Here is a 57,671-nt window from a genome sequence, read left to right as displayed (position 1 = left end):
CAAAGTCTGGGATTTCTTTGTAGATCAGGTCTACCCGTTCTTTCCAGAATTTTTTGACTTCTGTATCAAGCGGATCGGCTGTTTCCAAATTCCCCATTTCCATAGGGGCTGAAAATCTTGCCGTAAGAAAAACTTGAATGCCATAGGGACGAAACAAATCAGCCAATACCTTGACTTTTTCTATAAAATCTTCTCTCAATACCCAAGCATTCGCATTGACATTGGTCAAGGAAACTGCATTTATCCCCAGACTTGCATTTGCTCTTGCATAGTCAATATAGCGAGGATCAATATAGCCTGGTAAGCGATGCCAGTCCCAAATTGAAAATCCGGCATAGCCTCTCTCTACTGTTCTGTCCAAATTATCCCAATGATTCAACATCCGAAGTTTGATTTTTGGGCTGTCAGACTTTTCTGAATTAGAGTCAAAGGTTCCTGTTTGAATACTTCTCAGGAAATCAAATACCCCATACAAAACACCTTTTGGAGTATTTCCAATGATTGCATAAAGTGATTCTCCTTCTTGATTAAGAGGACCTCTCCAATAACCTTCTTCTCCCAAGGCTTTGATCTTCGCCTGATGATCAAGACCTAAATATTGAGAAAGTTCGGAGCGGGTTCCAATCCATAATCGAGCGTTTTGATTTAGCTTTTTGAATTCAGGGTTTTGATTTAAAAAACCTTTAGAGGCTAACTCCAGCTCCTTTTGAATCACCTCATAGGTAGAGTTTTTTCCAAAAAAATAAATCCCTTCAAAGAGCTTTTCGGCTTCTTCTGCTAAGTTGGGGTTTTCAATACTTTGATAGTCCAGCCAAAGTTTGTATCCATCTTTGGCAAAACTGGGACTTATAAGAAGGCAGAATAAAACGATTAGTACAATTCGGTTTTTCATAGGTTTATTGTTTCGGTTTGGAAAATGCAAAAAATTGGCAGGATTTGCTATGGGTTTTTGGAGGAACGGCTTGGGTTTTTTAGATAGCTTTCTGTGACATTTGCTGTCATCAATAGGAGAATTAGTTTTTGACTTTTCTATCTTAGAAGTCCGATTTTTAAAGTATGGATACCTCTAACAAACCATTTATCATATACAAATCCTCAGCGGGTTCCGGCAAGACTTACACCTTGACTCTTGAGTATTTAAAGCTAGCCCTTCAGGAGCCCAAAGTAGCTTTTAAACAGATTTTGGCGGTCACCTTCACCAACAAGGCCACTCAGGAGATGAAGGAGCGGATTTTGAAAGTTCTGAATCAATTGAGTCATGAAGTAAATCCAACAGGTGATTTAGAAAAAGCTCTGATGGGTTCTCTGGGTTTAAAGCCAGCAGAACTTCAAGCTAGAGCGAGGGAAACACTACTTCACATTTTGCATGGCTATGGATATTTCGCCGTGAGTACGATTGATTCATTTTTCCAGAGAGTGATTCGCTCTTTTGCCAGAGAAATGGACTTACAGGCCAAGTTTGATCTAGAACTGGATGTCGATGCAGTTTTGGAAAGATTGGTTGATCGGATTGTTGAGAAAGTAAATCAGGACAAAAACCTGAGAAGCTGGTTGGTGGAATACGCCAAAGAACAGATTGAAAATGAAAAATCATGGGATGTCAGGACTGGAATCAAAAGTCTAGGAAGTGAAATTTTTAAGGAAGGCTTCAAAGCCTATAGACAGCTGTTCCAGCAAAGCGTAGCTAGGGAAGGATTTTTTGGTGAATTCCGAAAACACATCTATCAAGAACAGTCCAAATTAAAAGCTGAGGCAGAATCTATGCGGCTAAAAGCTGAAGAAATCCGACTGGAGAATGGATTGGAGTGGACGGATTTTTCTGGGGGTGGAGGTTCTAATAATTTTGTGATTCGTCTTTCCAAGCTTGGAAAAGAAGGTGAACCATTTACACAACCTACAGAAAAGCAATGGGATAAAATTCATGGGGTTGAAACTTGGTATTCGGGTAAAAACAATCCTAAAGCTTCCTCAATTTGTGGAGCTGCTGATGCGGGATTAAGAGACCTTCTTATAAAATTACCCGAAAAGTTAAAGCATTGGAATACGCTGGAGGTTGTTCGCAAAAATCTAAATGCCTTTGGTGTTTTTAAGGACTTGATTCTTGAGCTTCGAGAGCTTAAAGATGAAGAAGGTATTCTCTTGATTTCTGATGTGAATGACTTTTTACAGGAAATCACCAAGGATAATGATGCGCCATTTATCTATGAAAAAATCGGGAATCAGTACAGAAACTTCCTGATTGACGAGTTTCAGGATACTTCTGAATTCCAATGGACAAGTTTCAAGCCATTACTCGAAAACTCTTTGGCTTCAGGGAATACCAACTTGCTGGTTGGCGATGTAAAGCAGTCCATATATCGCTGGCGAGGAGGGAAGTTGGAGTTGTTGCTTAAAGAGGTGCAAAATCAAATCCCTAGTTCCTATATCGAAGTAATGAACCTGGCTACCAATTTCCGAAGTCTTCCCGGTATCATTCGGTTTAACAATTCTGTTTTTGGGGCTCTTCCTGCATTGATGGAGGATGGGATGGAAAGAGAATTTGGCATTGATTCGAAATCCCTGCTTTCCGATGCCTTTAAGGAGGCTAAGCAAGAAATTCCAGAGAAGAAATTGCAAATGGATTTTCAAGGGAAAATTCGGATTGAATTCACAGAAAAACCAGCGAGATCAAGCTATCAATCCGACAATGAGGAAGAAGAGGATGAAGAAGGTGTTTTGGACAAACTCCCTCAGGTAGTAATGGATTTGCAGGAAAAGGGCTATCAATTGAAAGATATCGCTTTTCTGGTTCGAAAAAATTCCCAAGGTGTTGAGATAGCAGACCATTTAATGGCCTATGATAGGGATAATCCAGATTCCGGTTATCGCTTTGATGTACTTTCCGAGGAATCCCTCTTTTTGGATAAATCCGCTGCGGTAAAATGCTTGTTGGCACTTTGGAAATATCTGAGTAATCCAGCTGATCGGGTGGCGCTGAAAACAGCTTGGTATTATTATGCTTTGCTGCACGACATTCCATTTTCTCATGAGCTTTTTCATAAGTTCAAGCAAGTGCCTGAGCTCAAATCCAAGGATGAAGAACTTCTATCCAAGCTGAATGAATTTCTCCAGTTACCTTTATTGGAATTGATGGAGGAAAGTATTGAGTTTTTGGGCTTAATGGAGATTCAAGCCGATCTAGCTTATATATCAGGTTTCAAAGAGGCGGTTTTTGATTTTGTGAAAAAGAACCGAGCGGACTTGGTTGGATTTCTTGATTGGTGGGAATTAAACAGTAAAAAGCGAACAGTCAAGATTCCAGAAGATCATGATGCCATGCGGATTTTGACGATTCATAAATCCAAAGGACTTCAATACAAGGTGGTAATTATGCCTTTTTTGGATTGGGGTATCGTTTCCTCTGGACTTCAAGCTCCCATTATCTGGTCTCCTTTTAAGTTTGACGCGAGTGAAACTATCGTCCCTTTAACTCATGGAAGCACTTTAAAGGGGTCTCATTTTTCCAAAGCCTATGAAGATGAGGTCAGACTGGCCTATTTGGATTCTCTGAATATGCTCTATGTGGCTTTTACGAGGGCTGAAGAAGTTATTTGGGGATATGCTAATTTTACAAATAGCAAAACATCTGGTGTCAGCCAAAAGTCTACAGGAAATATACTTTACACCCTATTTTCGGCTGGGTTCGAAATTCCTGAATTCACTTTAAATCAAAATTGGGATGCAGAAAACTTGGTATTTGAAGCAGGAGAATGGATTTCTTCAAAGCTTGGAAAGGAGCAGCATACTTTTGTGCCAAAGCCACTGAGATGGGAAACTCAGGATTGGAGAAGCAAACTCAAAACCAAAACCATTGCATGGGATTTTTCGGGAGATGGGCTACAAGCTCGCGCACAAAGAAAATTAGGCGTAATCGTTCATGAACTTTTGGCTGCTTCCCAAACCCAACAAGATGCCGAGTTACTTCTTCAACAATACACTTTTGAGGGGAGAATTAACCATGATACCGCCCAAGAAGTTGGCGATCAATTGAAAAAATTATTCGAAATACCTCAGTTTCAAAGTTGGTTCGGCGGGGAATATCTCACGATGGCAGAACAAGGTATTTTATTGCCTGGAGGCAATCAAAGGAGACCGGATCGAGTCTTGATCGGTGAAAAGGAAGTTCTGGTGGTGGATTTTAAAACCGGTGAGAAATATGCCTCTCATCATCAGCAAGTCAAAGAATATATGGGATTAGTTAATCAGTTGAGTCAAAAACCGGTGAAAGGCTTTTTGTGCTATTTGGAACCCACAGAAATTATTGAAGTATGATTCCATTTTTGAAAGAAACTGCTCAGAAACTTCTGGACTCTTCTCAAAAATTAGAGGAGTTGGTAGTGGTATTGCCAAACCGAAGAGCGGGATTGTTTTTCACCAAGTATCTGGGAGAATTGATCGATCATCCAGTTTGGATGCCGGAAGTCAAAACGATTGAACAGGTTTTCTATGGCTTGGCCGGAAATACTCCTGCGGATGATTTGACCTTGATTTTTGAGTTGTATGAATTGTATATGCAGATTCAGGAGGAACCGGAGGATTTTGATCGATTTTATTTTTGGGGAGAGTTGATTCTCAAAGATTTCAATGACCTGGACCAGTTTATGGCTCCGGCGAAAGTATTGTATCAGAATTTAGCCGAAATCAAAGAGTTTGAATCCGATTTAAGCTTCTTAACAGAGGAGCAGCGTGATTTGATTTCACAGTTTTGGTTGGCTTTTGAAAGGCAAAATGATCAGGAGAAACAAAAGTTTTTAAGATTCTGGCAGATTTTGGGTCGCTTGTATGAGGACTTCCAACATAGATTGAAAACTGCTGGTTTAGCCTATTCAGGCCAATTATATCGACAGGTTGTAGAAAATTTAGAAGCAATCGAGAAGCCTAAAAAGCATTATATATTCATTGGTTTTAATGCATTTACGCTCGCTGAAGAAAGGCTGATCGGTCATTACGTCAAAGAATTTGGAGCAGAAATATTTTGGGATTTGGATCAATATTATTTGAAGGATCCACTTCAGGAAGCCGGATTGTTTTTTAGGGATTATCAGAAAGACTCCATTTTTGGAAAGACATTTCCGGAAGAAATCCCAGATCGAATTCGGCTTAAAAAAGACAGCATTCATGTTCACTCCATCCCTTTGAAAACCAATCAGGCGAATTTAGTTGGGAAGCTTTTGGAAGAAATTCCGACAGGGGAGGCCTTGGAAGAAACGGTGATTATTTTACCGGATGAGCAGATGCTCTTTCCGGTTCTTCACACTTTGCCCCTTCAGATCGACAAGCTGAATGTTACCATGGGTTATCCTGTGCGAAATGCTCCAGTTTATGCTTTTTTAGATGCGGTTTTGGACTTGCAACGCTATGTCAAGATTCGGGAAGGAGTGGCAACTTTTTACCATAAACCGGTTACGGATTTGCTTTCATTTCCTTATTTATTGAAAGAAGATCCAGATCATTTTCAAGCTTTACTGGAGAAAATCAAAGGAGAAAACCTTTTAGAGATACCTGAGAACCTTTTGATAGGGCAATCCAAATTGTCACAATTGGTTTTCCAACAAGTTGATCCATCAGAAATCTTTGACTATTTGGGAAATTTGATGGAGCACTTGGCCATGGAGCTTCAGGATGATGAGGTGCAACGATCTTATTTATTCCAGGCTTTCAAGCAGCTTAATCGAATTAAGGAGATTTTTCAGGGAAATCAATCAAAACCTTTGAAGATTGATTTTGTGCTGAAACTGTTTCGGCAGATTTTCAGAGAACTCAAGCTCCCATTTGAAGGGGAGCCATTGCAGGGATTACAGATGATGGGGGTGTTGGAATCCAGAAACTTGGACTTCCGAAGGGTAATTATATGCGATCTGAATGAAGGGAGCTTCCCTCCAGGAGGCGGGATCAATTCCATGATTCCTTTTAATCTACGACGAGCTTTTGGGCTTCCAGTTCAGGAGCAGAATGACGCTATTTATGCCTATACTTTTTACAGGCTTTTGCATAGGGCAGAGGAGGTTCATTTTATTTATACTACCGCAGCGGACCAAGGAAAAGCCGGCGAAATGAGCCGTTTTCTCCAACAAATGCAAGCTGAAATGGGAGTTGCCGGACCTGAGATTGCAATGGTTCCGGTGGGCTTGACCCCACCTAAGAAAATTGAGGTGCAGAAGACCCCCGAAGTATTAAATGACATGAAGGCTTTTTTGGCCAAAGATCATCCGGATGACAAGAATCGGCCACTTTCGGCTTCTGCTTTGAACATGTATTTGGATTGTCGGTTGAAATTTTACTTCCGCTATGGGGCAGGCTTAAAAGAGCGAGAAGAGGTTGTTACTGAGATTGATCCTTCAACATTTGGGACGATTTTGCACAGTGCAGTAGAGACAATTTATGGTTTGGATGAATCCAAATCTCCCAGAAAAATTGATCCCCATGAAATCAATCGATTGCTTCCTCAGGTTTCCAAGGCAGTTGATCAGGCTATTCGGAATTTTTATAAAGTAGAGGATGGGAAGCCCATGGAGTATTCAGGGCAACTAGAGATAGCTCGAGAGATTTTTATCAAGTACCTAGAAGCAATTCTCAAATACGATCAGGAAAATGGTGAGTTCACGATTTTGGGAGTGGAAAAGAATGTGCCAGCAAGTATTCCTGTAGAAACTAAAGATGGGATTGTGAATTTTGCACTTCAGGGAGTGATAGACCGAGTTGATTTCAAAGATGGGGTAGTTCGGTTAATTGATTATAAAACTGGAAAAGACGACAAGAAGGTTTTATCAATTGCCTCCTTATTTGATAGAGATGAGAAAAAGCGAAATAAGGCAGCCATGCAGACTTTATTGTACGCCTATTTCTATCAATTCGAGCATCCTGAAAATCAAAAACCATTGAAGCCGGGAATTTTCAATATTCGGGAAATCTATAATCCAAAGTTCAATCCTTTCCTTCAGATGGATGGAAAAGAAATCCATGATTATAAAGAAGTGGAAGAGGAGTTTGTATCAGGGTTAACGGGTATGCTTGGTGAAATCCTAAATCCAGATATTCCATTTTCACAAACTGAAGATGAAGACAAATGTAAGTACTGTGCTTATAAGGAGATTTGTGGGAGGTGAGGGAATTGGCTTACAACTAAAATGAGGATGTGCCCCAGTTGTGATACGAAATAATTTTTTCCTCTTCGGGTTTCCTGCGTGTAAAGTACAATTCGTGCATTTCTGGACTTAAAGTGATTGTGAATTCATCATTCTTATTCAAATCAAACCATTTCCAATATCCAAGTGGTTATTCATCCGATTTTGGCCACTACATATCATAAATTTATATTTTAAATGATCTGAGAACCGACTTAAGAACAAGAAGAAAAATTGAAATAACTAAGTTTTTTAAACTCCAAGTACTTGAAAAAGTGTTGCGTTATTTTATTTTAAAGATGAGTGGGCTGTTTTGAGGAGTTGATTATAAACCTTACCGCTCGAATATCTAAAGTGCCGTTAATGCTCATATTAATTGTATACACACGTAATTTGCGGGTATCTTTAAATTATTGTCCGTGAAATATTCTTGCATCCAAATTGTGTGCTTGCCAAAAATCCTTTTTCACTCTCAGGAAAGAGAAGATTAAATGGCTGATTCAAGCAAATGAGAATCGTTGACTGAGTGTTGTTTTCCCAACTCCTTTTGTGTAAAACGAACATTCATTTTCAAACAATAATGCGAGAAATATGGTAACAAGGTTTGAAACTTGCATTCAATTGCGATCGAAAGGAATCGATCAACATGAATAAATCCAATCAAATGAATAAAATACCAATTTTATTATTCCTTACTTTCTTTGCTTTTGCAGCTCCATCAATGAGTCAAACGTTGGTTGAAAATAACAAGCGTCCGAATAAACTCAGAGTGTTTATAGATGGCTGTGAACGATGGGATGGAGGCTGCGATATGGACTTTATCAGAACGGAAATTACCGCAGTTGACTTTTACCTGGATAATGAATCGGCGGATGTATTTGTGCTGATTAACAATAACAGATCTGGTGGGGGTGGAAGACAATATCAACTTATATTCATAGGTCAACAAAATATACATGCGGGTAGAACAGACACCCTTTATGTAAATAACAAACAGACGGATACAGACTTTGAAGTGCGGGAAAAACTTACTCGCTTTATCAAGTTAGGTCTCGCTCCGTATGTTGCGAAAACCCTAGCTGGAGAGGGGATCGAAATCGACATGAAGACTGGGGCGAGCATTGTGGAAGATGTGGTACAGGAAACCGTTGATCCTTGGAATTATTGGGTTTTTAATTTTGGTACTGATGCGAACATTGAAATTGAGGAACTGAGCAGGGATATCAATGTCGGTGGAGAAATCAATGTGAACCGTATTACGGATGAATGGAAAATTAATTTTTCGGGTAGAATAGATGAAAGATTGAGAAGAACAATTCAAAAAGAACCAAGAGTGGATGAAAATGGCAATCCTGTTCTTGATGAAAATGGTAACCAGATTATTGATGAAGTTCAGAATAGTTTTGATGTTTCAGAATTTGGCTTTGGTCACCAGCTAGTGAAGTCTATTACACCCCAATGGTCATATGGATACGATATAGAAGGTCTTCAGAATACCCGCTTTAATTATCAGTTTCAGACCAGATTTAGACCAGCAGTAGAGTACAATTTTTTTCCGGAATCAGAGCAGAATTCCAGATTTCTGAGAGTGAATTATGGGGTTGAAGTCCGGAATAATAGATATGTCGAAGAAACGATTAGCGGTGTGACTGAAGAAACCAGAGTTCTCCATAGTTTGAGAGCTAGTCTAGGGCTAAATCAGCGTTGGGGTAACTTGGAAGTGGGGTATAGACTGAGAAATTATCTGGATGATTTTAGCTCTTGGACCACAGGTTTGAATGTGAGTGCAGAAGTCCGAGTCACAGGTAATTTTTCAATCTTCATGCGAGTAGAAGGTAACTACGTACAGGATCAGATTTATCTGGCAGCAGGGGATTTCACTGAGCAGGATATTTTGAGCGGAAGAGTAACCCTTCCTTCTGCATATACCATCGATTCCAGATTTGGATTGAATTACCGATTTGGGTCGAATCTCAACAACTTCGTGAATCGAAGATTTTTTGGAAGAGCCAATTTTGTTGGAAATGATTGATAAATCCTTCCAAGGACCAAAGTATTCCAAGAAATAATAATTGCGAAATAGTATCCGAATTGGGTTTACACTGACCAAGTAGGACTTTTACCTACTCAAATTTTTGCTAAAACCGAGGATGTGCAGAAATGTACATTTTCTGTGTATAAGCAGATTTGTTTTAGGTAAGGGTAGTTACGGTCAGGCTAGGAACCGTGGAAAAAAGCGACATGATTTCAAGCTATTGATGTGGGTGGAATTTTATTTTTCAGCTGCTATCATTCTATAATCCGTTTTGGATTTATGTCCACTTTTTTTGTCTTCGAAAGAATAGCTGAATTTCATGTCCATCAATCTTGTAAGTTGTTTTTCAAAGTCGATTGCCTCATTTAGAGATAGAACTTTGTTTCCCGTATCTTGGATACAAACAACTATTAAACTCCCGTTTTTCATCAGGGAAGTAATTTTCTTAATCAATTCGATTTCCTTGCCCTTGTCTTTTTTGGTGAAATGAAACATACTATCGAGAAGGATAATATCAAATCCCACAAATTGATTAAAAGAATAAATATCACCGACTTTTCCGATCAAATTTAGATTTTCAGATTGAGCGATTCGGTTCATTTGGTCAATTCCAACCTTTGATTGGTCAATTCCTATTACAGAATATCCAATTCGAGCCAAAGCAATCGCATCTCTACCTTGCCCACAACCTAAGTCAAGTACTTTCCCTTTTTTTGGATATGCAGCAAAAAACTCAATCAATTCGGGATATGGATCTCCGAATAAATCTTGAGTCTGATAGTATTTGTCATAGGATGCTGACATTCAGTTTTGTTTATTAAATACAACGATATGGCTATGAGTAGTTACGCGGGTTAGCACTTAACTTTGCAAACACACAACAAACTGAATATCCGCCAGGATTTTCAGAAGTAGGTTAGAACCTGTCAGCATTCCTTCGGCACGCAAATCGACAGGCAGGCATGCAATTATCTGTAGCCATTGTTGACAAATTGTTATTTTTCATTTATCCAATTAATAAAATCCTTTGTGACCTTATCAAACCTATCGATTTCTTCTCCGCTCTCAAGTTTTTCTACAAAGCCATGGTCATAGTTTGGGAATTGACGAAAAGTCAGATTCTTTTTACGGTGTCTTATAAATTCAATCGGAATTATATAAGAGTTTTCTACAGCAACATTCTCGTCTTTAGTTCCTATTGCTAGATAAATAGGGATCTCAAGTTTTAAAAGATTTTCAATAGGTGGTTCTGAAAAGCTTACATAGCTTAAATAACTATTTCCATCCCACATTCTATCTGGACTAGGGTTTTCAAACATCTTTTCAAATTGAGTTAAAAGCGAATCAATTCGTCTAGTAGCTTCTATTTCAGTTATTTTACCAGAAATTGCATCTTTCCGAGCAAACATAATGAACTCCATTAGCTGTGGAAGTCCACCTCCAGCCCAAAAACCAATTTTGGTAATATCTTTATTAATCGTGGCTAATTTGGCAGTAACATCTGTTCCTTGTGATGTTCCAACAACCACAATTTCTCTTGGCTTAAAAATATTCTTTTGAACATACTTAATAACTTGATTAACTCTTTCGACACGAAAATCTAAAGTGTTTTTTTTCCAAAAGTCCTTGGGTATTTTAAAGTCTTCCTTATCGCTAAAAGGGAATCCATGTTTAGAAATAACCACATAAGCATAGTCCTCTGGAATTAAACTGTAATTAAAAGGGTCTTGTGTTACACAGCAAGGATTCGTTTCAATCCAGAGAGGTGCTGGATAAGATCCATCAACGTGAATAAAAAGATGCTCTTTTTTTACTTTTTTAGGATTATAGATGTAGAAATTAATAGTATCATTTTCATTCTCAATCGTATACTCCTCGAAGCCTTTATCAGATGGGTTTAATTGAGCAAAACTTATTGTCGTTATAAAAAAGAATACTGTAAATAGATAATTTTTCATTTAGTTAAAAGTATTTGCCAAAATACGTTTTATCTACCTTTTGTTGATCTAATCATCTCAAAATGGGTGTTAAATATACATTTGTCATTTTTAACTCTCTAAGTCAAAGGTTTCAACAAGGACTCCAATAATGAAACTCAATCAATTTCCCATTTTTAAAAAGAAAGAAAAATCCATCGTCAGCATTGGTAAATCGGCCTCCAAGGCTATATAAACCCTCCTCATCCCGTCCGTAGATTTGAATGGGTTCGGCCTTCTTTTCCATAAAATTCTCGACTTCATTCTGAGCGCTTTTCCCGCTGAATTCAATCTCCTGAAAATAGGTCCATTTGATTTCACCTTCTGGGTCGAAAACTACCAATTCTGGGATATAACCCTCCTCAGTATTTCCTATCCAAGTGACTTGATCATAGATCAGCTGGTAATAAATTTTTCCCTGTTCTTCATTGGAATGGAACCCGCATTCGTAATTAGTATCCGATCTTTGAATAGGTCCATATTTATCAAAAATACTTTTGAGCCCTTGTTGCCGAAAAGCTAAGCCATCCACATAGATGTATTCTGCAAAGAAAGTCTTTTCTACAGGGAACAAAAGGAAAGTCAAAGGAAGTAGAAAAGAAAGAAATGATTTGATCATCAATTCTCCAGCTCTACGATCACTTCTATCTCCACGGCAATATTGTTGGGTAAAGCTGCAACACCCACCGCTGAGCGGGCATGTTTTCCTTTTTCTCCAAAGACTTCTACCATCAGGTCTGAAAAGCCATTGATCACAGCAGGATGTCCAGTGAAATCAGGGGCGGAATTGACCATTCCCAATACTTTGACAAACTGTTTGATACGACTCAAATCTCCTGTGGCAGCTTTCAAAACTGCGATAATTTCTAATCCTGTTTCCCGTGCTGCTTGATATCCTTGTTCAGGAGTCAGGTCATCACCTACTTTTCCAAAGACATCCGGACCGTTTCCTGAAAGGTAGAGCATATTGCCAACCTGCCTCCATTTGACATAATTTGCCATGGGCTGACTTACCTCGGGAATTTCTAACCCTAATTCTTGAATTCGTTGCTCAGGACTTTGAGCTTGGGCAAACTGAAAAATAGAAAAAGACAGGAAACATAAAATCAGATATTTTTTCATTGGATTATTGGTTGATCAAACCTAATCTAGCAGAAATTTTCCAAATCAACTACCAAAGCAAGGAAAGCATGTCACAAATCTGTATTCTCCCATTTCGGCCTGAACTTCAACCTTTTTTTGAATCCATCAACAAGGAATGGGTAGAGGAGCTCTTTTCCTTGGAAGAATTCGACAAGATGCAACTAGAAAATCCCGAAGAGACCATCATTGATAAGGGAGGAGCCATTCTTTTTGCAGAAATGGATGGGGAAATAGTCGGAACGGTTGGACTTTCTAAAGTCAAGGATAAGACCTATGAACTGATAAAAATGGGTGTTCGAAAATCCGCCCAAGGGAAAGGAATTGGTATGATCTTGGGAAAGGCAATCTTAGAAAAAGCTTGGGATATGGGGGCTGAAAAAGTAGAGCTGTATTCTCATTCCAAACTGGGGCCTGCTATCAAAATTTATCAAAAATTAGGGTTTGAAGCTGAGAAGCCTGAAGAGGGGAAATATGCTCGATGTAATGTGAAAATGTTTCTAAAAAACCCAAAATCCCCGGCTTAACTGATAATTATCAGGTTCTCCGTTGATATCCCTCAAGGGAATTTTCTAAAGTATTTTGGACCTTGGTATAAACCAAAACGGAGAATACCATGAAGACCATCGTTGTTCCCTTTGACTTTTCATTCTACTCCTTAGAAGCATTGAAGACAGCCCAAAAAATCCAGGCTAAAACCGATGCTAAAATTCTTTTGGCAACTGTGATCCCATCTGAGATTGATTTTGAAAAGCTTTCTGAAGAAGCTCAAAAAAGGTATCCGGATCTGATCGAGCAAAAGGAGGAGGCAGAAGAAGTCCTTCCGGAATACATTCAAAAAGTAGCACCAGCCAAAGCCCCGATTGAACAAATTGTAAAAATAGGTGTGCCGTATGAGCAAATCTTGCGAGTGGCACAAGCAAATCAGGCTGATATGATCGTAATGGGGGCTTATGGGAAAGGGTTCGAAGAAGGAAAATTCATTGGTTCTAATCTCCAAAAAATGTTGAGGCTTGCCCCGATGCCTGTTTTGGCAGTCAAAAAAGCCATGGACGGGAATGATTTCAGGAAAATTGCTTTTGCGTCTACCTTCCATGAAGATGCGCCAAAGGCTTTTGCTGAAATCAAATCTCTTGTAAAAGCTTTTAAGGCTTCAGTCCATCAGCTTTTCATTAATACTCCTGAAAAATTTGCTTCATCGAAGGAGATCAAAGAGGGTATGGACTTGTTCCAATCAGGCAACGAAGAAATCGTTTTTCATCAGCATACTTACAGTGCCCGAGAAGTTGAAAAGGGAATTGTAGCATTTTGTGATGAAGAACGGATTCACTTGGTAGTTTTGGTTTCAGGAGACCACGCTGGAAGCCCAGCTTATCAAATTGGTGTTACTGAGACTGTTTTGTACCAAGGAGATTTAGGAGTCCTTAGCCTGAAGGTTTGACTGTAAAGTTGAGACTTCGGTTGGGTCAAGCACGACATTAATTGGGTGCCGCCAGTGTAATACAGCGGCACCCAAGTTATATAAGCCCCTTGAAAACTCCTTGGCTACATTGGAAAGGGTTGAAAAGGGGATGTCTGTTTTATGATTTTTGGCCTGCTCAAATAATCCTTCAATCATTCGGTCTGCCTCTTCTTCATTTCGAAGCATCCAATCTGGAAGGGTAATTTTTTCCACCTGATTTTCGACTAAATTATCGATTTGCTGAATTTGATCTTTTGTTTTTTGCTGGAGTTTTTCCAGAAAATCCTTTGGTAAATTTCTACTTGATAGCAGGATTTCTTTGATGTTGTGGGCGATATCTTTAAAATCTTTCGCAGCAAAAATCATCAATCGCACAGACAGCATTAGAGAAATCAGTTTTTTGGCCTCCTCTTCTTTGATACTGCTTTTTTGAAGTTTAAGATGATAGGCGGTAATTTCGTCTTCTATATTTTTCAGTTCCCTATAATGGGTAATATAATCCAAAGGCTGATGTAAAATCTGATCGAAAAAACCCCTAGGTTTTTCGGGCCTTGGATTCAAATCCATCGTCAAAAAGATGAATGCTTTTGTCTTGGCATACAAAATCAACAGCTCTTTTTCTAAAGCTTGTATAGCTGCTTCAGGTACTTCTATTCCTACATTTTGAATATAGCGTGTATGTGGCTCTTGTGTCCGCACAAACCTTTCCCTAAGCCAATGTGTGATAGGCTTTAAAAAGGGATAGAAAAGTACAATACCAAAGAAATTTAAGACTGTGTTAAATAGGGCTAAATCGAATAATGGATCTTGTCCAAAATCCATTTGATTGATCCAATTGACGATAAAGGGAACAAAAAAGAATACGATTAGCCCTGTGACCACATTGAATAAAAAATGCAATAAAGCCAATCTTTTCTTGTCTGGGCTTCCTCCGATGGCTCCCAATGTTACAGTAATGGTTGTGCCGATATTAGCTCCTATGGCAGCTGCAGCAGCTTGGTCTAAGGCCAATATTCCGGAGTTTATGGCACTTAGTAAAATGACCATCGTAGCTGAACTGGACTGGATTAAGGCCGTGAGTACGAGTCCGATTAATAGGAAAACGATTAATCCAAAATTCGTGAATTGGGCAAAATCAATGGAACCTGAAAGGCTTTCAATAGAGACCTTCATTAGATCCATTCCAAAAAACAAAAACCCAAAACCAACCAGAAAAAGTCCTAGGTTTTTGATAAATATGTTTCTGCCAAGAAGTAAAGATATCATGGCACCTATTCCGATAAAGGGTAGGGAAAAAGAAGAAATGCTGACCTTAAACCCTAATAAAAACACAATCCAGGCCGTTATCGTGGTTCCGAGATTTGCTCCTAAAATCACTCCCAGTGCGTGATTCAGGCTAAGTGCTCCTGCTCCTAAAAATGCCAAAACCATTAAGGTGACTAAGGAGCTGCTTTGTAGAATGGAGGTGATAAGGGTTCCGGTAAGTATCCCCTTTAGAGGGTGGTTGGTAAATTTTTTTAAAAGTTGACGGAAAGATCTTCCCGTAAGCTCTCGAAGCCCTAATTCCATTTGGTTCATTCCAAAAAGGAATATCCCTAAGCCGGCAAGAAATTCCCAAAAGTTTAAATTCACTTCTGCTGGGTTTTTAAGGTGATTCCAGCTGAATTGGTGTACAGCGGTATATCCAAATTACAAAAAACCTTTCTGAAATTTTCAGCCGCGAGGGAATTTACCAGAATCTGAATCGCTTTTCGTAGATACGATTTCTAAATATCCAGTTTTGAAAAATGTCTTGAGACCAGTGAATCTCCAATCCTACATTGACCGTCATATACCCATCAAATCGGTGTCTCAACCCTGAACCCCTTCTGACTCTGCCATTATTTCGAAGAATTTTGTCGATGTCTGGCATACCATTATCATCTAGAAAATCAGGGTTTCGAATAGCTAATCGAAGTCTATCAGGGTTTTTCCCAGAAACATAATCATCAACCAAATCCAAGTAAAACTCGCTTACATTATAAGCTGATATATCATCCATGTAATCAGTCAAAGTAAAGCGGTAGTTTCCTTCGAATTTCAAATCCATATAAACATTCAACTTGTACTTGAATCCCAGCCCCATGGGAAAAACCATGATGTATCTATTGTAGGGATTATTTTCCAATTGATAGGGTCGAAGATCCACCCATTCCCCATCCAGTTGGGCTTGAGGGTTATTAGTGGACATTCCAAGACCAAAGAAAATGTAAGGGTTCCAAAGTGGACGATGGATATTAGGAACTTTGACAGGATGCCAGTAATATTCGATGATTCCTGTCAGTTCTAGATTTCTAGCTCTGAAATGAAGGTTTCTTGGTGTACGATAGGCTCTAGGATCAGAGGGAGGGTCTTGCCCAGACATTTTGATATAGGAGAATTCTCCTCTTGCTCGAAGATGTGTGCCAAAGGTGTAATTAAATGCAAAATTCGCATTCCAATCAGGTTGCACACCTTCATTATATTTCCAAAAGGAATAAAGTTCACCGAAATACTGGGTGGGTCCAATACTGGCAGAAATAGACCATGGCTCTTCGAAACGATAGCGGTAAAAACTTTGCGTAGATCCTAAAAACGCAAAACCAAAAGAAAAGAATAAAAGTAATACTAGCTTTCTCATTATCAGGCTCATAGAGAGCCAATTGGTCTTAACTTCGAAAATTAGCCTAATTTTTTAAATTTTCAAATCCTGAACGGAGGTGCAAATCCCGCTGTGGGAATGGAATTTCAATTCCTTCCTCTCTAAATCGCTTGAATATTTCAAAATACAACTGGCTTTTTAACACTTTGGGTCTATTCACATATTCTGAAGTCCAAACCCTCAAATTGAAATTGATACTATTGTCACCATATTCTTCGAAAAGCACATCTGTTTCGGGTTTATCCAGCACACCTTTATTAGCTTTCGCAACTTCCAAAAGAATGTTTCTGATCTTTTCCGGATCTTCACGATAAGCCACGCCAACAGGGAAATTGAATCTAACCATTCTATCAGAATGCGACCAGTTGATCACCTGATTATCAATAAATTGACTGTTTGGGACAATGATCGTGATGTTGTCATTGGTAACTACCATGGTGGATCGAGCAGAAATCTTAATTACATCCCCATTTACATTTCCAACTTCTATCCGATCTCCTACTTTGATGGGTTGCTCAAAAAGGATAATTAACCCACTGATGAAATTGTTGGTGATATTTTGAAGGCCAAAACCGATACCTACACCAATGGCACCAGCTAATACCCCAAAAGCACTAAGATCAATTCCATTGGTCTGTAAGATGGAAAAAATACCTGCTAGAATCAGGATGTACTTAACCATCGTTCCGATGGAAAGGCGGGTGCCTTCTGTAATATGGTATTTTTTAAGAATTCGATTGACAAGAAGTCTGCGAATCCATTCTGAACCTACAAAAAGAACTAAAAATGAGATGGCCAATGTAAGTAGAAGGCCAATTGTTAATTTAGATTCTCCTAAGTTGAAAAGGCTGAAGTTCATCAGTTCTTCAAACCAGGATAAAAAATCAAAGCTTGTTTTTTGATTGTCAGCGTTTAATGCAGATTGCATATTTTATTCTTGTCTATTTCAAATCTTGTGACAAAATATTAATAATTATCGATCCTATGATGGGATTGAACTATTCATATTACTATTCAGAATAAAATTTTGTTTTTAAGACTTGATTATCAGCTTTCAAAAATTTTTGATGGAAAAGGCTTAATTTTGAATCATGAGTAAACAAAGAGAAGAACTCGAACACCGACTTAAACTCCGGAATATTAAACTGTCTGATTTTGAGGATATTCGGGAAATCATGGCTTCGATTTATCGGGATAAAGCCATGACTTGGTCCAAGCAAGAGCTCAAAAATCAAATCAAGGTATTTCCGGAAGGGCAAATCTGTATTGAGGATAATGGGAAGGTAGTAGCTGCTGCCTTGAGTATAATCGTTGATTATGCCAAATTCGGAGATAATCATACCTATGATCAAATTACAGGTTATGGAAAATTTGATACCCATGACGAGGAAGGGGATACACTATATGGAACAGACGTCTTTGTGCATCAGGATTATCGTGGAATGCGCTTGGGAAGACGCTTGTATGACGCTCGAAAGGAATTATGTGAAAACCTGAATCTTCGGTCCATTATCGCAGGTGGTCGAATTCCAGGCTATTCTAAATATGCTGAGGAAATGACCCCGAGAAAGTACATTGAATTAGTCAAGAATAAAGAGATTTTCGACCCTGTACTTTCGTTCCAGCTAGCCAATGAATTTCACGTACGGAAAGTAATCACGAAGTATCTTCCAGAAGACAAGGATTCCAGAGCTTACGCTACCTTGTTAGAATGGATCAACATTTATTATGAAAAGGATGAGAAGCTAATTGGTAATCAAAAATCCATTGTAAGGCTTGGTTTGGTTCAGTGGAAAATGCGCCGCTTCTCCAATGTGGATGATTTGATGCAGCAAGTTGAATTCTTTGTGGATACCATTTCAGGATATAAATCTGATTTTTGTCTTTTTCCTGAATTTTTCAATGCTCCACTTTTGTCTGAATTCAATGACATGGATGCTTCAGAAGCGATCCGAAATTTGGCAGATTATACACAGGAAATTGTGAGTAGGATGAGTGAGTTGGCAGTCTCGTACAATGTCAATATCATAGCAGGGTCCATGCCTGAATATGATGGAAAAAAGCTCCGGAATGTCAGCTATCTCTGCCGTCGTGATGGTACGCATGATAAGCAGTATAAGCTTCATATTACTCCGGATGAAGCCTCATATTGGGGCTTGCAGGGAGGAAATGGGATTCGGGTTTTTGACACAGATGCGGGAAGAATCGGTATTTTAATTTGCTATGATGTCGAGTTCCCGGAACTAGGTCGCATTCTCGCAGAGCAGGAAATGGATATTCTTTTCGTTCCTTTTTGGACCGATACGAAAAATGCTTTCCTACGGGTAAATACATGTGCTAGGGCCCGAGCTATTGAAAATGAGTGTTATGTGGCGATAACCGGTTCAGTTGGTAATTTGCCGAAAGTAGAAAACATGGACATTCAGTATTCACAAGCTGCGATCTATAGCCCTTCGGATTTTTCATTTCCTCACGATTCGATTGTTGCTCAGGCTTCTGAAAATGCAGAAACAACTATTGTGGCGGATGTAGATTTAGATTTGTTGACAAAGCAACGAAAAGCAGGAAGTGTACGAAATCTTGAACAGCGCAGACTGGACCTTTATTCAATACAATGGAAACAGAAGAAATAATCAAAGGCTATTTCGGTCATATTCCTGAAGCCGTTTGGCCCAAAGCTGAACAGATAAAATTGCTTATCACCGATATTGATGGAGTGATGACTGATGGGGGGATCATTTATGATAATGAGGGGATGGAGCTTAAAAAGTTTCAGGTAAAAGATGGATATATCGTCCAGTTCCTACGTCGAAATCGTATAATGGTAGGAGCTATTACGGGAAGAAAATCTCAAGTCGTAGAGAACCGATGTGAGGAGTTGCGATTTGATTTTCATTATCATGGAATTAAAGACAAGGGCAAAAAACTAACCGAACTGCTAGAGACTCTTGAATTGGAGGAAAAGGAGGTAGCATACATTGGAGACGATTTGATTGACCTTCCGATTATGAAGCGAGTAGGTTTGACAGCTTGTCCTGCTGATGCTATTCCTTACATCAAGCATCAAGTCGATTTTGTGACGAATGTGACTGGTGGAAATGGAGCCTTTCGAGAAGTCGCTGATTTGTTATTACATGCCAAAGGAAAGTTGATTCCTTTGATTGAATCTTTAGCAGAGAAAAATGATGAATAGAACCAATCAAAAAATGAAGATCACCGAAAAGGTGGTATTGGGAGGAGATAAACCCGTGCTTTTTGCCGGCCCTTGTGCGGTAGAGAGCTATGATATATGCTTGGAAATCGGTACTAAGGTTAAGGCTTGGGCAGAGGAACATGGGTTTTCCTATGTTTTCAAAGCTTCTTTTGACAAAGCGAATAGGACCTCTTCTTCTTCATTTAGAAGCATAGGAATGGATAAGTCTCTGGAGGTGCTTCAGCGAGTTGGGCAGGCTTTAGATATTCCTTTGGTGACAGATATTCATGAGAGCTATCAGGCCAAAGAAGTTGCCGAAGTGGTTGATGTGCTTCAAATTCCGGCATTTCTCTGTCGTCAAACTGATTTGCTTCTTGCTGCTGCCGAAACAGGTAAAGCTGTAAAGATCAAAAGAGGTCAATTTATGGCTCCTGAGGATATGCAGTTTGCCGTAAAAAAGGTTCGCTCGGCAGGAAATGATAACGTTTGCCTTACCGAAAGAGGCTTTTCTCTTGGTTATCATAATCTAGTCGTTGATATGCGCGCATTGCCGATTATGAGGCAATTTGCCCCGGTGGTATTTGATATTACACATTCTGTTCAGCAACCTGGTGGTCAGGGGGGGAGCAGTGGTGGACAACGAGAATTTGCTCCATTCTTGGCTCGGGCAGCAGCAGCTACCGGTGTAGATGGTTTTTTCATAGAAACTCATCCCGAACCTGCCAAAGCACTGAGTGATGGTCCAAATTTGATACCGCTTCATCGCATGGGGGATTTTCTAACCATGCTGAAGGATGTTTGGACTCTAGGCAGAAAATACCAGGATTTCCCAATCGAATAAGGTGAAATGAGACAGCTTCTTCTCTTTATTTTTTTGCTTATTTATCATATTTCCTTTTCTCAGGATTTGGCTGAAATGCTCAAAAGCCGATTGGAGATAGGAAGCGGGGAGATGATGCTGGAGTTAAGAGGTAGGCAAATTCAGCATTATAAATCAATTGAGGAATTTTATGCCTCAAGAGATTATCAGCCCCTTTGGATAGATTCAAAAAATCTGACGGAGTTAGCTTATGAACTCAGATATGAAATTGAGCAATCCAAATTTGATGGGTTGAATCCCCAGGATTATCATTTTGCGCTGATTCAGACATTTTTTAAAGCAATTGAAGAAAATAAAAAAGCTGGATTTGAACCTTTGGTGGAAGATTTGACTGATTTAGAGCTATTTCTGTCGGATGCAGTTATTCGATTGGCACAGGATCTAGATCAGGGTAAATTGGACCCCTCCAAATTGAATCAGTCTTGGAACATTCCTAAAAAGTCAGCGCGATTCAATTCTTCTATTTTCTTTCAAAAGTTGGCTAATGAAAGAACCCTTCGTCCTCTTTTGGTCGATCTATATCCCAAAATAGATACCTATGTAAAAGGTAGGGAGGTGATCAGGGATTTGATTTCTCGTATGGAGAAGGACGAGCTGGATTGGACTAGTCTCCGAACAAATAAATCCATCAAGGTAGGAGAAAGTGATGGCGCAATTCCTTCAATTCGCGAGCGATTGGCATTTTGGAAATATTTGGATGTTGAGGATCTAGAATCCAAAACCTATGATTCACTTCTTTTTGAAGCCATTTTAGAGTATCAGGAAGTGAATGGTTTGGAAGCAGATGGTATCATTGGGAAGAATACGCTGGCTGCACTCAATCAATCTCCCGAGGATTTGGCTGGAAAAGTATCGGTAAATCTTGAGCGTTTACGTTGGTTGGATGATTCACAGCTGCGATCCGAGGCAATCATGGTGAATATTCCTGATTATAGCTTGGTGTATTTGGATCGGTTTGATACGGTTTTTTTCTCAAAGGTTATCGTGGGGAAAACCGATAACCAAACGCCTGTATTTCGGGCGACGATGAGTTACATCGTGTTTAGTCCTTATTGGAATGTTCCTACTTCCATTGTCAACAAAGAAATTATTCCAGCTGTGAGAAAAAACCCAAATTATCTAGCTAGGAATAATATGGAAGTACTTTCCTCTTCTGGTCAGTCAATTGACCCACAATCCGTGAATTGGAAAGCCAGGTCAATTCCTTATTTGATTCGACAAAAACCAGGACCATCCAATTCATTGGGCTTGGTTAAGTTTATGTTTCCCAATTCTTTCAGTGTTTACATTCATGATACTCCTGCAAAGCATCTTTTTGAAAGAGATATTCGGTCAATGAGTCATGGTTGTATTCGCTTAGCGAAGCCATTTGATTTCGCCAAGCTGTTGCTTCTGGATCAAAAAGAGTGGACAGATGAAAAAATCAAAGAAGCCATGAATCAGGATCATGAAGTGAAAGTAGAGCTAACTGACAAGATCCCCGTCTATGTGGTCTATATGACTTTTTGGACTGATGAGGAAGGTAATCCTTATTTTAGACCTGATTTATATGACCGAGATAAAGAGATTTTAGACAGGCTGCGAAAGTAATGCTTCAGATAGTATAGGTGAGTTGCTTAGGTATTTTTCGTCCTCTCCATAGATAAATATCAAAGAACCATCTTTGATCAAATCAATGGCTTCTTTTGAAATTTCGGATGGCAAGGCGGGACATCCCAAACTTCTTCCTAATCTTCCAGATGATTTGGCTACTTCTTCTCGTGCATAATCGGCCCCATGAATTACAATTGCTCGATCTCTAGCTTTGTCATTAAACCCTTTTTCCAAACCATCCAATCGAAGCGAATAGCCATGTTTACCTTTGTAGGTTTCTGCTGTTTTGTAAAAACCAAGGCTGCTTTTATAGGAGTTTGGAGTATTGGAGAATGACTCCGCAAATAAATTTCCTGAATTTCTTCCGTGCGAAACAACCGTATGGAGTTTAACTTCCATGTTTTTTGGGTCTATCACCCACATGCGCTTTTCTGTTGACGGTAAGCTAAAATCAATGATAGTCAACATGGGATTCCGAAGATCTTCTTTCAAGTGGGACCAACCCGCCATTGCTTTTTCGAAAATTGTCCGATCGGGCAATACGTCGAATTTTTCTTTCAACTGGGCATAAGAATCCTTTGCATGTATGATGTTTTCAGATTTTGGCTTTACATGGGTTGTCTTAGAGGTGTGCCCTAGGGACAGCATCCCTGCTAATAAGATTTGGATTATATTCATAGTGGTTGTTTTCTGGGTGAATTTCTCTCTTATCTACTTGGTGATTTAAGCAAATCCGAGCATTGGCTATTTTTGAACCTTTTATAATTATTAATGCGTTTTTTATTCGGTATTCGAATGGATAACAACAATGGCGGAAATAAAATTCTATTTTTGCTGGAAATATTAAAAATTTGAAAATCAGGGTCTTAATAATTTTGTTTAAAGAAAATCAATAAAAATTAAACAAAAAGAAAAAAATCCCTGTTCAAGGAATTGATGAAAGTAACAGTAATCCGTAAGGAACATTTCAACGCGGCCCACCGGCTTCACAATCCAAGTTGGTCGGATGAAAAGAATCAGGCAGTCTTTGGAAAGTGTAATAATCCAAATTTCCATGGGCATAATTATGACTTGCATGTCATGCTCCGTGGAGAAATTGATCCTGAAACTGGTTATGTTTATGACATGAAATTGCTCAGCGATTTAATCAAAGAGCATGTTTTAAATAGATTTGATCATAAAAATTTAAACTTAGACACCGATGAATTCAAGAATCTCAATCCAACTGCAGAAAACATTGCAGTGGTTATTTGGAATATTTTGAGGGAAAAAATTGATCGGAAATACGATTTAAGCATTCGGCTTTATGAAACAGAAAGAAACTTTGTTGAATACGATGGGAATTGATATTTCCCGCACTTCATTTGAAGAATTAGGAGAAGAGCATGTGGCTACTTCCCTTGAAACCCCACTTCGGGAAGATGCATTTGAAATGGACGACGATCTAAAGATCGAGTTGATTGAAAAGCATTTCAAAGAAATCATGAATATCCTTGGTTTGGACCTGACTGATGATAGCCTGAAGGGTACTCCTCATCGGGTGGCCAAAATGTATGTCAAAGAGGTTTTCTCAGGTCTAAATCCTAAGAATAAACCGAATGCTAAGCTTTTTGAAAATAAATTTCAATACAATCAAATGCTAGTAGAAAAGGATATTACATTCTTTTCTCACTGCGAACATCATTTTGTACCAATTTATGGTAGAGCTCATGTAGCTTATATTTCCAATGGTCATGTTATTGGACTTTCTAAAATCAATCGGATCGTTCAGTATTTCTCCAAAAGACCTCAGGTTCAAGAGCGACTTACCATGCAGATTGGAAATGAATTAAAAGAAGCCTTGGGAACAGAAGATGTAGCTGTAATCATGGATGCTTATCACATGTGTGTGAGCTCCCGTGGAATTAATGATACCAATAGTTCTACAGTTACCTCATTCTACTCCGGAAAATTTGAAACAGATGAACAGACTCGGACTGAGTTTTTGAAATACATCAATCTAGAAAAATAAAAAAGCTAATACCAACTTATAAACCGGGCTAATGCCCGGTTTTTTTATGCCTAATTCTAAACAAAATCCAATCGAATTGACTTTAGACGAAGAAATCAACTTATAAATGAAAGGAAAGAATATTGTCATTATTGGAGGCAACTCCGGAATTGGAAAAGCATTAGCAGATTCCTGTCAAGCTCAAGGTGCAAATCTATATCTGTTTTCAAAGAGTGGGGAGGTTACGACCGCTTTGGATACGAGTTTGGATTTTGGTGAAATACCCGGATTACCTGAGGTCATCGATGGGGTGGTTTACACTCCAGGTACAATTAATCTTAAGCCTTTTCATCGCATTTCTATCGAGGATTTTCGCCAGGAGATGGAAGTGAATTTTTTTGGAGCGGTAAGAGTGTTGCAGGCTTGCCTCAAAGGATTAAAGCGTTCTAATCATGCGTCGGTCGTTTTATTCAGTACAGTGGCTGTGCAAACCGGGATGGGATTTCATGCTGGCATTGCCTCTGCCAAAGGAGCTGTTGAAGGATTGACGAGGTCTTTGGCTGCAGAATGGGCACCATATCACATTCGCGTAAATGCAATTGCTCCCTCCTTAACTGATACTCCCTTGGCATCTGCACTTTTGTCTACAGAAGACAAAAGAGAGGCTAGCAACAAACGTCATCCTTTGGGACGCTTTGGTACGCCGGAGGATATTGCCCAAGCAGCAAATTATTTGCTTTCTGAGGATTCATCTTGGATGACAGGGCAGATTCTTCATGTAGATGGAGGAATGTCCAATTTGAAATGATTTGAAAACATTTTCCCGTTCAAAATTGTCATACTTAAGGGTACGGTCCCGAGAAGAACGAACTGTGAATATGAAGACACCACCTGAATCATTCCTAATTTTTAAGGAAGAATTGAGGAAAGCCCAAATAGAAAAAGAAAGGCTTAAAAAAGAGTACGAAATTAAACTTTCTGAAGTCAATAAGGAGCTTGCTAGGCTGAAAGAACAAATCAAGTCCCAGCAAGACATGATGCGTACGACGCTTGAATACGCCTCCAATTTGGAAGTAAGATTGGAGCAATTCAGACAGGAAGTTTGCCGCTCAGAAGAGCAGCGTAAAAAATCCTTTTACTAATACCGATCCTTTTGCTATGAACGATACTTTGCAATCATCCCAAATACAAGATTTCGAATTGGCTTTTGAACAAAAATATGTTCGAGCGCTTAAAAGCCCGGAATTAAAAATTATCCTTTGCGAATTACTTGCCGATTACATTCCGATCGAAGATTTCAAAGATGCTTTTCAGCAGATTGGTGAAATAGTCAAGGAAGGTGGGTATGAAAAATTCATTTTTGACAAAAGATCACTGAGAGCATTTCACCAACCTACCATGGAGTGGTATTTTATTTATTGGAAAAAGGAAATGCTTCAATATGGCATCAAAACCCACCGCAAGATTCTACCAGATGAAAAATGGTTTGAAAAGATGGTTCAGATAGCCAAGGATCAAATTCTGCAAAACTACCCTGACAATATTATTGATCAGTTGGATATCAAATACTGCAACACCATCGAAGAAGCTATTGCCAAATGATGCGCCATTTCTCCAAATCGGACATTTTGGAATCAGATTCCTTTTTTAGAAGAAATTTGATCAACTGTCTTTCAGGTTATAAAAGCCTAAATCTGATCGGAACAAAAAGTTCGGAGGGAACTTCAAATTTGGCGCCTTTTTCACAAGTCTTTCATATCGGAGCCACTCCACCTTTAGTCGGAATTTTATTTCGTCCTCATACAGTCAAGCGTGATACGCTAGAAAATATTTTAGATACAGGGTCCTTTTCTCTAAATCAAGTCACTCCCGCCTTTTATAAGCAAGCCCATTGGGCTTCTGCAAGGTGGGATGGTAGTGAATTTGAAAAAACCGGTTTAGAAGAACTATATAGAGAAGGTTTTTATGCCCCTTTTGTGAAGTCGAGCCCTCTTCAATTAGGATGTAGTTTGGTAGAAACTCAAACTCTAAAAGTAAATGAAACTGTTCTTCTGATTGGAAGTATTGAGCATATTTATGTGGAAGAAAAAGGGCTTCGAACTGATGGGTCTTTGGACTTAAATATCTTGGAGGCGGTCACGGTAAGCGGATTGGATGAGTATCATGTGGGTAAAAAACTTGCAAGGCTCAGCTATGCCAAGCCTGACCGGGAAGTGGAGGAAATTTAATTCTATAGTTCTTTTACTTTTTCTAAATCTGAATGATGGAATCAGCTAGGGAGAAGGTATACAATTTTTTAAATTTGGATAGTAATCCTTGATTCAAACCTAATACATCATCCCAGAAATCCGTTGAATCTACTTGAGTTAACTGAACTTGGTTTATACTGCCCACCAGCAGATGTTTTTATTGACCCTTGGCGTCCAGTAAATAGGGCAGTTATTACCCATGCTCATTCTGACCATGCTCGGTGGGGAATGAAAAAATATTTAGCTCATCATCATTCTGCCGAGGTAATGCGACTTCGATTAGGTTCTGAAATCAATTTGGAAACTGTTGATTATGGTGAGGTGAAATCAGTTAATGGTGTTAAAATTTCTCTTCATCCAGCTGGACATATTCCTGGATCCGCACAGGTTAGATTGGAATATCAAGGAAAAATCGCAGTAGTGAGTGGAGATTATAAAATAGAAGATGATGGACTTTCTATCCCCTTTGAATCCATCAAATGCCATGAGTTTGTTTCTGAATGTACTTTTGGTTTGCCGATATATAAATGGGAGTCTCAGCAGGAAACCTTTAATCAAATTAATAATTGGTGGAAAGAAAACGCAGCTGAAGGAAGGAATTCGGTACTTTTTGCCTATTCATTAGGGAAGGCTCAGCGGATTTTACATAATCTTAAGCGGGAAATTGGAAGTGTCTTTGTGCATGGGGCTATCTGGAACACAAACCAAGCATTACTTGCCAATGGAATTGATATTTGGGATGTGCCGAAAGTAAATCCGGATATTCCGAAAAATGAATATCAAGGTGCGCTCATTATCGCTCCTCCGTCTGCCATGGGAACACCTTGGATGCGAAAATTTTCTCCTTATCGAACTGGTATTTGTTCGGGATGGATGAGTATTCGGGGAACCCGAAGGAGAAGAGCAGCAGATAGGGGATTTGTGCTATCTGACCATGCAGATTGGGAAGGATTAATTCAGGCAATTGAGGCTACAGAAGCAGAAAAAGTCTATTTGACTCATGGAAGCACAGCTGCTTTTGGGAAATTTTTGCAAGAAGAAAAAGGAATTGATGCAGTCGAATTGCGGACACTTTTTGGGGAAGAAGAGGCCGAATAAGAGGATTTAGTTAGGATTGAAAAATTGGAGGATTACAAAAACTTGTCCGCCGTGGCGGATTGAAAATTGATTTCCAACCAATATCTTGAACAAAGAAACAAGTTTCCTCTTCATGTCTAAGTTTTTGATTTCCATTTTCCTTATCACCTTGCTTTTTTCCTGTCAAAATTCTGAGCAGAAGAAAAGTGACGGGTTTTTCAATTCCGTCACCGGGCCGGTTTCAATGGATTCTATGGGTTTGACTTTGATTCACGAGCACATGTTGGTGGATTTCATCGGAGCTGATTCGATCAATCCGGAAAGATGGAATGGAGACTCAGTAGTTCGAAAAGTTCTTCCATATCTTCAGGATTTAAAAAAATATGGTGTCAATACCATTCTTGACTGTACTCCCAGTTATTTGGGAAAAGATCCTTTGCTCCTGAAAGAACTCAGTGAAAGGTCTGGAATTCAAATTTTGACAAATACGGGATTCTATGGGGCAGTCGGAGGAAAATATTTGCCTGAATTCGCCAAAAGTGAAACCCCTGAGGAACTTTCAAAACGATGGATAACGGAATTTGAAAATGGAATAGAGGGAACATGTATTTACCCTGGATTTATCAAGATTTCAGTTAATGAAGCAGAACCACTTTCTGAAATTGATCAAAAACTAGTCAGGGCCGCCGCTTTGACTCATCAAAAGACGGGGCTTACCATTGCCTCCCACACTGGCACGTGGAGCACTGCCAAGCAGGAAGTGAAAATTCTTCAGGAAATGGGGGTGAAGCCTTCAGAGTTTGTATGGGTTCATGCCCAAGCTGAACAGGATTTTGATAATTATCTCGAAGCTGCCAAACTGGGCGTTTGGATCAGTTGGGATGGAATAGGTTGGGAAATAGATTCCTATGTGGAACGATTGCTTTTTGCGAAGGAAAAGAGCATTCTTGAAAATATACTGATTTCCCACGATGCAGGATGGTATGATCCAGCCAAACCGGGTGGAAGAGACTTTCAGCCCTTTACCAATATTTTTGAAAAGCTTATTCCAATGCTGGGTGAAAGGGGATTCACTGAAGAAGATTGGGATGTTCTATTAAAAGAAAATCCCAAATCAGCCTTTTTCATCCATTAAGTAGTTGATTTTCATCATTTTTCAATTTTTCAATTTTCTAATTTTTCTATCTACTCCCAAATTTTCTTTGCCAATCTTTAACATACGGATAGCCCTGCTTACCTTTGCGCATGGCAGAACAAATTTTGATCCTCGATTTTGGCTCTCAATACACCCAACTCATCGCCCGAAGAGTAAGAGAGCTCAATGTTTACTGTGAAATCCACCCCTTCAATAAGGTTCCTGAAATCACCTCTGATATAAAAGGAGTGATTCTTTCAGGCTCTCCTTGCAGTGTTCGGGATGAAGGTGCTCCCGATTTGGATTTGGATAGTTTGAGAGGTCAGCTTCCACTTTTAGGAGTTTGTTACGGGTCTCAATTGCTAGCGCATAAATATGGGGGAGAGGTTTTGCCTTCCACCATCCGGGAATACGGTCGTGCGAATCTAGATCATATCGATTTGCATCATGACTTGTTGAAAGAGATGACCCATGGTTCCCAAGTTTGGATGTCTCATGGTGATACGATCAAAAGACTTCCTTCAGGTTTTGAAGTTATTGCCAGCACTTCATCTGTTGAAGTGGCTGCTTTCAAAGTAGAAGGAGAAAAAACCTATGGGATTCAGTTTCACCCTGAAGTGACTCATTCTTTAGAAGGAAAAAATCTTCTAAGAAATTTCGTGGTTGGAATTTGTGGCTGTAAGCAGGACTGGACTTCTGACACCTTCATCGATTCTACTGTTGCCGATTTAAAAGAAAAAATCGGTTCTGATAAAGTGGTGATGGGACTTTCTGGAGGAGTAGACTCTTCCGTGGCTGCCACCTTAATACATAAAGCGATCGGAGATCAATTGACTTGTGTATTTGTAGATAATGGATTGCTTCGCAAAAATGAATTTGAAGAAGTATTGGATTCCTACAAGCACATGGGTTTGAATGTGATCGGAGTTGATGCCAAGCAACGTTTTTATGATGCTTTAGCCGGGTTGACTGATCCAGAGGCAAAGCGAAAAGCGATTGGTAGAGTATTTATCGAAGTCTTTGATGATGAAGCTCATAAAATTGAAGGCGTAAAGTGGCTTGGACAAGGAACAATTTATCCGGATGTCATCGAGTCGGTTTCTGTCAAGGGACCTTCTGCCACAATCAAATCTCATCACAATGTGGGGGGATTACCGGATTTTATGAAGCTTTCGGTAGTTGAACCTTTAAATACCCTCTTTAAGGATGAAGTTCGGGAGGTGGGACGTGCCCTTGAAATTCCGGAAAGTATCATAGGAAGACATCCTTTCCCAGGTCCAGGTTTGGCAATCCGAATTTTGGGTGATATTACTGAGGATAAGGTTAAAACCCTTCAAGAAGTTGATCACATCTTCATTCAAGGTCTCAAAAATCATGGCTTATACGATCAGGTTTGGCAGGCAGGAGCCATTTTGCTTCCAATCCAATCCGTAGGTGTGATGGGTGATGAGCGGACCTATGAGCGCGTGGTTGCTCTAAGAGCGGTAGGGTCTGTAGATGGGATGACTGCAGACTGGATTCATTTGCCCTATGAATTCCTTGGTAAAATGTCCAATGAAATCATTAATCGAGTGAAGGGAGTGAATCGAGTGGTTTATGATATTTCTTCAAAACCACCTGCAACGATCGAATGGGAATAATAAAATCTCAATACTTGTTAAAACCCGAGCCAATGGTTCGGGTTTTGTTTTTGGTTCATCGAAGACCAAACTTTGGGTTTGGAAATAATGGGTTAAATTTGCTCCTCAAGCTAAATGGATACTGAATCAATGCGGAAATCTTTATTCTTTTTACCTCTTTTTTTCCTGGTTTCTTTTGTTTTTGCACAGTCTATTCCCGACGGCTATCAAGCTGCTAAAAGCAATCTTCAAAATGGAAACTATTGGGAGGCAATGAATGCTTTCCGGCAATTTACTGATGAGTCAAAATATGGAGATTTGGCTCTTTATGCTGCATTTCATGCAGGAGAAGCCGCTATTAAAGCTAATCAAGCTCAAGTTGCAATTGATTTATTGAAACCTTTGGCTAAGCGCAGTTGGTCGCATCAAAATGAATCAAAGATTCTGTTGGCGGAGGCTTATTTCTTGAATAAAAATCCTTTGGATGCACTACCAGTTGTAGCTAGTGTGGAGGGTGAAAAATATGATAATCGGGCTTCTAATTTGACCTTTGATTACTTAGTAAAAGAAAGCCCAGATTTTTTAATTAGGAATCTGAAGGAATATCAAAATTTACCAGTTTATACCGCTGCTCTTAGTGCTGTTTTGCGAAAAAAGAATGTGCTTTCCTCGGATGAAAAGTCGCTTTTTTATGAATTGCAGGGACAAAGTCAAAATTGGAGTTCCACCGGATCAAATAATGGAGTTTTTGATCTAGTAGTGATTTTACCTTTTTCAAATACAAATAATACAATCGTTACTGAAGGGTTTGTCTATGAATTGTATCAGGGTATTCAACTTGCCGTCAATCTACTTCAAAAACAAGGGATGAGTGTCAGTCTCAGTACTTTTGATTCAAAAAGGTCTGTTGATGCTCTTCGAGGGATTTTGGAGGAAGAAAAGGTTCAAAATGCAGATGCTATCATTGGTCCGATTTATCCTGAAGAAACAGACTTGGTAAGTTCATTCGCAGAGGTAGCTAAAATTCCATTTATACATCCATTATCCAATTTGGGAGATCGTTTTGTAGGAAATTCCTTTAGCTATCTTTTTCGACCATCCTCTGAAAATATTGCAGAAGGAATTGCAAAAGGTTTGAAAAGCTCCGTAAGTGGAAATCGGGTGGCGATTGCTTTTGGAGGAAGTTCCAGAGATTCAAAAGTTGCTGAATTACTCAAAGGTAAATTAGAAAGTGATGGTTTTCAGTTAGTCAATTATCAGGAGGTTTCCCCGAGAAATGCAGCCTCTTTTCTAACAGATTTAGGCATTCGACCTACCCTAGACAGTGTAGAGGTATTGGTTGATCAGGTAGTGGTGTTATCGGATGACCCGAATATGGCCGATCCCATATTGTCTTTGGTAGAATCAGTGACTACAGCTGTTCCTATTTTCGTAATGGACTCCTGGCTTACCTTCAATTTTGCGAATTATGAGATGTTGCCTTATGACAACTTCTATTTCATTTCAAATAACACCCCAAATTTTGAATCTGAGGAAATGACCCGTTTGAAGGATAGGTTTTATCAGAGATATTCATTTTTTCCAAGCACCAATTCGATTTTGGGGTTTGAGTTAGTGCAATGGCTTTCTTCGCATCTCAAGCCAGATTCTGATTTAGACTTCCGAACTAGTTTGGATCAACAGGTGTTCCAAACAGGTGAGCTTACTTGGGGATTTAATTTCCAGAATAGCAATTCAAATCGATACGTTCCTGTTTTCCATTTTGTGGAAGGAGAATTGAAACCGTTAAATAATCCATGAACATTTCTGAAAGCAAGCGGCTTTTTGCCCATGCTCAAAAATTTATTCCAGGAGGGGTGAATTCACCCGTCCGTGCATTTCGCGCAGTAGGAGGAGAGCCTCTTTTTATAAAAAGAGCGGATGGAGCATTCCTTTTTGATGAAAATGACAATCCATTTATTGAGTTGATTAATAGCTGGGGCCCGATGATTTTGGGACACAATCATCCAATGATTCGGGAGGCAGTGATACAAGCTATGCATGAGGGGACATCCTTTGGAGCTCCTACAGCAAGGGAAGTTGAAATAGCAGAATTGATCACCCAAATGGTGCCATCAGTTGAAAAAGTCCGTATGGTCAATTCAGGGACAGAAGCCACGATGTCTGCGATTCGCGTTGCCAGGGGTTATACTGGAAAAGACAAAATCATCAAGATGATCGGTCATTACCATGGCCATGGAGATTCATTTTTGATTGCTGCAGGATCTGGTGCGGTGACCATGGGTCAACCTGACTCTCCGGGAGTTACATCAGGAACAGCCAAAGACACCTTGTTGGCACCTTATAACAATCTTGAGGCTATTGAGGAATTAATTCGATTTAATAAAGATGAGATTGCGGCTTTAATCTTGGAGCCAGTACCTGGAAACATGGGCTTGACAATTCCAATGCCCGGATATCTTGAAGGACTCCGGGAAATCTGTAATCGAGAAGGGATCGTTTTGATCTTCGATGAAGTTATGACAGGTTTCCGTCTTGCTCCCGGTGGAGCACAAGAGTTGTATGGAGTCACTCCTGATATGACCACTTTAGGAAAAATTATAGGTGGGGGAATGCCAGTAGGAGCTTATGGAGGGAAAAAAGAGATCATGGATTTTGTTTCTCCTTCCGGACCTGTGTATCAGGCAGGAACTCTTTCCGGTAATCCGATTGCCATGGCTGCCGGATTGGCTATGCTCGGATATTTGCATGACCATCCTGAAACATATGGTGTGCTAAACCAGATTGGGATGAAAATTAGTGAAGGGATCAAAAAAATCAATTTGGAATTAGGGTATGATTATACCGTGAATCATTTAGGAAGCATGTATTCGCTCTTTTTCACTACCGATCCTGTGATTGATTTTGAATCTGCAAAAACCTCAGATACAGCTTTATTCGGTAAATATTTCCAAGCTATGCTTCATCGAGGAATTTATTTAGCCCCTTCCCAATTTGAGAGTCTGTTTTTGTCTACAGCCCTTACTGAGGAACTGATAGATCGAATTTTGGAAGCTCATCGGGAAAGCATGATCGAAATCCATAAAATATAAAAGTAAAATCAAATGAGTTTGACGGTATACGGAATCAAAAACTGCAATACGATGAAAAAGACCTTTGACTTTTTAGAAAGTCAAGGAATCAAGTATGAATTCATCGATTATAAAAAGCAAAAGCCCACCTCTGAATTACTTCAATCGTTCATTGAAAAAGTTGGATTGGAGGCTGTGATCAACAAAAAGGGAATGACCTATCGAAAGATGGATGAAAATCAACGAAAGGCCCTAGAAACCTCTGATACAGCAATTCCAGTTTTGGTTGATAATTCCAGTATGATTAAAAGGCCGATAATTACCTATCCTGATGGGAGTATAACTTTGGGATTTGATTCGGAAGAGATTTCTCAAAAGCTATAAAAAAAGCAGGGTTTAAATTCCCTGCTTTTTTGTTGGTCAAAATTCAAAATATTTGGGAAGGTTCTCCAAAATATCCTGAGTCATGGCCTCTAGATCATAACTTGGTTTCCATCCCCAATGCTCCCTCGCAAAGTGATCATCGATACTATCCGGCCATCCATCTGCAATGGCTTGTCTAAAATCCGGCTGATATTCAATCTCGAAATTTGGATAATGAGTTCGGATGCTTTCATAAATCTCCTTTGGAGTAAAGCTCATTCCTGCTAAGTTGTAGCTGGATCGAATTTTAACAGACTCTTTTGGTGCTTCCATAAGATCAATGGTAGCCTTGATTGCATCAGGCATATACATCATGGGAAGCATGCTGTCTTCTTTAAGAAAGCAGGTGAATTTTTCACCTTTTAATGCTTTGTGATAAATATCTACTGCGTAGTCTGTTGTCCCTCCCCCGGGAAGTGACTTATATCCGATTAGTCCTGGATATCGAAGGCTTCGCACATCGACTCCATATTTTTCAAAGTAATATTCACACCATCGCTCTCCGGCTTGTTTAGAAATACCATAAACCGTGTTGGGTTCTTTTACGCAGTATTGCGGCGTATTTACGCTAGGTGTGTTTGGGCCAAAAACAGCTATAGAAGATGGCCAATAAATTTTATTGAGTTTGAATTCTCTGGCTAATTCCAAAATGAAAAGCAGGGAATCCATATTTAATTGCCATGCAAATAATGGTCGTTTTTCTCCAGTTGCAGAAAGCACGGCAGCCAAATGATAAATCTGGGTAATTCCTTCGTTTCGGACCAAGTTTTTCACTTTTTCCTGATCTAAAACATCAAGCACCTCAAATCTGCAATAATCAAATTTCTCTTTTGCATCAGCATTCAAATCTGTTGCTATGACTTGTTCTCCTGAGTAGCGGTCTGAAAGTGCTTTGGTAAGTTCAGAACCCAATTGTCCAGCGGCTCCGATTACAAGAATTTTTTCCATTTTTTGCGATCTATCAAAAGCCTTCGAATGGTGCGTGGCTTTTTGTTTATATTTGGGTTTACCAGCGCAAAAGTAATAAAATTCAGACCTCTTGTTGGAATTTTTGATCAATGGAAATGATCAAATCATAATAATTTAAATCAAGTATATCATATCATGTACGAACAGATCAAACCCAAATTTGAAAAAGAGATTGCTGCGATTAAGGAAGCAGGATTATTTAAAAAAGAACGGATTATTACTTCTCCCCAAGCGGCTGAAATAACCATTGAGGGTGGAAAAAAAGTCTTGAATTTCTGCGCCAATAATTATTTGGGGCTTTCATCTCATCCAAAGGTGATTGAGGCTGCAAAGAAAAGCATTGATTCTCATGGTTTTGGGATGTCTTCTGTCCGTTTTATTTGTGGAACTCAGGACATTCATAAGGAATTGGAGAAGAAAATTTCTGAGTTTTTGGGTACCGAAGATACAATTCTGTATGCTGCTGCCTTTGATGCGAATGGTGGTGTATTTGAACCTTTATTGGGACCTGAGGATGCCATTATTTCAGATGCTTTGAATCATGCCTCTATCATCGATGGGGTACGACTTTGCAAAGCCATGCGTTATCGATATGCCCACAATGATATGGCTGATTTGGAAGCCAAGCTCAAAGAGGCGAATGAAGCAGGGGCAAAGCAGAAAATCATTGTTACAGATGGCGTATTTTCCATGGATGGAACAATTGCACAGCTGGATAAAATCGTACAGCTAGCAGAAAAATACGAAGCGATGGTGATGTCTGATGAATGTCATTCTACGGGTTTTATGGGAAAAACCGGTCGTGGTGTTCATGAATTCCGGGGTGTAATGGGGAAAATTGATATCATTACCGGTACGCTCGGAAAAGCATTAGGAGGAGCATCAGGAGGTTTTACTTCTGGAAGAAAAGAAATTGTTGAATTGCTTCGTCAGCGGTCAAGACCTTACCTTTTCTCAAACACTTTAGCTCCATCCATTACCGGTGCTTCGATTGCAGTTTTCGACCTACTTTCTGAGACTACGGAACTTCGAGATAAACTTGAAGAAAACACAAAATACTTCCGAGCCAAAATGGAAGCAGCTGGTTTTGATATTAAGCCTGGTGAGCACCCAATTGTACCGATTATGTTGTATGATGCTGTTCTTTCACAAAAAATGGCGGAGAAGCTTTTAGAAAGAGGTATTTATGTAATCGGATTTTATTATCCGGTAGTACCAAAAGGAGAAGCACGGATTCGAGTACAAATATCAGCTGGGCACGAAAAGCATCATCTTGATCAAGCAATTGATGCATTTATAGAAGTGGGGAAAGAACTAGGTGTTTTAAAATAAAAATCAACCTTCATTAAAAAGCCCGGTTTGGACAATCCTAATCGGGCTTTATTTTTCCAGTCTATAGGGAAAAAGTCAAGATTTACTGGTCATGACCATCTTTCGTTTCTTATTCAGTTCGTAGTCTTCTAGATTTTCAAATCGCTCATCGACATCTAGATTGTTCAGATAATCATTCAAAGTTTCTCGAACTTCCTGAAAGGACATGTTATGAAGGACCTTTCCATTTTTTGCCATAGAAATCTGTCCGGTTTCTTCAGAGATAATCAGGATGATAGCATCTGTAGCCTCAGACATTCCAATTCCAGCCCGGTGACGAAGACCAAATTGCGCAGGAACTTCCCGCTCCGTGACAGGCAAAATACATCGAGCAGCTTTAATTTTTCCATTGTGGATAATCACTGCCCCGTCATGAAGTGGACTGTATTTATTGAAAATGGAAATCAACAATCGCTTAGAAAGTTCAGCATCCAATATGTCGCCGCTTTCCGCATAGAATTTCAATTCGGTACTTTTTGAAATGACCATCAAAGCTCCGGTATTACTTCCTGCAAGGGTTTTGGATGCTTCGATGATGGGATTAATATTGAAAGAAGCATTTTCCTTTTTTCTCCAAAAAAACAGCAAATCTTTCCAAATATTATCTCTTGATAGGAGGGAAGAACGGCCGATTAAGAGCAAGAATTTTCGAATTTCTGGCGCAAAAATGATAATTGCTGCCAAGACACCGACTCCCATGAACTGTCCCAAAATAGAGGAAAGTAATTCCATTTGAAGGGCCCGAACCAAAAGGTAAACCAAGTAAATAGATAAAAAACCAAGAAAAATCTTGATGGCTACACTGCCCTTTAGAAGTTTGTAAACTTGATACAATAGGAAGGAAACCAACGCGATATCAATCATATTCACGATGGAGACATCCAAGAATCCTATTTTGAAAAGAAAGGTCAAGCGTATAGTTGTTTAAATAATTTTCTGGTTTCGTTTGCTTCTTTAACGTCATGAACTCGAAGTATGTTAGCACCTTTTGAAAGGGCAAACATATGTAGAGCTGTAGTTCCATTGAGCGATTCTTCAGGCCCACAGCCGAGTAGTTTGTAAATCATGGATTTTCTTGATAAGCCAGCCAAAACCGGATAACCGAGTGTTCTGAAAATCTCAAGATTTTTGAGGATATGGTAGTTTTGCTCTAACGTTTTTGCAAAGCCAAATCCCGGGTCAATAATTACATCTTTGATGCCAAACTCTTTTATAAGATGCAGTTTTTTCGCGAAATAGTTCAATATATCCGGCAAAAGTTTGGAGTAATCTGTTTTTTGCTGCATTGTCTGAGGCGTGCCTCGCATATGCATTAGGAAATAGGGTACTTGAAGCTTTCCGACTACTTCATACATCTTTGAATCTAAGCTTCCTCCAGAAATGTCATTTACTAAGTGAGCACCTGTTTCGATCGCTCGTTTGGCAACATTCGAACGGAAAGTGTCAATAGAAATCAAGACTTCAGGGAATGCCTCCGAAATCCAAGAAATGGGTTGAATTACTCGTGAAAGTTCTTCCTCTTCAGAAATATCCTCTGCTCCAGGTCTGCTACTGTATCCTCCCAAGTCCAAAATGTCGGCTCCCTCAAGGATCATTTTTTCGGCTCTTTTCAAGATGTCCTCACGATCGATTTTTACACGACTACCCGCGTAAAAGGAATCAGGAGTCAGGTTCAAAATCCCCATCAATTGCGGTTCATCCCAGATGATGAGCCTTCCCTTTATTTGAAATGTATATTTTTGAGGAAATAATTTATCTTCGACGATAGAAGTTGGATCTGAGAAAAGTATCATTTAAATAAAATCCATTGGAAACCAAAACCAGCAACGAATATAAGCAAGTAATCGGCCGTTGTAAAGAACTCTTTCAGAAGAAAACCATCGATTACGGGACTTCTTGGAGGATCATGCGATTATCGTCCATTACTGATCAGATTTTTATCAAAGCCCAGCGAATTCGCTCAGTTCAGGAAAAGGGAAGTCAAAAAATCAGTGATCCCATTGAGGATGATTTTATTGGAATTATCAATTATTGCTTGATTGCATTGATTCAGATTTCTCTAAAAGATGAAAGTCGAATGGAGATACCTTTTGAAGAATTGGAACCGATTTATGATCAATGGGTTGCCAAAACAAAAGGACTTTTGGAGAATAAAAATCATGATTACGGAGAGGCTTGGAGAGATATGCGGGTTAGTTCTATGACTGATATTATTCTGATGAAATTATTCAGGCTCAAGCAAATAGAAGATAACGAAGGCAAAACATTAGTATCAGAAGGCATTGAGGCAAACTATCAGGATATGATCAATTACGCTGTTTTTTGTCTGATTAAACTAGGATATCACCATGCTTAATAAAGGAATTCTTTGGGTTCTCCGCATCCTGGTTGGAGGACTTTTTATATTCTCTGGACTTATAAAAGTCAATGATCCGGTTGGGACTGCTATTAAATTGGAAGAGTATTTTGACGTCTTTTCCAATGATATTGCTGGATTTTTCTACTATCTCAAACCTTTTGCTTTGTATCTGGCTGTTTTTTTAGTGGTTTTGGAAGTAGTATTGGGAGTGATGCTGATATTGGGAGTAAGGAGCAAGTTTACTGTACGGGCATTATTCCTGATGATCCTGTTTTTCACTTTCCTTACCTTTTTCTCGGCATATTTCAACAAAGTGACCGATTGCGGTTGCTTTGGAGATGCTATCAAACTTACCCCGTGGGAGTCTTTCTATAAAGATGTGATTTTGACTGTCTTGATTTTGGGGATTTTAGCTTTGCAAAAATACCTGCCAACTAGTTCCTCAAGCCTTGCAAAAGGAACAGTTTGGGCTGTTGGAATTCTTTGTTTTGTTCTTTCTCTAACAGCAATTCGTAACCTGCCATTTATTGATTTTCGAGCTTATAAAGTTGGAGTAAACATTCCAACTAACATGCAGCCATCTGCCCCTTTGCAATATTCCTATGTCATGCAAAAGGATGGACAGACTGTGACTTTGGATAGTTATCCGACGGAGGAAGGTTATGAATTTGTTGAGATGAACCTAAAAAATCCTGATGCACTTCCTAAGATTTCAGATTTTTCTGCATGGAATGAATCGGGAGATCAAACAGATTTTGTTTTTGCGGGAAATAAGGTTCTCATTCTTAGCCCGAGTATGGCCAAGTTTAATGATAAGAATCTTGAGTCCATTCATACGTTAGTGAAATCCATGGAGAACGCACCTGTGGATGTCATTCTAATGGCAGCTGCTCCGCAAGAAGAAATTGATGCATTTATTTCTTCAAATAATTGGAGTATTGTTGGACTTCAGGCAGATGCAACGGTGGTAAAAACAATGATCCGTTCTAATCCTGGAATCATGATTTTAAAAGACGGTACAGTTTTGGCAAAATATCACCATAACAATACTCCGGAAGCAGGTGAGGTGTTAGATTTATTTATTCGATGAGTCAATTAAAAGTGGTCTTGGTTGGTCTTCCAGGAGCAGGAAAAAGTACTTTTGGAAGGATTTTAGCTCACGAGCTTAATGTTAATTTTTTGGATTTAGACCAATTGATTGAAGAGAAAAGCGAGAAAAAGATTTCTGATATTTTTTCAGAATATGGCGAAGGAAAGTTCCGTGATTTGGAGACTCAGGCTTTGGAGGAAGTAATGCAATCAGACGAGTCTTTTGTGCTTGCATCGGGAGGAGGTTGCCCTTGTTTCAATGACAATATGAGCCTTATTAATCAGCTTGGCATCTCTGTTTATCTGGATGTTCCACTGGAAGAAGTGTCAAGCCGACTCTACCATTCCAAAGCCTCTGTTCGACCTATGTTCGAAGGAATGGATGCCGGAGAGATTACCTTGAAGCTAAAAAATCTAATTGCGCAAAGAGGCCCTTTTTACGAAGAGGCAAAAATAAAACTCAGCGGTTCTGATTTTTCCGCTGAGTATTTTGTTTCAGAGTTAATTCACCAATTAAAAACTCAATCCTAAGGTTAAGACCCCGTTGAAGATATTGTTTTTAATATCGGTTACTGGTCCAATATTATTATTTTGTGAATCTAGATATTGGTAGGACTGATAAACTGAATTGAATTTTTGATTGACAAGTGCAAAGTCAATATTAAAGTTTTTTACTCTTACACCGACTCCACCGCTTAATTGTGTTGTACTTCTATCTATAGAATTGCTGACAAAAGGATCTCCATAGTAAGCATATCCTGCACGGATGTAGAACATGTTGATTCTCCCTTCCGCGCCGAATCGATAGTTGATTGTACTTGTATAAAGGCTTTGAATGGCTTCATTATCTGGGCCTTCATTAAAATTATTTGAATTAATTCTCGCTGCACTATAATCTACCCAATCAATATCTGCAGAGATAAACCCATTTTTTCCTAAGAATACTGTTCCTCCTCCTCCAATTCTGAGTGGGCTATTCAATTGAAAATTATTGACAAATAGGTCAGAATAGGCTTGTTGAGTGCCAAGAGTGATATCTTCTGGCTCATAGTAATAATTATTGTACTCAGCAGTAATATTTGAATCGTATTCCTCGCTTAAAGCATACCAGGTTGGAGTTTGGAAGTTGAAACCGAGATTTACATAATCAATCGGTTTGTAAATGATTCCAATATTTAAGTTAACTCCCGTTCCGTTGATAAAGAGATTTTCGCGAAGGGACGACGTAAAAAGCGGTTCGTCAATGAATTCTTCATTGTATTCTTTTTGGGAGAAATAACTGAGTGATCGAATTCCCAATGATCCGCCAACAAAAAGTTTGTGTTGAAAATTTGCGCCGTAACTAAACGTGATTTGGTTGGAAGAACCTTCCTGATAGACATTCTCATCTTGAAAAGGAAAACCAAGGACAAATGAATCATAGGTGTCAGGATTGATGATGGTATTCCCATTTTCATCAACAGTGATGGGATTAATCAAATAAGTTTGGTATGCAAGTCCTGTAATACCGAAAGATTCTATTTGGCTTTCTGGAACGCCAAAGGAGTCTTGGATGTAGAAATCCAAAATGGAAGATTCACCAATAATATCAGAGAAATAGCCAAACTCAGAATTAAAGTTGGCAATTCGCTGAATACTGATTCCCCAAGAACCGCCCTTAAAGGCCCCTCTATTTAATATTCCTTTAGGATTTGCAAACACAACAGAAAGGTTAGGGACAGAAAAGTTTGTAGTGTTGTAATTTCTATTTTGCCCTAAGAATTGAGTTTGTATTCCCCAGTCACTGTATCCTAAGCTGATAGATGCTTCGGATTTACGGAAAAAACCCAATCCAGCTGGATTCCCGGCAATATTGGAAACATCTCCACCCAATGACCACTGAGTCCCACCTATAGCCATTACTCTAGCAGATCCTGCCGGAATGTTTCTACTGAATCTCAAAGCATCTTCAAAATATCCACTTTGACTGAAAGCAAAATTTCCAATAAGAAGGAAAAACCAAGCAAGTAAATACCTCATGTTGATTTTAATTAAACTACTAGAAAAACGAAAAAGGATTCCTTAAGGATATTTTTTTCAAAAAAAAAGGGGAATTAATTTCCCCTGCCTCCTCTAGATCCTGATAAGGAACCACTGCTTCTAGAAACACCGCCTCCTCCTCCAGAGGATCGCATACTTCCACCACCTCCAGATGAGCTACGACTAGGCATGCTCATTTGGGAAGGAGAGCTACTTCTGCTTGGAGTATATGTTCTTGAATTAGATCCACCGTTATAATTATAGCCTCTACTAGGAGAAGAGCTTCTATTATAACTTGGAGAACTTCTATTATATGAAGGACTAGCAGACCTTGAATTATATCCGTTTGTGTTTCTGGAAGGAGAATATGTTCTAGTGTCCATTGTTCTTGTTGATGGTCGTGCAGAAGGCATCGCACTTCTATTTCTAGTGGAAGAAGAACGATCCAATACTGCAGAACTGGTATTTCTAGTAGCTGTTGAATTAGCTATTCTAGATCTTCCTGAATTGTAATAATCTGACTGACTTGAACTGAAATCTCTAGCTGGGACTCTTGAACGATCAGATGAAACTAGACTTCTATTATTAACAGCGTCTCTTCTTGCCTGAGCTCTGGAAGTACTTGGAAGTACAGCTGAGGCGCGGTTTCCAGATGTGCTTGCACCTGCAAGGGTTGCTCCACGAGTAGGTCTAGCCCCTCTTACTAGGCGACGGTCTCCATATTCTCCGCCTGGAAGAACATAAATCGGTCTACCTGGGTAAATTGGCATCCCCCAACCTGGATAACCCCAAGCATAACTTGGACCCCAGAAAGGATCATAAAAGCCTCCCCAACCATATCGTGGTCCCCAGAATGGATTGTAGAAACCTCCAAATCCCCAGCCGAAGCCAATGTTAACAGAGATACCTGGTCTGAAACCCCAAGAAGGTCCCCATCCAAATCCCCAGAAAGGATCATAAAATCCAGGGATCCAAGGATTGAAACCAGTACCCATCATAAAACCCATGCTAAATGATAGTCCTGTATTGAATCCTGAATTAAAGGAAGCATTGTTGTTTACTCGAAAATTGTTGTAAGCATCAATATCTCCTTGCCCAGAGTTATTTTCTGCGTATTCATCGAAGTATACTACCTCATCACCGGTTTCTGCGTTATCTGCAGAATATCTGGCTAAATATTCCGGATTTACATTACGGCTACTGAAGCTTTCATCAGGGATATCCTGAATGCTTTCAAGTTGATCGAAAGTTTCAGGATTATTATTAGGTACAGCGTAAGTACTGGCAACCCTTGCATCGGAAGCCATAAAATACATATTGTCTGTATTGTTGGTACTGGCTACTTGCGAAGTAGAGCAAGAAGTCAATGCCACCGACCCAATGAGTACAGATGAAATGATAATTTGAATTTTCTTCATGGTTGAAGTTGATTGTTATCTCTATATACGAGGTCTAGAGTGAAGGGTTATTCTTTTTAAGTTATATTTGCCACGCTCAATTTAGCAAAATTATTTACAAAATATTTCGAAATCAACTGGTATGAGCAAAGGACTACCTAAGCGAAGCGAAGATTATTCTTTATGGTATAATGAATTAGTAAAACGGGCTGATTTAGCTGAAAATTCAGCAGTTAGAGGCTGTATGGTTATTAAACCTTACGGATATTCTATCTGGGAAAAAATGCAGGCAGAATTGGACCGAATGTTTAAGGAAACAGGGCATACGAATGCCTATTTTCCGTTATTTATCCCCAAATCATACCTAAGCAAGGAAGCTTCACATGTGGAAGGTTTTGCAAAAGAATGTGCTGTAGTTACCCATTATAGACTAAAAAATGCGGAAGATGGTTCCGGAGTAATTGTAGATCCAGAAGCTAAGCTTGAAGAGGAATTGATTGTTCGCCCAACTTCCGAGACAGTTATTTGGAGCACCTATAAAAATTGGATTCAGTCATATCGTGACTTGCCTTTGTTGGTAAATCAATGGGCCAATGTGGTTCGATGGGAAATGCGTACTCGTTTGTTTTTGCGAACTGCTGAATTTTTATGGCAAGAGGGACATACTGCCCATGCTACTCGTGAAGAGGCAATTCAGGAAACTGAGCAAATGATGAATGTTTATGCGCAGTTTGCGGAAGAGTTCATGGCCTTGCCAGTGGTAAGAGGTAGGAAAACTGAAAATGAACGATTTGCCGGAGCAGAAGACACCTTATGTATAGAAGCGATGATGCAAGATGGGAAAGCTCTTCAAGCAGGAACTTCTCATTTCCTTGGTCAAAATTTCGCAAAAGCATTCGATGTAAAATTTGCTGCTAAGGACGGCAAGTTGGATTATGTATGGGGGACATCTTGGGGGGTGAGTACCCGATTGATGGGAGCCTTGATTATGGCCCATTCTGATGATAATGGATTGGTTTTGCCTCCAAAACTAGCTCCAACTCAAGTTGTCATCGTACCTATTTACAGAGGAGAGGAGGAGTTTAAGGCTATCAGTGAAAAAGCAAATGAATTTGCCACGGCTTTAAGAAGAGTCGGAGTTTCGGTGAAATTTGATGACAGAGATACTCATAAGCCGGGATGGAAATTTGCTGAATATGAATTGAAGGGAGTGCCTGTAAGGATCGCTATTGGCCCTAGAGATCTCGAAAATGGAACTGTGGAAATCGCAAGAAGAGATACGCTAACCAAGGAAACATTTGAGCTGAATAGCCAACCGATCGAGCAAAAAATCCTGGATCTATTGGATGATATTCAAAACACAATTTATAATAAAGCCCTTCATTTCCGAGAGGAACATACCACTGAGGTGAATAGTTGGGATGAATTTAAAGAAGTGCTCGAAAACAAAGGTGGTTTTATTGCGGCTCATTGGGATGGAACCGGAGAGACTGAAGAAAAAATCAAGGAATTGACGAAGGCGACAATACGGTGCATTCCGATCAACCAAAAACAGGAAGAAGGGGAATGTGTCTTAACAGGAAAGCCTTCAAAGGGTCGAGTTCTTTTTGCAAAAGCTTATTAAAAAAATGCCCGGACAAGCCGGGTATTTTTTATGAACACCTTTTTATTTATCCCGTATTTCTGTTTAGAGTTTCATTCTTTGTTGTATTTTTAGTTTGATTAAGCAATCCACCCTATGTCAGTTTTAATTTTATCAAGTTTATTGGGAATTGGCCTTATACTTTTATTAGCCGAAGTCTTGTTTATTCCCGGTACAACAGTAGTAGGAGTTTTTGGATTGGTAATCAGTTTGGCAGGAATTGCTTATGCGTTTCTTACCTTTTCATCAGATGTGGCTTGGTGGATAACTTCCGGTGCAGTTGTTTTGAATATGGCTGCCATTATTTATGGATTTCGATCAGGAGTTTGGGACAAATTCTCCTTGAAATCTTCTTTGAAGGGAGGTACATATGATGATCGTTTAGCTAATCTTCAAGTTGGAATGATGGGAAAAGCCATTTCAGACATCAAACCATATGGGAAGGCTATGTTTCAAGATGAAATTTACGAGGTCAAATCAGAATCGGGATTTATTCCAGTTGATTCTGAAGTGACTGTTATGAGAATAGAAGATAATCGTGTTTTAGTTAAATAAATTATGGATCCAAGTAACTCAATGTTCATTTTGGTTGCCGCTTTTGCCGGCATCGTACTACTCTTTATTTTCTTATATTTTGTTCCGGTAAATCTTTGGATTACAGCTCAATTTGCCAATGTCCGTGTGGGAATAGGTGAATTGATCGGGATGAGAATTCGGAAAGTTCCTCCCAGTGTTATTGTCAATTCTTTAATTACAGCTACCAAAGCAGGTCTTCAATTAACGACCAATGAATTGGAAACCCACTACTTGGCAGGTGGAAATGTCCCCAATGTGATTAGGGCATTGATTTCTGCAGACAAAGCGAATATTAATTTGTCCTTTAAACAGGCTACAGCTATTGATTTGGCGGGTAGAGATGTATTCGAGGCCGTTCAAATCAGTGTAAATCCTAAAGTGATCAATACTCCAAGTGTTGCTGCAGTGGCTGCGGATGGTATTCAGCTTATAGCTAAAGCAAGGGTAACAGTTCGTGCCAACATCGCGCAATTAGTGGGTGGTGCTGGAGAAGACACCATTCTAGCTCGGGTAGGTGAGGGGATCGTAACTTCTATTGGTTCGGCGGATACCCATAAAAGTGTACTAGAAAATCCTGACAAAATCTCTAAACTAGTTTTACAGCGTGGTTTGGATGCAGGTACTGCCTTTGAAATCCTTTCCATTGATATTGCGGATATTGATGTTGGAACTAACATCGGCGCGAAGCTTCAAATCGATCAGGCATCTGCAGACTTGAAAGTGGCTGAGGCAAAAGCTGAAGAAAGACGTGCGATGGCTGTTGCTCTAGAGCAAGAAATGCGGGCCAAAACAGTGGAGATGCGGGCGAAAGTAATCGAGGCTGAGGCTGAAGTTCCTTTGGCTTTGGCAGAAGCTTTCCGATCCGGTCAATTGGGAGTGATGGATTACTATCGAATGGAAAATATCAAATCCGATACTTCGATGCGGGAATCTATTGCCAATTCGGATACTGAAAATAAAGATTCGGGAAAAGGTAAATCAGATAAAAAATAAAGGGGCTTATTGCCCCTTTTTTCGTTTCTTTTTGCCGTTTTCTTCTTCAATTATGATGACTGGCTCATAAGCACTTTTTGCCAAAATCAAATTTTCAAATTCATCATAAAGAATGGCTTCATAAGCTATTGGAATTAGGGTTTCGCCTGCTTCTGAAATCAATCCCGATTTTCCATCCATACTTGCTTGGTAGCCGATCTGTCCTTCGGGAACCAAGCTGTCAAAAAGAGGGTCTAATTTCACCTCACCCTTATTAGAAATAAGTCCGATTTTATCTCCCTTTTTTACAAGAAGGGATCCGTTGGAAAGTCGGCAGATTTTTTCAAACCCATCTTCCTCTATCTTATTACCATTTAATCCGAGAAAATAAGCTTTGCCGGATTTTTTTGCTAAGGCAATTCCTGATTCAGAAATGCTGATTTCATCCCATTCTGGTGAGAATCTTTCGTTTCCAAATTTATCGATCAAGCCCCAATAGTTACCCTTTCGAAATGGTGCAAACTCATTTTCAAAAGCCTTAACTTCTTCAAAGATGGGGTTAATCATCCATTCTCCGCTAGGATTTAGGAAGCCCCACTTTCCATTTGGAGACATTGCAGGGAAAAAACCATTTGAACCCTTTTTAATTTCTGCGATACTATCCGTAGGGGTGACTAGCCATCCATTTCTACCCAAAAGTCCTAATTTATCATCTCGATATTTGATGGAATACAAATCTTTTTCCAAAAGATCCACTTTAGTCATTCCGATGGCATCCAATAAGATTCCATCTTCTTTCATTACTCTTCGAAGTTTCCCGTGGATATATTCCAACATCAATCCATCCTCATAAGTGATTTGATGGAAGCTATTATATCGCACATTCGCCTTGATTGGATCTCCTTCTACCAAAAGGTACTGATCCTCGTCATAGCCGTAATAAAAATTACCCCGAGTATGGACAAGGGTGTCAATCACTAGGTCTAAGACGATTTTTCCTTCCATATTGATCAACCCGTAGCCATTCTGATTTTTTGCTAGCAAATAATCACCATCATTATCTTGAATCAGATCAAAGGCCTGATGAGAAATAGGGGTAAGAGGGAGAAAATATTGACCATTTCGTTTAGTGATTATTTGTCCTCGACTACCTATGCTAGCTTCATCAAGTGTCCCAAGTGGACGAAGCGTACCTTTTCCTCTCTCATAAACCCAGTATTCATTTCCTTTTCTAGCTAATAATAAATTAAAAAATAATTCGACCTCATCATATTTTAATTCCAAGACTTGCTGACCGTATTCATGATAGGCTCCAATTCCCAAATCGTTTTTGACTAAAATCCATGGAGCTAAATATTGATAGACTTCATTGCCTTCTAGAGGGACGGACTTTTGAAAACTGGAATTCAATAGATATAACCCTTCTTCAGTTTTTCCAATTCGTACATCCTCGCTTAATAGTGTAATATCTTGATAAAGGAGTCTGTTTTTAAGATTCAATTGTGCATCATACACTTCCCAAGTTTGACCAAAGGAAAGGGAAGCTGAAAGAAAAAAAGACAGAAAATATACCTTTTTGAGAATGTCTTTTGTTTTCATGAACTTGGATCTATTAGACACAAAAAGACCAAAGAATTATTATTCCTTGGTCTTTTAATGCGCCTATTGGCTTTTAATTTTTATCTGTTTTTACGCGGTCTAAATCAAAAATGTCCGATATAATTTCAATCATTTCTTCAGCCTCGTCTCGCCTACAAGCATTTTTTAATTGAATTACGGGAACTTTGAGGACTTTTTGCATCATGCTTTTTGTGATTTTATCCATCACGGCGTATTCCTCTTCACTGGCATTTTTCATATATCTGGATAGCTCTTCCAGACGGATTTGCTCCAGCGATTGCTTTAGCTTGTTGATGGTAGGAGATACCATCGTTTCTTTTTTCCAATCTTGAAAATCCCGAATGGCTTCCTTGATGATGTTTTCAACTTTTGGAATAGAAGCTAGCCTATTATCCAGGGCTTCCGATGCTTTGCTGCGGATATTATCCACATTGTATAAAATCACGCCAGGAACTTCTTCCACAGTAGTCTCGATGGATCTTGGGACCGAAAGATCAACCAAAAGCTTGTAGGATTGAATGTTGTATTTGCTAATTAGCTCTTTCGTAATGAAAGGTTCGTTTCTTTGAATCGATGAAACAATCACATCAGCCTCATCAATTGCCTCTTCTACATTTTCGAAAGGAATAACCTTAAAGCCCATTTCAGCAGCTATTGCTTCTGATTTAGAAAGGGTTCTATTGGATATCATCACTTTTGAATCTGGAAGGTAAATCATGTTTTTGGCAACATCCTCCCCAATTTCTCCCAATCCAATAAGTAAGATTCGAGGTTGATAGGTATTCGAAGTAATGGTTTCTATTAATTCAATCGTTGCGTATGACAAAGAAGCTGCTCCATCTCGGAAAGCTGTTTCTTGAACAACTCTTTTATTGGAGAAAAACACCGTGTGCATGAGGCGGTGCAAGAATGGACCAGCCATATCCAAGTCAACGGATGTTTGATAAGCGCGCTTAACCTGGTTTGCAATTTGAATATCACCTACTACTTGGGCTTCAAGTCCTACCGACACTCGAAACAAATGCTCGATTGCAGCAGCATCATTTTGGAATAGCTCAAAATATTCAAGGTAGTTTCCAACGTCTGATATTCCCTTTTCTAAACCAATCAACTTAATTATTTCTTCGTTGATGTTTTCATCATGGGAATAATAAACCTCCGTTCGATTACAAGTCGAAAGAATTAAAACTTCGGTTAAATTGAAGATTTCTTTCAGTTTCAGGTGGATACTGTGAATCGCTTGGTCATCCAAGGCAATCAATTCACGAATCTGAACGGGAGCAGTTTTATGTGATAAACTAAATGCGTTAAACTTAACCTGCATGTGATTTTTCTTGCAATGCAAAATTAATAGACAACTTCCCCAATTTTGTGATTTAAGTCATCTAAGGGTTAATTTAGAATTCATCTAAATTAATAAGCTGCAAAGCTCGATATTTTTTGAATTGGAATCCAATATTCTTAACTTATACGTTATTGAATAAATCTATTTTATATATGCTATCGAGATTTTTTTACCACCTAAAGCGTGAACTCGGTTTTTCAAGAAAAGAGTCAAGAGGGTTTCTTCTCGTGGTTCCGGTACTGGCCTTTTTAGCCTTTACACCCCAAATAGTCCAAAAAATGAGGACTAATTCGGATTCTGAAGTTGAAAACCATGTCAAATTTTTAGTGGATAGTTTGACGGAAAAAGGCTTCGTTTTGGTAGATTCTCCCTACCCAATTCAGGTTCCAAGTGATACTTCCTCCTTTTCCAATGCTGGCTTAAAGCGAATTCCATTTTCAGAGGCTGACTCCATTACGCTTCAGGTTGTCCCGGGAATAGGTCCAGGTCTTGCTAGTAGAATTATCAAGTTTGAAAGGGCTTTGGGAGGTTTTAATCATCCCGAACAATTGAATGATATCTATGGATTAAAGCCGGAGGTAGCAAACCGAATTTGGGAGTATTTTGAGTTTGATGGAAAAATCAGAAATCAAATTCCCATCAATTCAATTGATGTTGCTGAATTGGCTAAGCACCCTTATGTGAGTTATGGACAGGCAAAAGTTTTGGTTGCTTATCGAAATCAACATGGTGATTTTGCAGGCCCGGAAGATTTGATGAAAATTAAAATTTTTGAGAAAGAATGGGTTGAGAAATTGAGTCCCTACTTAGCTTTTTAAAATCAATCCAAAGGTTCATCTTTGGGCATGAATCAAAAAGAATTTGAAGAAAAGTACCCACCTTTAAATTTGCCCGCCTTTAATCCAAAACTGACTTGGAAAGAAGAGAAGCTGTGGATTTTTGATTCAGTTAGAAAAAAAGACTTGGTGTTGACGCCAGAAGAATGGGTTAGGCAACATTGGATTTATTTTTTGATAGAAAAGCAAGGATTTCCAAAAGGATTACTTTCTACAGAGAAGGGTCTGGTTTACAATCGATTACAAAAAAGAACAGATGTGCTCATCCGTGACCAAAATGGGAATCCCTACCTTCTAATCGAATGTAAAGCTCCCAAAATTCCTATTAATCAAAAGACTTTAGAACAAGCTACTGTCTATCATTTTCAATTGAAATCTTCATTTCTTATACTTTCGAATGGTTTTAGTCATATTTTCCTTCAATATCATGCTGCTGAAAACAGATTTTCACAAGAAAAAAATATTCCAAAGCCACCAATTTGTGGCTGATTTCTATGATTTTCCTCATTCTTTTTTTAACTTTTAGGCAATAAGCATTACCCCACTATGTCGAGTACTGTACATAACCTACCCTGTGAACTTTGCGCTAGTCGTAAGCATTCACTTTTGGCTGATCTTTCAGAAACACACATCTGTACGATCTCCACAAATAAAAATTTGATCTCCCACCGAAAAGGACAAATCCTGTATTATGAAGGCACAAAGCCTTTGGGGATTTTCTGCATTAATTCGGGTGTTGTCAAGGTTTATAAGACAGCTTCCAACGGAAAAGATCAAATTATTCACCTTGCGAAAAGCGGAGATTTTCTAGGCTATTCGGCATTGCTTGGAGAAGAGAACTATACGAATTCCGCGATGATTGTCGAGGATGCCAAGATTTGCTTTATTCCCAGAGAGTCATTTTTAAATACATTATTTAGTAATACTCCTTTCTTTAAAAGAGTGACCAAGCAGCTCAGTCATGAATTGAATATCATGGAGGAAAAGCTAACTGATGCAACACAAAAAAGTATTCGTGAGCGTTTGGCTTATACCTTATTATTCTTGGCAAGTAGCTATGGAGTAGAGGGTGATGATTCTCAAAAAATCGATTTGGTTTTAAGTAGGGAAGAAATTGCCGGTATTGTTGGTACTGCAACAGAGTCGGTTATTCGTTTACTTTCCGAGTTTAAAAAGGATAATCTAATCGAATTCGAGGGTAAGAAAATTATCATTAAGGATAAGCGGGCGCTAGCGAGACTTTCGGATTTTTACGCCTCCTAAGAACCTTCTTGGTTTTTTCGCAGTTTTCTCCCTATGATCAAAAAAATGAATTCACAGTTCCTTCGACTGTGTCTAGCTGTTTCCTTTTTTATTGTAGGACAATCTCTTTTTGCTCAATCCATTGCATATAAAACTTTGCTAAATGGCCTTTATGACAAGGAGTTTCCTGTATTGATGCCTTCTGAAATCCAAAACTTGTCGGATTTTCAGATTTTGGATACCCGAGAAAAGGAAGAGTTTGATGTAAGTCATCTGAAAGGGGCTATAAATGTTGGATATGACCATTTTTCAATATCTCAACTGAATAAGCTTGATCCCAAAAAACCTGTACTGGTTTATTGCACAGTAGGGGCTAGATCTCAAGATATTGGGAAAAAATTGGCAGAAAAAGGTTTTCAAGTCTACAATCTATATGGCGGTATTTTCCAATGGGTAAATGATGGCAAGGAAGTATATGACCAATCTGGAAAAACCAATCGTGTACATACCTATAATTTAGCTTGGTCTGTTTGGCTTGAAAAGGGAGAAAAAGTGTATTGAAAGATTCTGCGAAATCAACCTAATTTCAATTTAAAATTCTTGTTAAAAAGTTTAGGAAGGCTATGAAGTTTCCATTCTTACTTCTTTTCATTTTGTTGGTTTCTCTTATTTCCTGTGGACAGTCCACTTTGGGAGGTCAGGGCACAACTCCACCCGATCATACGGTATGGGATGAATTAGTCATGGCTCACGTTAAGCCGAATGGAATGGTGAACTATCGAGGATTTATCCAAGAGAAAGACAAACTGGAGGCATATCTGGATCAATTGAGCACTAATTCCCCAGATCGGAATTCTTGGACTGAGGCTGAGCAATTGGCTTACTGGATTAATGCCTACAATGCTTTCACGGTCAAACTAATCGTAGATAATTACCCGGTAAAGAGTATCCGAGATTTAGGTCCAAAACTTAAGATTCCTTTGGTAAATGATGTCTGGCATTATGAATTTTTTGAAATCAGTGGTGAAAAGGCCAGTTTGGATGAAATCGAACATGGTATACTCCGAAAGGAATTTGAAGAGCCCCGAATTCATTTCGCAATAAACTGTGCTTCGGTCTCTTGTCCTCCATTATTCAATCGAGCATTTATTCCGGAAAAGTTAGAGGAGCAACTTGAATTTGTAACCAAGCGCTTTATCAATGATTCTCAACGCAATAAAATAAGTAAGGATCGTGTAGAGATTTCTTCAATTTTTTCATGGTTTAATGGTGATTTTACCAAAAAAGGAACCCTGATTGATTTTCTAAACCAATACAGTCGTACCACTATTTCACCGAATGCTCGGATCAGCCATTTAGATTATGACTGGAGTCTTAATGAATAGGATTATCTTTGAGAATCGCTATTATTCATGAGCAACTCCAAACACATCGTCATACTGGGCAACGGAATCGCTGGAATCACCTGCGCTAGAAATCTTCGAAAGCAAAGTGATTCGGTGAAAATCACCGTGATTTCCGGGGAGAGTAAGTATTTTTTCTCTCGAACGGCCTTGATGTATGTCTTTATGGGACATATGAAATTCGAACATACCCAGCCTTATGAAAATTGGTTTTGGGAGAAAAATAGAATAGACCTAAAAGAAGGATGGGTTGAAAAAGTGGATTTCCAAGGGAAAGAATTACACTTTCAAAGTGGTGAGAAACTAGCTTATGATCAATTAGTCTTAGCTACTGGTTCTCAGCCTAATAAGTTTGGTTGGGCAGGTCAAGATCTGAAAGGGGTACAAGGACTTTATTCCAAACAAGATTTGGAATTGATGGAACAAAATACTGCCTCTGGAGTAAAAAATGCCGTGATTGTAGGAGGAGGCTTGATTGGAATAGAAATGGCTGAAATGCTAGCCTATAAGGGTATATCAGTTACTTTTTTGGTTAGAGAAACAGGATTTTGGAGAAATATACTTCCTGAAGAAGAGTCTGAATTAGTAGGTAGACACATTCAGGATCATCACATGAACCTCAAACTTCAAACCGAGCTTGAAGAAATTATTTCAGATGAATCGGGTAGGGTTAGGGCAATCCGTACAAATAAAGGAGAGGAAATTCCTTGTCAATTTGTTGGTTTAACAGCAGGAGTGACTCCTAGGATTGATTTTCTAAAAAACACCGAACTCCAAACAAATCGAGGCATTTTGGTTGATTCTTTTTTTAAGACAAATATTCCTGATGTCTTCGCGATCGGAGATTGCGCTGAATTTCATGAACCTCCAGCTCCAGGAAGAAATAAAATCCAACAGGTTTGGTACACGGGAAGAATGCACGGAGAAACATTAGCTCATAATTTATTAAATGAACCGGTACCTTATAAACCTGGAGTTTGGTTTAATTCTGCCAAATTTTTGGATATAGAATATCAAACCTATGGTTTTGTTCCCTCAGATTGGTCAGATCAAGATTATAATAGTTTCTATTGGGAGCATGATTCAGGTAAAGTTTCATTCAGAATGTTGACCAATGTGGAGAATGTACTCATTGGAGTTAACAATTTTGGTTTTAGACTGCGCCATGAATTTTTTGATCATGCAATTCGTGAAAAATGGACAGGAACTCGAGTGATTGAAAATTTGGAACAGGCCAATTTTGATCCTGAGTTTTTCGCACCATATATCCGTGGAATTCAAGGAGCTTATGCAAAGGAAAAAGGACTTAATCTGAAATTGAAAAAGAGATCATTTATTCAAAAACTATTTTCAGCTAAGCTATGAAGTTGATCCAAAGACTAGGAATATTCTTTTTTCTGATAGGTTTGATCGCCTTTACAGCTATTCCTTTTTTTGGGGAATATCAGCTTTCTGAAGATCAGATGACTTCCATCGTCAAGGATATTCATCGTGAGGAAATGCGCTCTATCCTAAGCCCGATGTTTGGAAAGGAATATTCAAGCTCATTTGCTTTTGTTGGTGAGTATAATGACTTGATGGCCGGGTATAATGATGTTCTTAAAGCCGAAAGTAAATGGGATCAGGTGATTTGGGATGATTATAGTTTTCCTTTGGCAAAAGCCGCCGTAATCAGCCCCATTAAAGATAGCCCTGAATTATTTCTTTTTTTAAGTATTGGATTGGCAGTTTTTGGAGGCCTACTTTATATCCTTCCCAAGTATAAAAATGAACCTACAGGTATCAAAAACAATGGTGTTTTTCATTCCTCGATGAAAAATAAGGGTTGGCTGGGGATGTTGACTGGAAGCTACTTGATATTGTTTTATGTGATGTTGTATTGGTTCCCAGCTTACCTAGTCAACTTGGTCTGGATGGTCGAGCCAATCAGTCTAGTTTTATCCGGAAATCCCGCTAGCCAATGGTTTTTATATGGTTTGATTTATACTTTGGCAATTTTAGTAATGGGAATTCGGATGTTTCGAAAGTATCGCGGCAATCGATATCAGCAAATTCGCACTGCTTCCGTTATGTTCTTTCAGACAGCCTTTGCTTTTTTGATTCCAGAGATTTTGGTGTTGCTGAATCAACCCTATTTTGATTTTAAAAATATCTGGCCACTAGATTATTCCTTCTTTTATGACTATCGAATCGAAAGCCTTACCCAATCTGGTGCTATCGGCATGTTTATGTTGGTTTGGGGAATTTTACTGATCATTGTAGGAGTTCCAGCTTTCACCTATTTCTATGGAAAAAGGTGGTATTGTTCCTGGGTTTGCGGTTGTGGAGGGTTGGCCGAAACAGTAGGGGATCCGTATCGGCAGCTTTCAGATAAGTCTGTTAAATCCTGGAAAATCGAGCGATATTTAATCCACTCAGTTTTGGTTTTAGCAGTAGTAATGACTGTTTTGACCATTGCTAATTATTTTTCTTCCTTTGGTTTATTGGGTAATGTGACCAATCTGCTGCATTCTTTCTACGGCTTTTTTATAGGTTCTGCTTTTGCTGGAGTAGTGGGAACTGGATTTTATCCTTTGATGGGGAACCGAGTATGGTGTCGTTTTGGTTGTCCATTGGCTGCCTATTTAGGATTGGTGCAGCGATTTAAATCCCGATTTCGAATCACCACCAATGGTGGGCAATGTATATCATGTGGAAATTGCTCTACCTATTGTGAAATGGGGATAGACGTTCGTTGGTATGCGCAGCGTGGTCAGAATATCGTCCGATCCTCTTGTGTTGGTTGTGGAGTTTGTTCGGCTGTGTGTCCAAGAGGAGTATTGAAATTAGAAAATGGTCCTGAAGAAGGCCGAATCAATGACATGCCTATCATTATTGGCAATGATTCAATAAAAGTAAATGCCTGAGATAATTTCTTATAGTTTATTGGCTCTGTATATCCTCGGAATGTTAATCATTTTAGGATACAGTCTTGCTTTGGGGCATTTGCTTTTGGGATTTTGGAAATCAAAAAGAGCAGGTGAAAGAACCCCTTCTGATCCAATTGAATGGCCAAGAGTCACTGTTCAATTGCCGATTTTTAATGAATTGTATGTCGCAGAGCGGCTTTTGGATGCTGTAACAAAGATAGATTATCCGCTAGATAGACTAGAAATCCAGGTTTTGGATGATAGTACAGATGAAACAAGTGATTTGATTCAGAAAAAAATCAAAGAATATGCTGGTTTTCCCTTCGTTTATGTTCACCGTACTAATCGACAAGGATTTAAGGCAGGGGCACTTAAAGAAGGGCTAGCCGAAGCTAAAGGGGATTTCATAGCCATTTTTGATGCTGATTTTCTTCCAACTTCGGATTTTTTGAAAAAGACAATCCCATACTTTCAAAATGACCATGTGGGGATGGTGCAGACCCGGTGGACCCATTTAAATGAAAAACATTCTTTATTGACTCGTCTACAAGCTTTTGCTTTGGATGCTCATTTTACCATTGAGCAGGTAGGAAGAAATACATTGGGAGCTTTTATCAATTTCAATGGAACTGGTGGCGTATGGAGGAAGACTTGTATTTTGGATGCCGGAAATTGGGAAGACGATACTTTGACAGAAGATTTGGATTTGAGTTATCGAGCTCAAAAGAAAGGTTGGAAGTTCGTTTATAGACCGGAGATTCACTCTCCTGCTGAACTTCCACCGATCATGTCAGCCATCAAATCTCAGCAGTTTCGCTGGAACAAGGGGGGAGCCGAATGTGCTAAAAAACATGCGCAATCTGTACTTTCTTCTAAATTCTCACTAAAGACAAAACTGCATGCTGTTGCTCACTTATTCAATAGCAGTATTTTTTTGGTGATTTTGATGGTAAGCTTGGCAAGTATTGGAGTTGCTTGGATGGGATTGAATGGTTTTTCTTCCTCCTGGACTCAAATAGCAGGTCTATTTTTATTCGGTTTTGCTATCATCGCTTTAGTATATTTTGTTTCACATCTTTATTCTAGAAAACGATTTTGGGCGAGTTTGGTAGAGTCCCTTTTGATTCTTCCGGTATTTCTATCCGTTTCCATGGGTATGGCATTGCACAATGCCCAGGCTGTTTGGGAAGGGCTGAGTGGTAAAAAATCACCATTTATTCGCACACCAAAATTCAATTTGGAGTCTGGTAAATCTAATCTTAAAACCAATCGATACCTGAAGTTTTCTATGCCTTTGACCACTTGGATAGAAGGAGGGCTTTCTTTGGTGTTTTTCATTATGGTTTTATTGGCTTTCCGGTATGAATATTTTTTGTTTTTGCCTTTTCATGCTATGCTAGCCTTTGGTTATGGGTTGGTATTTATCACCTCATTTCGATCATATAGTTTAGGAAAGTAAAATCCATGTCGTCAGGACTTATTGTGGATGTTATCATCCCCGCATTTAATGAAGAAAAATCAATTCCCAAGGTCATTAGGGATATTCCAAATTGGGTAAGGCATGTAGTCATTGCGAACAATAACTCTACGGACTCTACAGCTGAAGAAGCCCAAAAAGCAGGTGCAATTGTAGTTTTTGAAGGACAGAAAGGCTACGGAAAAGCCTGTCTTACTGCGATGGATTGGATCAAGAGCCAATCAATCCAACCAGATGTAGTCGTTTTTTTGGATGGAGATTACAGCGACTATCCAGAGGAAATGGAATTGCTCCTTCAACCAATTGTAGAAGGTAAGGCTGATATGGTAATTGGTTCGAGAGCTTTGGGAAACAGAGAAAAGGGCTCCATGACTTTGCCTCAGGTTTTTGGAAATTGGCTTGCAACGACTTTGATGAAATGGATTCAAGGGGCGATATACACAGACTTAGGTCCTTTTCGTACAATTCGCTGGAAAAAACTTCTCGACTTAGAGATGAGGGATGAAAATTACGGTTGGACCATTGAAATGCAAATCAAAGCCCATCAAAAAGGGCTGAAATATTTGGAAGTACCCGTTACCTATCGTAAGCGAATCGGAGTGTCTAAGGTAAGTGGAACAGTAAAAGGGGTGTTTGGTGCAGGATATAAAATTATTTTGACCATTTTTAAATATTGGAAAGCCTGATTCCCCATTGATTTATGAGATCAACTCATTTTGTCCTATCGGCCTTTTTATTGTCCGTTTTACTTACATCCTG

The 57,671-nt window shown here is 39.1% G+C and carries 54 protein-coding genes (2 of these 54 cut by a window edge); 38 read left to right on the top strand and 16 right to left on the bottom strand.

Going from position 1 to position 57,671, the window contains the following annotated elements; translation table 11 throughout:
- A protein-coding gene (locus E4S40_RS16375) for an alpha-glucuronidase family glycosyl hydrolase (RefSeq protein WP_135076775.1) crosses the window boundary here: on the bottom strand, positions 1-892 show its 5' portion. The gene continues 1,268 nt to the left of window position 1, outside the view; 892 of the gene's 2,160 nt are visible here — the first part of the coding sequence; it begins with the start codon at positions 890-892; its stop codon lies beyond the left edge, outside the window.
- Positions 893-1,056: 164 nt separating this feature from the next.
- Here E4S40_RS16375 and E4S40_RS16370 point away from each other — a divergent pair, with 164 nt between their 5' ends.
- The 3 genes from E4S40_RS16370 (at position 1,057) to E4S40_RS16360 (ending at position 9,195) form a co-directional block, all read left to right on the top strand.
- Entirely contained in the window at positions 1,057-4,311 is a 3,255-nt protein-coding gene (locus tag E4S40_RS16370) for a UvrD-helicase domain-containing protein (RefSeq protein WP_135076772.1), read from the top strand.
- Entirely contained in the window at positions 4,308-7,145 is a 2,838-nt protein-coding gene (locus E4S40_RS16365) for a PD-(D/E)XK nuclease family protein (protein WP_135076769.1), read from the top strand. The genes E4S40_RS16370 and E4S40_RS16365 overlap by 4 nt, the downstream gene beginning before the upstream one ends.
- 682 nt (positions 7,146-7,827) lie before the next feature.
- Positions 7,828-9,195 (top strand): hypothetical protein, encoded by a 1,368-nt coding sequence (locus E4S40_RS16360; RefSeq protein WP_202615384.1) that lies wholly within the window; start codon positions 7,828-7,830, stop codon positions 9,193-9,195.
- Positions 9,196-9,435: 240 nt separating this feature from the next.
- Here E4S40_RS16360 and E4S40_RS16355 read toward each other — a convergent pair whose 3' ends face one another.
- The 4 genes from E4S40_RS16355 to E4S40_RS16340 form a co-directional block, all read right to left on the bottom strand.
- Positions 9,436-10,002, bottom strand: a complete 567-nt coding sequence (locus E4S40_RS16355) for a class I SAM-dependent methyltransferase (RefSeq protein WP_135076766.1) — start codon at positions 10,000-10,002, stop codon at positions 9,436-9,438.
- Between the two features lie 191 nt (positions 10,003-10,193).
- Complete coding sequence (locus tag E4S40_RS16350; protein ID WP_135076763.1) at positions 10,194-11,156, bottom strand: alpha/beta hydrolase family protein; 963 nt, start codon at positions 11,154-11,156, stop codon at positions 10,194-10,196.
- A gap of 112 nt (positions 11,157-11,268) precedes the next feature.
- Entirely contained in the window at positions 11,269-11,793 is a 525-nt protein-coding gene (locus E4S40_RS16345; RefSeq protein WP_135076760.1) for a hypothetical protein, read from the bottom strand.
- The gene (locus tag E4S40_RS16340; protein ID WP_135076758.1) at positions 11,793-12,296 is read right to left on the bottom strand and encodes a RidA family protein; all 504 of its coding nucleotides are present in this window, start codon (positions 12,294-12,296) and stop codon (positions 11,793-11,795) included. Before E4S40_RS16340 ends, E4S40_RS16345 begins: the two co-directional genes overlap by 1 nt.
- Positions 12,297-12,364: 68 nt before the next feature.
- Between E4S40_RS16340 and E4S40_RS16335 the strand changes: the two genes are divergently transcribed.
- Both E4S40_RS16335 and E4S40_RS16330 read left to right on the top strand, forming a co-directional pair.
- Positions 12,365-12,841 carry a GNAT family N-acetyltransferase gene (locus tag E4S40_RS16335; protein WP_135076755.1) on the top strand — a complete coding sequence of 159 codons (477 nt, stop codon included), beginning with the start codon at positions 12,365-12,367 and terminating at the stop codon, positions 12,839-12,841.
- 89 nt (positions 12,842-12,930) lie between these two features.
- Complete coding sequence (locus E4S40_RS16330; RefSeq protein WP_135076753.1) at positions 12,931-13,755, top strand: universal stress protein; 825 nt, start codon at positions 12,931-12,933, stop codon at positions 13,753-13,755.
- Here the strand turns inward: E4S40_RS16330 and E4S40_RS16325 are convergent.
- The 3 genes from E4S40_RS16325 to E4S40_RS16315 all read right to left on the bottom strand — a co-directional run bounded on the left by E4S40_RS16325 (position 13,729) and on the right by E4S40_RS16315 (position 17,384).
- Positions 13,729-15,408, bottom strand: a complete 1,680-nt coding sequence (locus E4S40_RS16325; RefSeq protein ID WP_135076751.1) for a Na/Pi cotransporter family protein — start codon at positions 15,406-15,408, stop codon at positions 13,729-13,731. The two genes, E4S40_RS16330 and E4S40_RS16325, sit on opposite strands and share 27 nt — an antisense overlap.
- 97 nt (positions 15,409-15,505) lie before the next feature.
- Positions 15,506-16,447: a hypothetical protein gene (locus E4S40_RS16320; RefSeq protein ID WP_449353871.1), complete on the bottom strand. Its 942-nt coding sequence runs from the start codon at positions 16,445-16,447 to the stop codon at positions 15,506-15,508.
- Positions 16,448-16,481: 34 nt separating this feature from the next.
- Positions 16,482-17,384, bottom strand: coding sequence for a mechanosensitive ion channel family protein (locus tag E4S40_RS16315; RefSeq protein WP_135076748.1), 903 nt, complete (start codon positions 17,382-17,384; stop codon positions 16,482-16,484).
- A 163-nt stretch (positions 17,385-17,547) separates the two neighbouring features.
- Here E4S40_RS16315 and E4S40_RS16310 point away from each other — a divergent pair, with 163 nt between their 5' ends.
- The 4 genes from E4S40_RS16310 to E4S40_RS16295 are packed head-to-tail and all read left to right on the top strand — an operon-like array spanning position 17,548 to position 22,119.
- Positions 17,548-19,089, top strand: a complete 1,542-nt coding sequence (locus E4S40_RS16310; protein ID WP_135076745.1) for a bifunctional GNAT family N-acetyltransferase/carbon-nitrogen hydrolase family protein — start codon at positions 17,548-17,550, stop codon at positions 19,087-19,089.
- Complete coding sequence (locus E4S40_RS16305; RefSeq protein WP_135076742.1) at positions 19,071-19,649, top strand: KdsC family phosphatase; 579 nt, start codon at positions 19,071-19,073, stop codon at positions 19,647-19,649. Before E4S40_RS16310 ends, E4S40_RS16305 begins: the two co-directional genes overlap by 19 nt.
- Complete coding sequence (gene kdsA, locus E4S40_RS16300) at positions 19,642-20,490, top strand: 3-deoxy-8-phosphooctulonate synthase (RefSeq protein WP_135076831.1); 849 nt, start codon at positions 19,642-19,644, stop codon at positions 20,488-20,490. Before E4S40_RS16305 ends, kdsA begins: the two co-directional genes overlap by 8 nt.
- Before the next feature lie 6 nt (positions 20,491-20,496).
- Complete coding sequence (locus E4S40_RS16295; protein ID WP_135076739.1) at positions 20,497-22,119, top strand: L,D-transpeptidase family protein; 1,623 nt, start codon at positions 20,497-20,499, stop codon at positions 22,117-22,119.
- On the opposite strand, the gene E4S40_RS16290 is transcribed toward E4S40_RS16295, so the two are convergent.
- Positions 22,099-22,800 carry a murein L,D-transpeptidase catalytic domain family protein gene (locus E4S40_RS16290; protein WP_135076736.1) on the bottom strand — a complete coding sequence of 234 codons (702 nt, stop codon included), beginning with the start codon at positions 22,798-22,800 and terminating at the stop codon, positions 22,099-22,101. The genes E4S40_RS16295 and E4S40_RS16290 overlap by 21 nt on opposite strands.
- 258 nt (positions 22,801-23,058) lie before the next feature.
- Between E4S40_RS16290 and E4S40_RS16285 the strand changes: the two genes are divergently transcribed.
- From E4S40_RS16285 to E4S40_RS16230, 12 genes are all read left to right on the top strand, one after another.
- Entirely contained in the window at positions 23,059-23,469 is a 411-nt protein-coding gene (locus E4S40_RS16285; RefSeq protein WP_135076732.1) for a 6-pyruvoyl trahydropterin synthase family protein, read from the top strand.
- Positions 23,429-24,133, top strand: coding sequence for a GTP cyclohydrolase I FolE (gene folE, locus E4S40_RS16280; protein WP_135076729.1), 705 nt, complete (start codon positions 23,429-23,431; stop codon positions 24,131-24,133). Before E4S40_RS16285 ends, folE begins: the two co-directional genes overlap by 41 nt.
- 106 nt (positions 24,134-24,239) lie before the next feature.
- Entirely contained in the window at positions 24,240-24,920 is a 681-nt protein-coding gene (locus E4S40_RS16275) for an SDR family NAD(P)-dependent oxidoreductase (RefSeq protein WP_135076726.1), read from the top strand.
- Positions 24,921-24,990: 70 nt separating this feature from the next.
- Entirely contained in the window at positions 24,991-25,254 is a 264-nt protein-coding gene (locus E4S40_RS16270) for a hypothetical protein (protein ID WP_135076828.1), read from the top strand.
- Between the two features lie 16 nt (positions 25,255-25,270).
- Positions 25,271-25,714 carry a hypothetical protein gene (locus tag E4S40_RS16265; protein ID WP_135076723.1) on the top strand — a complete coding sequence of 148 codons (444 nt, stop codon included), beginning with the start codon at positions 25,271-25,273 and terminating at the stop codon, positions 25,712-25,714.
- The gene (locus E4S40_RS16260) at positions 25,711-26,340 is read left to right on the top strand and encodes a flavin reductase family protein (protein WP_135076720.1); all 630 of its coding nucleotides are present in this window, start codon (positions 25,711-25,713) and stop codon (positions 26,338-26,340) included. Before E4S40_RS16265 ends, E4S40_RS16260 begins: the two co-directional genes overlap by 4 nt.
- Positions 26,341-26,463: 123 nt before the next feature.
- Positions 26,464-27,459 carry a ligase-associated DNA damage response exonuclease gene (locus E4S40_RS16255; RefSeq protein WP_135076717.1) on the top strand — a complete coding sequence of 332 codons (996 nt, stop codon included), beginning with the start codon at positions 26,464-26,466 and terminating at the stop codon, positions 27,457-27,459.
- A 112-nt stretch (positions 27,460-27,571) separates the two neighbouring features.
- Positions 27,572-28,573: a phosphotriesterase family protein gene (locus E4S40_RS16250; protein WP_135076714.1), complete on the top strand. Its 1,002-nt coding sequence runs from the start codon at positions 27,572-27,574 to the stop codon at positions 28,571-28,573.
- A gap of 110 nt (positions 28,574-28,683) precedes the next feature.
- A complete protein-coding gene (guaA, locus tag E4S40_RS16245) occupies positions 28,684-30,213 on the top strand; it encodes a glutamine-hydrolyzing GMP synthase (protein WP_135076712.1) in 1,530 nt (509 codons plus the stop codon).
- A gap of 114 nt (positions 30,214-30,327) precedes the next feature.
- Positions 30,328-31,992: an ABC transporter substrate-binding protein gene (locus tag E4S40_RS16240; protein ID WP_135076710.1), complete on the top strand. Its 1,665-nt coding sequence runs from the start codon at positions 30,328-30,330 to the stop codon at positions 31,990-31,992.
- Positions 31,989-33,284, top strand: coding sequence for a glutamate-1-semialdehyde 2,1-aminomutase (gene hemL / locus E4S40_RS16235; RefSeq protein WP_135076708.1), 1,296 nt, complete (start codon positions 31,989-31,991; stop codon positions 33,282-33,284). The genes E4S40_RS16240 and hemL overlap by 4 nt, the downstream gene beginning before the upstream one ends.
- Before the next feature lie 12 nt (positions 33,285-33,296).
- Positions 33,297-33,647: a Spx/MgsR family RNA polymerase-binding regulatory protein gene (locus tag E4S40_RS16230; protein WP_135076706.1), complete on the top strand. Its 351-nt coding sequence runs from the start codon at positions 33,297-33,299 to the stop codon at positions 33,645-33,647.
- 36 nt (positions 33,648-33,683) lie between these two features.
- On the opposite strand, the gene E4S40_RS16225 is transcribed toward E4S40_RS16230, so the two are convergent.
- Entirely contained in the window at positions 33,684-34,634 is a 951-nt protein-coding gene (locus E4S40_RS16225) for an NAD-dependent epimerase/dehydratase family protein (protein ID WP_135076704.1), read from the bottom strand.
- A gap of 156 nt (positions 34,635-34,790) precedes the next feature.
- Between E4S40_RS16225 and kbl the strand changes: the two genes are divergently transcribed.
- On the top strand, positions 34,791-35,987 hold the full coding sequence (gene kbl, locus E4S40_RS16220) for a glycine C-acetyltransferase (protein ID WP_135076702.1): 1,197 nt from the start codon (positions 34,791-34,793) through the stop codon (positions 35,985-35,987).
- 75 nt (positions 35,988-36,062) lie between these two features.
- Here kbl and cdaA read toward each other — a convergent pair whose 3' ends face one another.
- Together cdaA and folP are read right to left on the bottom strand one after the other, a co-directional pair.
- A complete protein-coding gene (gene cdaA, locus E4S40_RS16215) occupies positions 36,063-36,938 on the bottom strand; it encodes a diadenylate cyclase CdaA (RefSeq protein ID WP_135076700.1) in 876 nt (291 codons plus the stop codon).
- Positions 36,935-37,819: a dihydropteroate synthase gene (folP, locus tag E4S40_RS16210; protein WP_202615383.1), complete on the bottom strand. Its 885-nt coding sequence runs from the start codon at positions 37,817-37,819 to the stop codon at positions 36,935-36,937. Before folP ends, cdaA begins: the two co-directional genes overlap by 4 nt.
- Before the next feature lie 14 nt (positions 37,820-37,833).
- On the opposite strand from folP, the gene E4S40_RS16205 reads away from it, so the two are divergent.
- From E4S40_RS16205 to E4S40_RS16195, 3 genes are read left to right on the top strand one after another with little or no spacing between them, the layout of a single operon-like run.
- Positions 37,834-38,382, top strand: coding sequence for a DUF1599 domain-containing protein (locus tag E4S40_RS16205; protein ID WP_135076698.1), 549 nt, complete (start codon positions 37,834-37,836; stop codon positions 38,380-38,382).
- Positions 38,375-39,475: a BT_3928 family protein gene (locus E4S40_RS16200; RefSeq protein ID WP_135076696.1), complete on the top strand. Its 1,101-nt coding sequence runs from the start codon at positions 38,375-38,377 to the stop codon at positions 39,473-39,475. The genes E4S40_RS16205 and E4S40_RS16200 overlap by 8 nt, the downstream gene beginning before the upstream one ends.
- Positions 39,472-40,005, top strand: coding sequence for a shikimate kinase (locus E4S40_RS16195; RefSeq protein ID WP_135076693.1), 534 nt, complete (start codon positions 39,472-39,474; stop codon positions 40,003-40,005). The genes E4S40_RS16200 and E4S40_RS16195 overlap by 4 nt, the downstream gene beginning before the upstream one ends.
- Here E4S40_RS16195 and E4S40_RS16190 read toward each other — a convergent pair.
- Positions 39,988-41,493, bottom strand: a complete 1,506-nt coding sequence (locus E4S40_RS16190) for an OmpP1/FadL family transporter (protein WP_135076690.1) — start codon at positions 41,491-41,493, stop codon at positions 39,988-39,990. The genes E4S40_RS16195 and E4S40_RS16190 overlap by 18 nt on opposite strands.
- 74 nt (positions 41,494-41,567) lie before the next feature.
- On the bottom strand, positions 41,568-42,911 hold the full coding sequence (locus E4S40_RS16185; RefSeq protein ID WP_135076687.1) for a hypothetical protein: 1,344 nt from the start codon (positions 42,909-42,911) through the stop codon (positions 41,568-41,570).
- Between the two features lie 121 nt (positions 42,912-43,032).
- Here E4S40_RS16185 and proS point away from each other — a divergent pair, with 121 nt between their 5' ends.
- The 3 genes from proS (at position 43,033) to floA (ending at position 46,101) form a co-directional block, all read left to right on the top strand.
- A complete protein-coding gene (gene proS / locus E4S40_RS16180; protein WP_135076684.1) occupies positions 43,033-44,514 on the top strand; it encodes a proline--tRNA ligase in 1,482 nt (493 codons plus the stop codon).
- A gap of 114 nt (positions 44,515-44,628) precedes the next feature.
- Entirely contained in the window at positions 44,629-45,087 is a 459-nt protein-coding gene (locus tag E4S40_RS16175) for an NfeD family protein (protein WP_135076681.1), read from the top strand.
- Positions 45,088-45,090: 3 nt separating this feature from the next.
- Positions 45,091-46,101: a flotillin-like protein FloA gene (gene floA / locus E4S40_RS16170; RefSeq protein ID WP_135076678.1), complete on the top strand. Its 1,011-nt coding sequence runs from the start codon at positions 45,091-45,093 to the stop codon at positions 46,099-46,101.
- A 6-nt stretch (positions 46,102-46,107) separates the two neighbouring features.
- Here the strand turns inward: floA and E4S40_RS16165 are convergent, their stop codons facing one another.
- Positions 46,108-47,679, bottom strand: a complete 1,572-nt coding sequence (locus tag E4S40_RS16165) for a WG repeat-containing protein (RefSeq protein ID WP_135076675.1) — start codon at positions 47,677-47,679, stop codon at positions 46,108-46,110.
- Between the two features lie 73 nt (positions 47,680-47,752).
- The gene (gene hemA / locus E4S40_RS16160; protein ID WP_135076672.1) at positions 47,753-49,024 is read right to left on the bottom strand and encodes a glutamyl-tRNA reductase; all 1,272 of its coding nucleotides are present in this window, start codon (positions 49,022-49,024) and stop codon (positions 47,753-47,755) included.
- A 299-nt stretch (positions 49,025-49,323) separates the two neighbouring features.
- Here hemA and E4S40_RS16155 point away from each other — a divergent pair, with 299 nt between their 5' ends.
- The 10 genes from E4S40_RS16155 to E4S40_RS16110 form a co-directional block, all read left to right on the top strand.
- The gene (locus E4S40_RS16155; protein WP_237563210.1) at positions 49,324-49,863 is read left to right on the top strand and encodes a ComEA family DNA-binding protein; all 540 of its coding nucleotides are present in this window, start codon (positions 49,324-49,326) and stop codon (positions 49,861-49,863) included.
- A 27-nt stretch (positions 49,864-49,890) separates the two neighbouring features.
- Positions 49,891-50,370 (top strand): type I restriction enzyme HsdR N-terminal domain-containing protein, encoded by a 480-nt coding sequence (locus E4S40_RS16150; RefSeq protein WP_135076666.1) that lies wholly within the window; start codon positions 49,891-49,893, stop codon positions 50,368-50,370.
- Positions 50,371-50,427: 57 nt separating this feature from the next.
- Entirely contained in the window at positions 50,428-51,144 is a 717-nt protein-coding gene (locus E4S40_RS16145; RefSeq protein WP_135076663.1) for a Crp/Fnr family transcriptional regulator, read from the top strand.
- Between the two features lie 45 nt (positions 51,145-51,189).
- Complete coding sequence (locus tag E4S40_RS16140) at positions 51,190-51,684, top strand: rhodanese-like domain-containing protein (RefSeq protein ID WP_135076660.1); 495 nt, start codon at positions 51,190-51,192, stop codon at positions 51,682-51,684.
- A 62-nt stretch (positions 51,685-51,746) separates the two neighbouring features.
- Complete coding sequence (locus tag E4S40_RS16135; RefSeq protein WP_135076657.1) at positions 51,747-52,508, top strand: DUF547 domain-containing protein; 762 nt, start codon at positions 51,747-51,749, stop codon at positions 52,506-52,508.
- Between the two features lie 27 nt (positions 52,509-52,535).
- The gene (locus tag E4S40_RS16130) at positions 52,536-53,891 is read left to right on the top strand and encodes an NAD(P)/FAD-dependent oxidoreductase (protein WP_135076654.1); all 1,356 of its coding nucleotides are present in this window, start codon (positions 52,536-52,538) and stop codon (positions 53,889-53,891) included.
- The gene (locus E4S40_RS16125; RefSeq protein ID WP_135076651.1) at positions 53,888-55,432 is read left to right on the top strand and encodes a 4Fe-4S binding protein; all 1,545 of its coding nucleotides are present in this window, start codon (positions 53,888-53,890) and stop codon (positions 55,430-55,432) included. Before E4S40_RS16130 ends, E4S40_RS16125 begins: the two co-directional genes overlap by 4 nt.
- Positions 55,425-56,894, top strand: a complete 1,470-nt coding sequence (locus tag E4S40_RS16120; RefSeq protein ID WP_135076648.1) for a cellulose synthase family protein — start codon at positions 55,425-55,427, stop codon at positions 56,892-56,894. Before E4S40_RS16125 ends, E4S40_RS16120 begins: the two co-directional genes overlap by 8 nt.
- A 5-nt stretch (positions 56,895-56,899) precedes the next feature.
- Entirely contained in the window at positions 56,900-57,598 is a 699-nt protein-coding gene (locus E4S40_RS16115) for a glycosyltransferase family 2 protein (protein WP_135076645.1), read from the top strand.
- 14 nt (positions 57,599-57,612) lie between these two features.
- Positions 57,613-57,671, top strand: partial view of a hypothetical protein gene (locus tag E4S40_RS16110; RefSeq protein WP_135076642.1) — the beginning only. It continues 829 nt past the right edge of the window; 59 of the gene's 888 nt are visible here — the first part of the coding sequence; the start codon lies at positions 57,613-57,615; its stop codon lies beyond the right edge, outside the window.

The organism is Algoriphagus kandeliae, from assembly GCF_004571135.1.
In the GTDB taxonomy this organism is placed as follows: domain Bacteria; phylum Bacteroidota; class Bacteroidia; order Cytophagales; family Cyclobacteriaceae; genus Algoriphagus; species Algoriphagus kandeliae.
The sequence above is the reverse complement of the archived record's forward strand: the minus strand, read 5'-3'. Positions and strand labels throughout refer to the sequence as shown.

Excerpts from the sequence above, each read along its gene's own strand:
- E4S40_RS16370 (WP_135076772.1), top strand. The coding sequence starts at position 1,057 with ATGGATACCTCTAACAAACCATTTATCATATACAAATCCTCAGCGGGT.
- E4S40_RS16365 (WP_135076769.1), top strand. The coding sequence starts at position 4,308 with ATGATTCCATTTTTGAAAGAAACTGCTCAGAAACTTCTGGACTCTTCT.
- E4S40_RS16360 (WP_202615384.1), top strand. The coding sequence starts at position 7,828 with ATGAATAAAATACCAATTTTATTATTCCTTACTTTCTTTGCTTTTGCA.
- E4S40_RS16355 (WP_135076766.1), bottom strand. The coding sequence starts at position 10,002 with ATGTCAGCATCCTATGACAAATACTATCAGACTCAAGATTTATTCGGA.
- E4S40_RS16350 (WP_135076763.1), bottom strand. The coding sequence starts at position 11,156 with ATGAAAAATTATCTATTTACAGTATTCTTTTTTATAACGACAATAAGT.
- E4S40_RS16345 (WP_135076760.1), bottom strand. The coding sequence starts at position 11,793 with ATGATCAAATCATTTCTTTCTTTTCTACTTCCTTTGACTTTCCTTTTG.
- E4S40_RS16340 (WP_135076758.1), bottom strand. The coding sequence starts at position 12,296 with ATGAAAAAATATCTGATTTTATGTTTCCTGTCTTTTTCTATTTTTCAG.
- E4S40_RS16335 (WP_135076755.1), top strand. The coding sequence starts at position 12,365 with ATGTCACAAATCTGTATTCTCCCATTTCGGCCTGAACTTCAACCTTTT.
- E4S40_RS16330 (WP_135076753.1), top strand. The coding sequence starts at position 12,931 with ATGAAGACCATCGTTGTTCCCTTTGACTTTTCATTCTACTCCTTAGAA.
- E4S40_RS16320 (WP_449353871.1), bottom strand. The coding sequence starts at position 16,447 with ATGAGCCTGATAATGAGAAAGCTAGTATTACTTTTATTCTTTTCTTTT.
- E4S40_RS16315 (WP_135076748.1), bottom strand. The coding sequence starts at position 17,384 with ATGCAATCTGCATTAAACGCTGACAATCAAAAAACAAGCTTTGATTTT.
- E4S40_RS16310 (WP_135076745.1), top strand. The coding sequence starts at position 17,548 with ATGAGTAAACAAAGAGAAGAACTCGAACACCGACTTAAACTCCGGAAT.
- E4S40_RS16305 (WP_135076742.1), top strand. The coding sequence starts at position 19,071 with ATGGAAACAGAAGAAATAATCAAAGGCTATTTCGGTCATATTCCTGAA.
- kdsA (WP_135076831.1), top strand. The coding sequence starts at position 19,642 with ATGAATAGAACCAATCAAAAAATGAAGATCACCGAAAAGGTGGTATTG.
- E4S40_RS16295 (WP_135076739.1), top strand. The coding sequence starts at position 20,497 with ATGAGACAGCTTCTTCTCTTTATTTTTTTGCTTATTTATCATATTTCC.
- E4S40_RS16290 (WP_135076736.1), bottom strand. The coding sequence starts at position 22,800 with ATGAATATAATCCAAATCTTATTAGCAGGGATGCTGTCCCTAGGGCAC.
- E4S40_RS16285 (WP_135076732.1), top strand. The coding sequence starts at position 23,059 with ATGAAAGTAACAGTAATCCGTAAGGAACATTTCAACGCGGCCCACCGG.
- folE (WP_135076729.1), top strand. The coding sequence starts at position 23,429 with ATGAAACAGAAAGAAACTTTGTTGAATACGATGGGAATTGATATTTCC.
- E4S40_RS16275 (WP_135076726.1), top strand. The coding sequence starts at position 24,240 with ATGAAAGGAAAGAATATTGTCATTATTGGAGGCAACTCCGGAATTGGA.
- E4S40_RS16270 (WP_135076828.1), top strand. The coding sequence starts at position 24,991 with ATGAAGACACCACCTGAATCATTCCTAATTTTTAAGGAAGAATTGAGG.
- E4S40_RS16265 (WP_135076723.1), top strand. The coding sequence starts at position 25,271 with ATGAACGATACTTTGCAATCATCCCAAATACAAGATTTCGAATTGGCT.
- E4S40_RS16260 (WP_135076720.1), top strand. The coding sequence starts at position 25,711 with ATGATGCGCCATTTCTCCAAATCGGACATTTTGGAATCAGATTCCTTT.
- E4S40_RS16250 (WP_135076714.1), top strand. The coding sequence starts at position 27,572 with ATGTCTAAGTTTTTGATTTCCATTTTCCTTATCACCTTGCTTTTTTCC.
- guaA (WP_135076712.1), top strand. The coding sequence starts at position 28,684 with ATGGCAGAACAAATTTTGATCCTCGATTTTGGCTCTCAATACACCCAA.
- E4S40_RS16240 (WP_135076710.1), top strand. The coding sequence starts at position 30,328 with ATGGATACTGAATCAATGCGGAAATCTTTATTCTTTTTACCTCTTTTT.
- hemL (WP_135076708.1), top strand. The coding sequence starts at position 31,989 with ATGAACATTTCTGAAAGCAAGCGGCTTTTTGCCCATGCTCAAAAATTT.
- E4S40_RS16230 (WP_135076706.1), top strand. The coding sequence starts at position 33,297 with ATGAGTTTGACGGTATACGGAATCAAAAACTGCAATACGATGAAAAAG.
- E4S40_RS16225 (WP_135076704.1), bottom strand. The coding sequence starts at position 34,634 with ATGGAAAAAATTCTTGTAATCGGAGCCGCTGGACAATTGGGTTCTGAA.
- kbl (WP_135076702.1), top strand. The coding sequence starts at position 34,791 with ATGTACGAACAGATCAAACCCAAATTTGAAAAAGAGATTGCTGCGATT.
- folP (WP_202615383.1), bottom strand. The coding sequence starts at position 37,819 with ATGATACTTTTCTCAGATCCAACTTCTATCGTCGAAGATAAATTATTT.
- E4S40_RS16200 (WP_135076696.1), top strand. The coding sequence starts at position 38,375 with ATGCTTAATAAAGGAATTCTTTGGGTTCTCCGCATCCTGGTTGGAGGA.
- E4S40_RS16195 (WP_135076693.1), top strand. The coding sequence starts at position 39,472 with ATGAGTCAATTAAAAGTGGTCTTGGTTGGTCTTCCAGGAGCAGGAAAA.
- E4S40_RS16190 (WP_135076690.1), bottom strand. The coding sequence starts at position 41,493 with ATGAGGTATTTACTTGCTTGGTTTTTCCTTCTTATTGGAAATTTTGCT.
- E4S40_RS16185 (WP_135076687.1), bottom strand. The coding sequence starts at position 42,911 with ATGAAGAAAATTCAAATTATCATTTCATCTGTACTCATTGGGTCGGTG.
- proS (WP_135076684.1), top strand. The coding sequence starts at position 43,033 with ATGAGCAAAGGACTACCTAAGCGAAGCGAAGATTATTCTTTATGGTAT.
- E4S40_RS16175 (WP_135076681.1), top strand. The coding sequence starts at position 44,629 with ATGTCAGTTTTAATTTTATCAAGTTTATTGGGAATTGGCCTTATACTT.
- floA (WP_135076678.1), top strand. The coding sequence starts at position 45,091 with ATGGATCCAAGTAACTCAATGTTCATTTTGGTTGCCGCTTTTGCCGGC.
- E4S40_RS16165 (WP_135076675.1), bottom strand. The coding sequence starts at position 47,679 with ATGAAAACAAAAGACATTCTCAAAAAGGTATATTTTCTGTCTTTTTTT.
- hemA (WP_135076672.1), bottom strand. The coding sequence starts at position 49,024 with ATGCAGGTTAAGTTTAACGCATTTAGTTTATCACATAAAACTGCTCCC.
- E4S40_RS16155 (WP_237563210.1), top strand. The coding sequence starts at position 49,324 with ATGAGGACTAATTCGGATTCTGAAGTTGAAAACCATGTCAAATTTTTA.
- E4S40_RS16150 (WP_135076666.1), top strand. The coding sequence starts at position 49,891 with ATGAATCAAAAAGAATTTGAAGAAAAGTACCCACCTTTAAATTTGCCC.
- E4S40_RS16145 (WP_135076663.1), top strand. The coding sequence starts at position 50,428 with ATGTCGAGTACTGTACATAACCTACCCTGTGAACTTTGCGCTAGTCGT.
- E4S40_RS16140 (WP_135076660.1), top strand. The coding sequence starts at position 51,190 with ATGAATTCACAGTTCCTTCGACTGTGTCTAGCTGTTTCCTTTTTTATT.
- E4S40_RS16135 (WP_135076657.1), top strand. The coding sequence starts at position 51,747 with ATGAAGTTTCCATTCTTACTTCTTTTCATTTTGTTGGTTTCTCTTATT.
- E4S40_RS16130 (WP_135076654.1), top strand. The coding sequence starts at position 52,536 with ATGAGCAACTCCAAACACATCGTCATACTGGGCAACGGAATCGCTGGA.
- E4S40_RS16125 (WP_135076651.1), top strand. The coding sequence starts at position 53,888 with ATGAAGTTGATCCAAAGACTAGGAATATTCTTTTTTCTGATAGGTTTG.
- E4S40_RS16120 (WP_135076648.1), top strand. The coding sequence starts at position 55,425 with ATGCCTGAGATAATTTCTTATAGTTTATTGGCTCTGTATATCCTCGGA.
- E4S40_RS16115 (WP_135076645.1), top strand. The coding sequence starts at position 56,900 with ATGTCGTCAGGACTTATTGTGGATGTTATCATCCCCGCATTTAATGAA.